The sequence below is a fragment of the Streptomyces sp. NPDC044003 genome, assembly GCF_056435185.1.
In genome coordinates, this window is record NZ_JBWKFA010000011.1 from 57672 (window position 1) to 114889 (window position 57218).

Sequence of the window (57218 nt, forward strand, 5' to 3'; positions counted from 1 at the left end):
TCCGCGACTCCTCCCATGTGCACTGTGCACCACGATCCGCGCGAACTGGAGGTGAACTGATGTGGTACGGCGTGATCCGCAGGGAGCAAGCTAGAGATCCAGGTCACAGGCGCCGGACGTATAGGCGCTCGGTTTCAGCCACCGAGGACCGCCCTCAACTGGAATCGCGCTTACAAGAGAGCCCCATCGGCTCTTGCTGAACACAATCGTCCCGCGCCCCGACAACGAAAAAGGTATGGCATGACCATCTCAGAGGTTTCCCTGCGCCGGATCCCGGCCTCCGCACCGGTCGATGAGGTCCTGGCCGTCTTCCACGAGGACGGTGGCGTCATCATCGAAGGACTCCTCACCCCGGAGCAGGTCGAGCGGTTCAATCGCGAGATCGAGCAGCCTCTCCAGAAACTGGCCGCCGGCTCCAAGCACGAGGACGAGTTCGTCGCCGAGTTCCACGGCAAGAACACCAAGCGGCTCACGAACCTGGTCACGCTCAGCGAGACGTTCCGACGTGAGGTCATCGACCACGACCTGGTGCACGCCCTCGCCGACGCCGTCTACCTGGAGGAGTCGGGCACCTACTGGATGACCACTGCGCAGGTCATCGAGATCGGGCCCGGCAACACGGCGCAGTTTCTCCACCGGGACCTGGAGAACTACTTCCCGTTCGTCGGCATGGGGCCCGCAGGCCCGGAAGTCACCGTCAACTTCCTGATCGCCCTGACCGACTTCTCCGAGGAGAACGGGGCCACCCGTGTCATCCCGGGAAGCAACCACTGGGAGGACTTCGAGGATCGCGGGACTCCCGAGCAGACGATCCCGGCTCTGATGCGTGCGGGCGACGCGCTCTTCTTCAGCGGGAAGACGGTGCACGGCGGTGGCGCCAACGTCACGTCCGACGAGTACCGGCGGGCGGTAGGTTTCGCTCTCAATCCCGGTTACCTGGTCGGCGAGGAGGCTCACCCCTTCCTGATCGACCTCGAACTGGCCAAGACCCTCTCGCCGCGGGTGCAGCGCCTGATCGGATTCCGCTCGCAGTACCCGAAGGGATCCCCGGGGCTGTGGCAGGTCGACTACAGCGAGCTCGCGGATCACCTCGGGCTGTGATGCCCCCTCGACCGAGACGCTGAATCGACGACGCCGACACGCAGGTGAGCCCGCCTGACGACGGACATCTGTGACATCAGAGGTCCTGCGGAGTGCAACCTGCCGTGTCACGTTGCGATCAACCCGGCTGTCCCCGCCTTCCGGCGCGGGCGGGGACAGCCGACCTGCGCGAGGTCATGGTGCGTTGTGCACCGCCATCGACGTATCCGCAGGGCTTCTTGTCCCAGTTCGGTGCTGTCCGAAAAGGAACCGTAGGCACCTCGCGGGCCGCAGCCTCCAGTTCCCGAGGGGCACCGAGAACCCGGACCGGAGGCCAGGCCCCACGCCGCGCAGCCCGCTCAGCCAGGCCTCCCGGTACATCGCGACCATCGCGTGAATAGGAGCAACTCGTGCAGTCCAGAGCATCAAACAGCAAGTGGCGCATGCTTGCGGTCTCGTTCCTGGTCATCGTCGGCATGTCTCTGCCGTACTACGGCTGGACGCCCAGCCTGACCTCGATCGCGGCGGATCTGTCCCTCAACTACGCGCAAGCGGCTTCGCTCATGTCCGTGACCGCCGCCATGGGCGGCATCGCGGTGGTTCTGGGTGGAGCGCTTGTCGTCAGAGTGGGGCCCAAGAGCGTCATCCTCGCTGCGCTGGCCCTCTCCATCGCGGGCCAGATCCTCTTCGCCTACGTGGACGGCTACACCGGTGCGCTGGTGGCACGCGCCGTCAGCGGCGTGGCTGTCGGCCTCATGATCGTGGCTCCCTACACGCTGGCCATCAGCTGGTTCCTCGAGTCGGGGCAGGCCGGCCGGGCGGCCGGCGTGATGCTGGCGGGTGACGGCATCGGCGTGCTCTTCGCACTCGTGGTGTTCGCCATGGTGCTCGGATCCGTGGACTGGCGTTACGGGCTGCTGGTGCAGGCCGGGTATCTGGCGGTTCTCTTCCTTGCGGCCCTTTTCTTCCTGAAGAACGCCCCCGCACCGGAAGCGGCAGAAGCGCGAGGACAGGACGCCGAAGGCACTCGGACGAAGGCGTTCGGCGCGATTCTGCGCGCGGCCCGCACGCGGCCCGTGCTCTCCGCGATGGCGTTCTACACGGGAACCTGGGGGCTCTTCTCGCTCGTCGTGAGCTGGATGCCCACCATTCTGATGAACGCCGGCTGGCCGGAGTCCGTCGCGGGGCTGTTCTCGTCCTCGTCCAGCCTTGCCGGCATCATCACCGCTGTCGCCTTCGGCCTGCTTTCACACAGGGTCACCGGCCGCCGCAAGATCGTCATCGTCCTCGCCGGGATCACGACGGCGGCGTTCGTCGGTCTGCTCTGCTACGCGGTCGCCGTGGGGGACTACACCCTCGCGGCGGTTTCCCTCCCACTGATCGGCCTGGCCGGCTACGCGGGAGCCTCCCTGTCGCTCACCGCCGCCAACGAGTCGGTTGACGGTGAGCACGTCGGTGCCGTCAACGGTCTCGTCCTCGGCTGCGCCCTCCTCGTCGGCGGTGTCCTCTACCCCTATGCGGTGGGCGCCATCCGAGACATGACGGGGAGCTTCACCGTCGGGTTCCTCGTGGTCGCGATCTCCACGTTCGTTCTCTGTTTCGTCGCCCCGCTGTTCGGGTTCGACGAAGGGAAGTCCCAGGTCCCGTCGCCGGAGGCGGCAGTCCGATCGGAAGTACGGGCCGCGGAAGCCTGAGAGCCCTGCCTCGCCGCGTGCGGTTTGCCGACTCCGACACACACGGCGGGGCGCACCCGTCGGGCCTTACGACGCCCCGACTCCATGACGACGGCCCCAGAGACACCCTCTGTCGGCTCTGCTGCACCCGCACCCGCACCCGCACCCGCACCCGCACCCGCAAGTAGGAATCATGCTCAATCTCGCCTCGCTCCTCGAAGACAGCGCCCGCTGTCACCCCACCCGTGACGCGCTGGTCCTGGGCGATACCCGGCTCACCTACGCCCAGGTGGACAGCGCCGCCAACCAGGTCGCGAACCTGCTCGTCGAGCGGGGGATCAGGCCCGGAGACAAGGTGGCCCTCAGCTGCCCGAACCTGCCGTACTTCCCGATCGTCTACTACGGCATCCTCAAGGCCGGCGCGGTCGTGGTACCGCTCAACGTGCTCCTCAAGAGCCGTGAGATTGCGTACCACCTCGCCGACTCCGACGCGAAGGCGTACTTCTGCTTCCAAGGCACTCCGGAACTGCCGATCGGTGCCGAAGGCTTCGCCGGCTTCGAGCAGGCCAGTGGTTGCGAGCATTTCTTCCTGATCACCGCCGACCCGGCCGCGGCCAGCCCGATCGAGGGCGCGGGAACCCTGGGCGCGGCTCTGATCGGCAAGGCACCCACCTTCGACAGCGCCGTCACCTCGAGCGACGACACCGCGGTCATCCTGTACACGAGTGGCACGACAGGCCAGGCCAAGGGCGCCGAGCTCAGCCATGCCAACCTCGTGCTCAACGCGCTCAGCTGCAACGGTCTGTTCGGCAACCGGCCCGCGACTGACACGCACCTGCTCACTCTGCCGCTGTTCCACACCTTTGGCGCCACCGTGCAGATGAACGCGGGCTTCTCGATGGCCGCCACGCTCGTACTGCTGCCGCGCTTCGAGGCAGCACAGGCGGTCGCGCTCATGGAGAAGGAGGACATCACCTTCTTCGCCGGCGTGCCCACCATGTGGTGGGGCCTGCTCGGCGCCCTCACCGACGACGTCGACGTGGACCGGATCGCCCGCAACCTCCGGGTCGGAGTGTCCGGCGGCGCAGCCCTGCCGATGGAGATCATCAGCCAGGTCAAGAAGCGGTTCGGAATCCAGATCCTGGAGGGCTACGGCCTGTCGGAGACCTCGCCTGTCACGACGTTCTCCGACCCGCAGCGCGAGCCGCGGCCGGGCTCGATCGGCATCCCGATCTGGGGGGTGCAGTGCAAGCTGGTCGACCGTGACTGGAACGAGGTCACCGGGGTCGGCGCGGTCGGCGAGATCGCGATCAAGGGCCACAACATCATGAAGGGCTACTACAACCGCCCCGAGGTCACCGCGGAGGCCATGCGGGACGGCTGGTTCCGAACCGGCGACCTGGCCAGGAAGGACGAGGACGGCTTCTACTACATCGTCGACCGCACCAAGGACATGATCATCCGCGGCGGCTTCAACGTGTACCCGCGTGAAGTCGAGGAGGTCCTGATGACCCACCCCGACATCTCGCTCGCGGCGGTGATCGGCGTACCCCACGACAGCCATGGCGAGGAGATCAAGGCTTTCGTGATCCGCAACGCCGACGCCGACCTCAGCGAGGCCGAGCTGGTCGACTGGGCGCGGCAGCAGATGGCGGCCTACAAGTACCCCCGCATCGTCGAGTTCGTCGAATCGCTCCCGATGACGGCCACCGGAAAGATCCTCAAGCGCGAACTCGGCTGACCCGTGGCGGGTCCGGTGCCCACGTGACCGCCACCACCACAAGCGCTACAGCCACGCGCCCATCTGCGGTCCACCGTCATGCCGGCGCAGCCTCGGCGTCGCCGGGATGGACTGGTCGGGACCTCTCAGCAGCCCTGTGCCGCAAGGCCTCGGCGGGCGCCGCGCCGCTCTGTAGCTCACCCCAGCTCCTTGCCGAAGTAGCACTGCCGGCAGGGATTGACGGGCTGCAACCCGCATCACATTCCAGAGCAAACGACTGGAGCAAGCGATTCAGTCACTTGCTCCAGTCATCGGAACAGAATCAAGGGAGCAGAAGATGAAGGACGGGACGTTCGACTACGACACGATCGTCATCGGCGGAGGGTTCGCCGGGGTGAGCGCGTGCCGGGATCTGTCGGATCAGGGCTACTCCGTGCTGTTGCTGGAGGCGCGCGACCGGCTGGGTGGTCGCACCTGGTCCGAGCAGCGGAGTGTGGGGGCCTACGAGGGAATCGTCGAGCTGGGCGGGCAGTGGGTGTGGCCCGATCGCCAGGTCAACATGATGTCCGAGATCGAGCGGTACGGGCTGACCATGACGCACAGCTCGATGCCGGAGTGCTACCCGACACTGCTGGCCGGGCAGTACAACCCGGGCCCGCTGCCGGTGCCGCTGGAGGACGTCTACGACTTCGAGAAGGCCGCCTTCAAGATGCTCACGGACGCGCACCGGATTCAGCGGGGAGTGCCGCTGGACCGCCAGAACGTCGAGGACCTGGACATCCCCTACAACGAGTACCTCGACAGCCTCGGGGTCAGTGACTCCGTCCGCGGCTTCTTCACCTTCTTCGGGACCATCCTCACCGGCCGCTATCCGGAGGAGATCTCCGCGCTTCCCCCGCTGGGGTTCATCGCGCAGATGGACCACAGCCTGATCCGTACCTGGGGCGTGTTGGACGCCTACATCGTCGAGGGCACCGGTGCGCTCATCCAGGCGATGGCCGACGACTCCGCCGGGGCCGACATCCGGCTGGAGACCCCGGTGGCGAGCGTCGAGCAGAACGAGGACGGCGTGAGGGTGACGACCGAGGCCGGCGACACCTTCACGGCGGCTACGGTCGTCGTGGCGACCCCGCTGGCCTGCTGGTCCACCATCCGTTTCGAACCGCCGCTGAGCGAGGCCAAGTTCACCACCTCGAGCGAGCGCAGCGTCGCCTACCCCGTCAAGGTGTACGCGCAGGTCAAGAACGCGCCGCGATTCCCCTACATGCTGGCGGAGGCTCCCCAGGCCAATGGTGCGGCTGTCATCTTCGGCGAGCACGATCTGGGGGAGGACGGCCAGCTCGTCGTCGGCTTCTTCATCGACCACCCGGACCGGGACGACCGCTTCGGCACCAGCTTCGCCGGTATCGAGCGGTTCGTGAAGACGATGTGCCCGGACGCCGAGCTCGTCGCCTACGAGTGTCATGACTGGGTGGGCGACCAGTGGTCCGGCCGCGGTGGCATGGCGGCGTACCCGCCGCAGCGCCTCAGCCGGTGGCACTCCGAGCTCTCCCGCCCGGAGGGCCGGGTCCACTTCGCGACCTCGGACATCGCCAGCACCTTCATGGCGTGGATGGAGGGCGCCGTCGAGATGGGCAAGAAGGCGGCGGTCGACGTGCAGCGCCGGCTCACCCGGGAGGCCATCGAGGTCAAGGTGCGCGCCCGCGCCAAGGGATCGAGCGGCACCGCGGCGACGCGGCACGAGGCCTGAGCCGGATAGGTAGACGACGCAGATGTTCCCCCGCGAAGAGCTGAAGGCCGACTACACCCGCCGCGCGCTGGAAGCGCTGGACCGGGCCTGGTCGCCGGGACCGAGTGGTCCGACGCCGAACGGTCCGGGGCCGAATGGTCCGGCCGGGACCGGACCGGCCCAAGTGCTGGCCGCGGTCCTCGACCAGCAGGCGACCATCGTCGGGCCGGTGCTGGCGGACCTGGGCGTGGACCCGGATGATCTTCGGGGTTCGCTACGCGTGAGCCCGGAGGACTTCCGAGGCCCTCTGGGCGACTTCGCGGGGGAGCGGCCGACGGCCGACGCCGAAACGGCCCGGCCCCAGCCCGGGCTCCTCTCGCTACTGCGGGCTGCCGAGCACGAGGCACGTCAGCTGGGCGACGCGTTCGTGTCGGTCGAGCACCTCGTCGTCGCCCTGGCCGACCGGCGCGACCCGGTCGGTGAGTTGATGCGCGCCACGGGCGCCGACCGGACCGCGGTACTGGACGCCGTACGACGCGTGCGCGGACCGTGGCAGGTCGTCGACGCCGAACCCGAGCGCACCTGCCTGGACGTCCGATGGCGGCCCGCCCGGGTGTCCAGCCAGGTGCTCCGGTTCGGCCGCGACCTGACCGAGCTCGCCTTCCGGGGCACACTCGATGCCGTGGTCGGCCGCGACACCGAGATCGCCCGGGTCGTCCAGGTGCTGTCCCGGCGGCGCAAGAACAACCCCGTGCTGATCGGCGACCCGGGGGTGGGCAAGACCGCCATCGCCGAGGGGCTCGCCCAGCGCATCGTCGCGGGCGAGGTTCCGGGAGCGCTGCAAAACCGTCGGGTGATCGCGCTGGACGTCGGTGCCCTGATCGCCGGGGCGTCGTACCGGGGGGAGTTCGAGGACCGGGTCAAGGCCGTGCTCAAGGACGTCGACGCGGCGGACGGCGGCATCATCCTGTTCATCGACGAACTGCACACGATCATCGGAGCCGGCGCCGCGGAGGGCGCGGTCGACGCCGGCAACCTCCTCAAACCGATGCTGGCCCGCGGCTCGCTGCGCACGCTCGGCGCCACCACGCGCGACGAGTACCGCAAGTACGTCGAGTCGGACGGCGCGCTGGAGCGCCGCTTCCAGCCGGTGCACGTCGAGGAACCCACGACCGACAACGCCGTCGAGATGCTCCGGGGCCTGCGGCCCAGCTACGAGGGCTACCACGACGTGCTGATCACCGATGCCGCACTCGCCGCTGCGGTGTCGCTCAGCAAGCGCTACATCGCGGACCGGTACCTCCCCGACAAGGCGATCGACCTCATCGACGAGGCCGCCTCGCAGCGCCGGATCGAACTCGACTCCGGCTCGCGGTGGCCCGATGCAGGCGAGTCCGGGATCGTCGACGAGGAGGATGTCGCACGCGTGGTCGCGCAGTGGACCGGCATCCCGGTCTCCCGGCTGCGCGAGGAGGAACTGGAGAAACTCCTCCGCATGGAGGCGCGCCTCGGCGCCCGCGTCGTGGGCCAACGGGAGGCGATCGCCAGTGTCTCGGCCGCGCTGCGCAACGCCCGCACCGGCCTCGGGGATCCGAACCGGCCGATTGCCGCGCTCCTGTTCTGCGGACCGGTCGGCGTGGGGAAGACCCACCTCGCCCATGCACTGGCCGAGTTCATGTTCGACAGCGACGACGCGCTGATCCAGCTCGACATGTCGGAGTACGCCGAAAAGCAGTCCGTCACCCGTCTCATCGGCGCGCCACCGGGCTACGTCGGCTACGAGGAGGGCGGCCAGCTGACCGAGGCCGTTCGGCGCCGCCCGTACGCGGTCGTCCTCCTGGACGACATCGAGCAGGCACACCCGGACGTCCACGGACTGCTGCGCCAGGTGGTCGACCACGGATCGCTCACCGACGGCCAGGGCCGACTGGTCAGCTTCCGCAACGTGGTACTGGTGATGACGTCGGGCCTCGCCGGTCCGGACGCCGTACGACAGCAGTTCCGGGCCGACTTCGTGACCCGGCTCGACGACGTCGTCGAGTTCGCGACGCTGGGCCGCAGTGAGCTGGAGCAGCTTGTCGACCTGCATGTCGGCGTGGTCGCAGCCCACCTGTCGGGCAAGGGGATCTCGCTCGAACTCGCCCGCGAGGCAAGGGAGTTGGTAAGTGAGTTGGGCGACGGCAACGATGGTGCGCGTCCGCTGCTGCGGGCGATCCGGAAGCAGCTCGTTTCCGCCGTGTCGCACGAGATCCTGCGGGGCGGGGCGGGACCGGGCGACACGATCCGGTTCGACCGCGAGGGGTCGTCGCTCCGGCTCGCGGTGGTGCGGGACGCCGCGGAGGACGAGGTCCGGGCGGCGGGGCCCGGCAGCGGGCCGTCGAGTGCTCCAGTCCCGACTGGATCAACCGACTGAATCAACAGGAGGCCCGACAATTCGGTGCGGGGACACACGTCGTCCGTGTGCAGAGTGGCCTCCCACATGTTTGATGGCTCATCAGGTAAGTCAGCATTCGGTCAGCATGAGTCGCCGGGCGTTCCCGGAGGATTGCCTGAACAGCCGCCGGTGACAGCACGAAATCCCAGGTGAGGACCCGTGTCGCCCGACCGAGCGATGTTCCTCACAAACATCGTTCGGCGCGTGCCGGTGTACAGTCGGGACCGCCCTTGACCTGCACGAAGCAGGCAGGGAGCCGTCTCAGAGGAGTCCAAAGTGCTGCGTACTCTGTTCAAGTCCAAGATCCACCGCGCCACCGTGACCCAGGCCGACCTGCACTACGTCGGTTCCGTCACCATCGACGCGGAGCTGATGGAGGCCGCCGACCTGCTGCCCGGCGAGCTGGTCCACATCGTCGACATCGACAACGGAGCCCGCCTCGAGACCTATGTCATCGAGGGCGAGCGCGGCTCCGGTGTCATCGGGATCAACGGCGCGGCCGCCCACCTCGTGCACCCCGGCGACCTGGTGATCCTCATCAGCTACGCGCAGCTCGAGGACGCGGAGGCGCGGAGCTTCGTACCGCGCGTCGTGCACGTCGATGGCGACAACCGCATCGTCGAGCTCGGGAGCGACGCGTCCGCGCCCGTCCCCGGCAGCGACACGGTCCGCGGCCCGCACGCCGTGCCCGCCCAGGTCTGAACCGCCCGGCCACCCGGCTCCTCCCCGAGGGGCCGGGTGACCCGAGGGGCGGGATCCGGTGGGCAGGGCCGGGGCGGCGGGGCCACCCTGGAAGGGGAGCCCTCGTGAGGCCCCGCGCGGCGGAGCCCACGCGCCAGGGGTCTCCGTCGACCGGGAGGTCCGTCATGACCCACCCATCCCCCGATCCGCTGCCGCCGTCGCCGATCCCGCCGCCGGTTCCCTCGCCGCCGCCCGTGCCCCCGCCGAACCCGGTGCCGGTCCCACCGGAACCCTCGCCCACCCCGGTGCCCCAGCCGGGCGGGCCCGTACCGGAACCCGAACCTCAGCCCGAACCGGGCCCCGCGGGCGGGTGAGCGGATTCAACCCAGAGGTGACACAAGGCGGTTGAGGTTTCGCGCGAGCCCTTGTCACGGAGCGTGCACCACCCCTAACTTGGACGGCTGCTGCTGTGTTCAAGGGGGGCCCATGGCCGTACGCGGACGTCACCGCCGCCACCAGCCGAGCCGGATCAACCGTGCCTCGCTCACCGTCACGGCGGGAGGCGCCGGCATGGCGCTGCCGCTGATCGGCGCGGGCGCCGCACAGGCCGCCTCGCTCGACGTCTGGGAGAAGGTCGCGTCCTGCGAGTCCTCCTCCAGCTGGCACATCAACACCGGCAACGGCTACTTCGGCGGCCTCCAGTTCACCCAGTCCACCTGGGAGCGGTACGGCGGCACGCACTACGCCCCGCGCGCCGACCTCGCCTCCAAGGACCAGCAGATCGCGATCGCCGAGCGCGTCCTCAAGGGCCAGGGTGCCGGCGCCTGGCCGTCCTGCGGCCCCCGCGCGGGGCTCGCCCGGGGCGGGGAGACGCCCGACGTCACTCCGCGGAGCGCCGCTGCGGCCCAGCCGGCCGGCGGCGGGAACGCCGTCCGCACGGCCTCCCTGCCCGGGCAGCGCCTCCTTCCCGAGCAGGCCGCGCGCAGCGCGAGCCCGACGACCGTGCCCACCGTGCGCGAGATGTACACCGTGACGCCCGGCGACTCCCTCTCGAAGATCGCCCGGGACGAGCACGTCAACGGCGGCTGGCAGCGCCTGTACGAGACGAACCGGCAGGTCGTCGGCGACGACCCCGACCTCATCCTCCCCGGCCAGCGCCTCACCCTGCGCATCACGGCGCCGAAGAAGGCCGCCGAGAAGGCCGCGGAGAAGGCCGGGGAGAAGGCTGCGCCGAAAGCTGCCGAGAAAGCCGCTGAGAAGCCTGCGCCGAAGACCGTGCCCAAGGCCGCGCAGAAGGCCGTCCCTCGACCGGCCAAGGCCACGCCCCCCAGGACCGCACCCCCCAAGGCCGGCTCACACAAGACTGCGGGGGCCGCGAAGCCCGCCCCGAAGCCCGCGGCCAGGCCGAGTACCCAGCACACCTCGAAGCCCGCCACCAAGCCGGCCCACAAGACCGCGCCCAAGCCCGCCACCAAGCCCTCCGCCGACAGCTACTCCGCGCCCGTCTCCGCGGACATCGGCACCCGCTACGGCACCCGCGGTTCCTCCTGGTCCAGCGGCTACCACACCGGCGTGGACTTCCCCGTGCCCACCGGCACCTCGGTCAAGGCCGTGGCCGGCGGCCGGGTCGTCTCCGCCGGGTGGGGCGGCGCGTACGGGTACCAGATCGTCCTGCGCCACGACGACGGCCGCTACAGCCAGTACGCGCACCTCTCCGCCCTCACCGTCCGCGAGGGCCAGCGGGTGCACGCAGGTCAGCGCATCGCCCGCTCAGGATCGACCGGCAACAGCTCGGGACCGCACCTCCACTTCGAGGTTCGGACGCGTCCCGGGTACGGCTCCGACATCGACCCCCTGGCCTATCTCAGGGCGCGCGGAGTCTCCGTCTGAGGCGGGCCTGTCCGACGCCGATGACACCGACAGCGACTCCGGCGGGACCGCCATGCGGTCGAGCGTGAGCTGGACGAGGCCGCCCGCGGCGACCGCGCCGCAGATCAGCGCGGCGACGGTGCCCGCCGCGCCGTAGCGGAAGCTCTCGCCGAAGAGCGTCACGCCGACCGCCGCCGCGACCACCGGGTTCACCACCGTGACGGTGGCCAGCGGGGCGGCGAGGCCCGCGCCCCGGTACGAGGCCTGGGAGAGCAGCAGGCCGGTCACCGCGAACGCGGAGAGCACGAGCAGCCCCGTCCACTCGGCGAGCGGGGCCGAGGGAGTCCACTCCTCGGCCACCGACTTCGTGAGGACCGAGGCCATGCCGAAGGAGACGCCCGCGGCCGCGGCGAGCACGACGCTGCGCAGGACGGACCGGCCCACCAGGTGCGCGACCGTGAACAGGACGGCCACCGCGGCGAAGGTGGTGCCCGCGAGCAGCCACCGTTCCCCGTCGGTGAGGGACCGGGCCTCGGCGCCGCTGGTGAGGCTCAGCAGCCCGGCGAGGCCCGCCGTGGCCATCAGCGCACCGCGCCAGGCCCGCCGCCCGGCCCTGCGGCCGACGAACAGGGCCGCCATGGGCAGAGCGAAGACGATGGTGAGCGCACCCATCGGCTGGACCAGGCTGAGCGGCCCGTACGCCAGGGCGGCGACGTGCAGGGTCGCGCCGACGCCGTTCAGCAGGACGGACACCCACCAGGCAGGGCTGCGCAGCGGCGCGTAGCGCGGGCCGGCGGCGGAGGCCGCGACGCGCTCCTGCACGATCGCCGCGGCCGCGTAGGCGACCGCGGAGGCCAGGGCCAGGGCGACGGACAGCATGAGTGGACTCATACCTTCCACGATCCCCCTTTCCGGCCGTTCGCGTCGTCGTACCAGGGGACGTCTTCGCGGATACCGCCGACGCAGTACACAGCGCGCGCATACGACTCGGGATGTACACCTGTGCAGGTCGGAACGGGTGCAAAGCGGCCTTTCCGGCCGCTCGGGGGTGGCTCTCCGGGAGCCCGCGGAGTCGTTACGGTGGGACCTGACGACAGGATCTGCGGGCGGGGGCGTACGGAAATGGATCTCGGCGCGAGCGGCGACGACGGATCGCCGGGCGGCTTCTTCGTCCTGCGGACCACCGCCCCGGCGACCGGCGGCGCGCACCGTCCGCTCGCCCGCCTGTACGCGGGGGAGTACGGCCCCCTCACCGCGCGCGTGGACCACGTCACCGCCCGGCTCGGCGCCCCCGAGCGGCGTGTCGGGGCCTCCGTCGCCCACCTCGGGCTCGCCGCCCGGCTCTGGTCCACCGCCCTCGGTCCCGCCGCGCTCCACGGCCGCTTCCCGGCCCTCGACCCCACCGGGCTGTACTGGGACGGGTCGCTGACCGCACCCGACGACCTGTGGTGGGCCGGCACCGAGACCCGCCCCGGGACCGTGGACGAGCTGCGCGCGGCCGTCGTCGACGCCCATCTCGTCCCGCTGCACGCGGCACTGCGCCGCGACGGGAACATCTCCCCGCGGCTCCTCTGGGGCAACGCCGGCTCGGCCCTCGCCGGCGCCCTGCGCGAGCTGACCCGCTGGGCGCGCGCCCACGGGCGTCCGGAGGCGGCCGAGCGGGCCGCCGCCCTGGTCTCCGGGCTCCTGGACCACCCGGACCTGGCGGGGACGGTCCGCGGCCCCCGGCTGCGGCGTACGAGCTGCTGCCTGTACTACCGCGCCCCGGGGGCGGGGCTGTGCGGCGACTGTGTCTTCGACCACGCCCCCCGAACGGGTTTGGAGGCGCGGCCCCCCGCTCCGTAAAGTTGGGTCTTTGAATGCCCGCGAGCGGCGACGTACGAGCGAACGAGGAACCCGAAGGCCATGACGGTGACCGAAGAAACCCAGGAATACGGGCCGGGTATCGACCCCGAGCGCCTGGCCGTCTGCCTGAGCGTCCTCGACGAGCTCGACAAGATAGACGTCGACCACCCGGACGCGATCACCGTCCGGCGTGCCACCGCCGGGATCTACCGGACCGTGAAGCAGCGCCGCCGCCAGGAGCGCCGGGCCGCGAAGACCGCGAACGACAAGGCGGTCACCGAGGCCACGGCCACCGGCTCCGCGCAGCGCATCGACGACGAGACCGAGGGCCTGCTGCCCACCTCGGTCACCGAGGAGGGGCGGATCGCGGGGATACTCCAGCGTCCGCGCTCCTGCTACGTCTGCAAGGCGCGGTTCGTCGAGGTCGACTACTTCTACCACCAGCTCTGCCAGCCGTGCGCGGCGCTGAACCGGGCCAAGCGCGACGCCAGTGCCGACCTCACCGGCAAGCGCGCGCTGCTCACCGGTGGCCGGGCCAAGATCGGCATGTACATCGCGCTGCGGCTGCTGCGCGACGGCGCCCACACCACCATCACCACCCGCTTCCCCAAGGACGCCATCCGCCGCTTCAAGGCGATGGAGGACTCCGCGGACTGGATGCACCGCCTGGAGGTCGTCGGCATCGACCTGCGCGACCCCGCCCAGGCCGTCGCGCTCGCCGACCAGATGACCGAGGCCGGCGCGCTCGACATCCTCATCAACAACGCGACGCAGACCGTGCGCCGGCTGCCCTCCGCGTACGCCGCGCTCGTCGACGGCGAGACGGCTCCGCTGCCCGCCGGCGAGCTGCCCGCGCACCACGTCATCGGCGCGTTCAACTCGGGCGCGGTCGGCGAGCTCGTCGGATCGTCCGAGCTGCCCGTCGGCGTGCGCGACCTGGAGGCGCAGCAGGTCGCCGACCTCGCCCTGGTCGCGGGCAACGCCAGCCTCGCCCGGCACCTCGACGGCACCGCCATCGACGCGGGCGGCCTCGTGCCCGACGTCGTCGAGTCCAACACCTGGGTGCAGAGCATCGAGCAGATCTCCCCGGTGGAGCTCCTCGAGACGCAGCTGTGCAACTACACGGCGCCGTTCATCCTGATCAGCAAGTTGCGGCCGGTGATGGCCGAGGCGGCGAAGAAGGCGGCCAGCGGCCGTGCCTACGTCGTGAACGTGTCGGCGATGGAGGGTGTCTTCAGCCGCGGCTACAAGGGCGCCGGCCACCCGAACACCAACGCCGCGAAGGCCGCGATGAACATGGTGACGCGGACCAGCGGCCAGGAGATGTTCGAGACCGACGGCATCCTCATGACCTCGGTCGACACCGGCTGGATCACCGACGAGCGCCCGCACTACGACAAGCTGCGCCTCGCCGAGGCCGGTTTCCACGCCCCGCTGGACCTCGTCGACGGCGCGGCCCGGGTGTACGACCCGGTCGTGCGCGGCGAGGCGGGCGAGGACCTGTACGGCTGCTTCCTGAAGGACTACGCCCCCGCCAACTGGTAGGCCCCGCCGTACCGCGTGTCCCGCGGTCCTGACAAGAGCGCCCCACCGGCCTGGTGGGGCGTTTTTCGGCTCCGTTCACTCGATCGCATCACACTTTGGAGCCCGGTAGAGCGCGGGCGTGCTCATTTGGTTAATGTGAGGCACACGGTTGGCCACCGAGGAGACACACATTCCTCACGGCCTTCCTGGGACTGGCCTGCCACCAAGGCCGCGGTCCCGCCACCAACGGCGCCACCGCGACCGCCCGGCACTTGTTCCCATTGACGCGACACAAAGGAGTGCGCGGTGACACCCGAACTGACGAAGCAGGAACCGCGGCCGGCCGAACGCAACGAGCGGCCCCGCCGCAAGGGCGAGCTGGGCAGCCTCGACGTGTGGGCCCACGCGGCCCCGATCCGGCTCGCGGGTTACGAGGAGGACCTCGCCGAGCCCCACATCCTGCCCGGCATCGACTGATCCCTGTGCTTCACCCCGGGTGCCCCCGGCCGTTCGCGGTCCGGGGGCACCGGTGCGTTCAGCGGGAGGTGCCGCTCGGTTCCCGCAGGCGGATCGGCGGCAGGTACTCCCGTACCAGCGTCCGGTGCCACCAGGCCCCGGTCTCCCGGAGCTCGCGCCAGGTCGTGTACCGGTAGCGGTAGAGCCGGGCGCGGACGAGGGCCGGCGGCGCGTCCGGGAACGGATTGTGGGCGAGCAGCCGCAGGGTGTCCCGGTCGTTGTCGAGCAGCCGCTCGACGAAGGGCCCGAACCACTCGCGCGCGTACCCGGGGGAGAGCGCGGCGAACCACATCAGCCAGTCGAGCCGGAGGTGGTACGGGGCGAACTGCCGGGGCAGTCGGCGCGGATCGCCCGGCTTGCCCTTGAAGCCGTACTCCCGCCACACCGTGCCCGGATGCGGCACCGGCTCGTCGGTGCCCTCGATGACGATCTCGTCCCGGATCCGGCCGACGGTGCCGAAGGCGCCGTAGCTGTTGACCAGGTGGTACGGGTCGTACGAGCGGTTCATCGCCTGGTGCTTGGAGAGCAGGTTGCGCGCCGGGCGGTAGCTCCGTACCAGGACGGAGGCGGTCACCGCGACCACCACGACCACGTACCAGAGCGGCGGATCCGGCTGGGGGTGCTCGCCGACGACCGGGGAGGCGTCCACGACGGAGAGCGCGAGCACGATCGTGAGCCAGTTCAGCCAGGCGAAGTTGCCAGAGAGCACGAGCCACAGTTGGGTCGCCACCATCAGTCCGGCCGCGACCGTGGCCACCGGCTGCGGGGCGAAGATCAGGAACGGGACGACCAGCTGGACGAAGTGGTTGGCGGCCACCTCCACCCGGTGCAGCGGGCGGGGCAGGTGGTGGAAGAACCAGCTCAGCGGGCCGGGCATCGGCTGGGTCTCGTGGTGGTGGTAGAGGCAGGTCAGGTTCCGCCAGCAGGGATCGCCGCGGATCTTGATGAGCCCGGCGCCGAACTCGACCCGGAAGAGCAGCCAGCGCAGCAGGAACAGGACGAGGACGGGCGGGCCGGTGTCGTCGTTGCCGAGGAAGACGGCGAGCATCCCGGTCTCCAGGAGCAGCGACTCCCAGCCGAAGGAGTACCAGGTCTGGCCCACGTTCACGATCGACAGGTACAGCCCCCAGAGGACCAGCCAGAGCAGCATCGAGACCGGCAGCGGCACGGCGTCCCCGGCGCCCGCGACGAGCGCGAGCGCGAGGGCGGCGCCGGACCAGGAGACGGTCGCGAAGAGGCGGTCGGAGTAGCGCCAGTGGAACAGCGAGGGGGTGTGGCGCGGGCGGGTCCGGCGCACGTACTCCGGTACGGGGAGCATGCCGCGCTCGCCGATCAGCGCCCGGAACTGGAGGGCTGCCGACAGGAACGCCACGCAGTACAGCCCGGCGAGGCCCCGCTGGAAGACGATCCGGCTCAGCCACAGGTCGGGTGCGGTGAACCACTCCATCGCTACCAGTATCGGCCCGGGATCACGTCCTGACGAGACGCGCGAGGGTCCGGCCGAGGCGGCGGGCGTACGCGTGCTGGAGCCGTGGGACCACGGGCCCGGCGAGCCGGGTGTACCAGGTGGCGGGCCGGCTGAAGGCGGTGACCGTGAAGCGGACCGCGCCGTCCGGCTCGAGCGTGACGACGAAGGACTCCTCGCCGCACTCCGCGTGCCCGGTCAGGGTGCCGTAGGCGAAGCCGATGCGGTCCTCCTCGTACGCCGTCCAGATCACCGAGCAGGGGACGCCGAACCGGAGCGGGCCGGCGCCCAGCGACACCTCCAGGCGGACGCCGGGCTCGGCCCGGTCGGCGTCGGCGTGGACGCCCGCCCCGGAGGCGCGGTGCATCCGCCAGGTGGTGACGGCCGCCCCGGCCGTCTCGAAGGCGGCCCTGCCGTGGCCGACGACCGTGCTGTGCCGCAGATGGTGGTAGCCGGCGGGGAGGGCTTCGGGGGTGCGGGTGGCGCCGACCTCGGGGTAGCTGAGGCCCGGTCGGCGGTGGGCGGGCCGGGAGAGGCTGTTCAGCAGGCGGGTCATACCGGGAGCTCCGTTCGCGGGCGGGTCGGGCGGGTCGGGCGGGTCGGGATCGTGCGGTCGGTCCGCAGGCGGCGCCGGGCGAGGAGCGCGCAGACGGCGAAGCCGAGGGCGTTGCCCAGGCCGTGCGTGGCGGCCGTCCAGGTCAGGGAGAGGTGCGGGAGCCCGGTCGCCTCGCCGAGCGCCCAGCTGAGCGCGAGCAGCATGGTGACGACGAGGACCAGGGCCGAGACGGCGAGGAGGCCCCGGGTGAACCGGTCGGCGGCGAGCTCGCGGCGCTCGCGCAGGGTCAGCACGGAGACCGCGGCCATGCCGGCCGTCAGGACGACGGCCCCCGCGAGTTCGGCCCAGTCGTCGACGAAGTAGCCGAGCAGGACGAGCAGGGTGCCGGCGGGGACGCTGAGCGCGGCCATGCGGGCGGCGGGACCGTCGGAGGTACGGCTGACGAGCCCGGCGACCAGGGCCGCGGCGAAGCCGGCGAAGTGGAAGTGCGGGACGGTCAGCGCGAGGAGGTCCAGGTCGAAGCCGAACAGCGGGTACGAGGCCCGCTCGGCGACGAGCGCCAGACCGGCGACGGACGGCGCCACCAGGGCGGAGAGGACGGCGATCTCGCTCGGCCGGAGCGAGCGGGTCAGCATCAGCCGGGCGGGGGCCTGGAGCGCGAGCGCCAGGGTGGCGAGGGCGTAGACGGCGGCGAGGGCGGTGGAGAGTCCGGACCGTGGCAGCCAGAGAGCCAGGGCTCCCGGGACGGCGAGCAGGGGCCAGGCGCGCCGGAGCGGCTCCCAGGCCGGTGGCCGGGGGCCGTCGAGGAGCGAGAGCCCCGTCGGTACGACCCAGAACATGCCGATCATCACGACCGAACTCACCAGGACCGACAGCACGGTCATACGCCAGCACCCCCACTTGAACATGTTCAACCGGCGAGTCGAGCGTAGGGCCTTTCTTGAACGTGTTCAAGTCTTCGGTCGGCGAACCCGGTCGGCTGCGCTCCGCTTGCGGGCCCGCACGCACTGCGACAGACATGAGGGACTGGCCGCAAACCGGGCGCCGGGCCCGGAGAGAGAAAGTCGGGAGAACCAGGTGCGCTCATCCCTCCGCCGGACGCGGCGAACCGGTCTCGCCGCCGCGCCGCTCGTCTCCGCCCTGCTGCTCACGGGCTGCTCCTCCGTGTGGGAGGGCGCCGCCGGCGAACCGGCCGCGGCCCCCGTCCAGGAGGACGTCTTCCTCCAGCCGCTCGGCGCCCACGGCCCCGACCCCTTCACCGAATCCACCGTCCGGAACACCGCACCGCCCGCCGCCCCCAACCGGCAGCCGGACGAGGCCACCGAACAGGTCCGCGAGGTCACCGGCTCCACCCCCGGCCTCTACGGCGGCACGCGCGCGGTCGGCAGCTGCGACGTCGAACGGCAGGTCGCCCTCCTGGCCGCGGACCGGAAGAAGGCACACGCCTTCGCCGAAGCCGCCGGCATCCCCGAGTCCCATCTCACCGACTGGCTCCGCGGGCTCACCCCGGTCGCCCTGCGCGCCGACACCCGCGTCACGAACCACGGCTACCGGGAGGGCAAGCCCCGCGCCTTCCAGGCCGTCCTGCAGACCGGTACGTCGGTCCTCGTCGACCAGTACGGCGCCCCGCGCGTCCGCTGCGCCTGCGGCAACCCGCTCCGCAGCCCCGCCGCCGACCGGAGCGGCATCCACCAGGGCGAGGCCTGGGACGGCTTCGACCCCGACCGCGTGATCACCGTCCGCCCCACCAGCTCCGTCGTCACCAGCCTGGTCATCGTGAACACCACCGACCACACCTGGATCGAGCGGCAGACCGGCACCGACGGGGCCGAGGACCGGAAGCCCGACGTGGAGCCGGCCTGCGACCCCGACACCTGCGCCCTCGCCGGTACCGGCACGCCCGACCCGACCGCCCCCGGCCACCCCATCTCCCCGGACCCCGCCTCCCCGGCGCCCGTGCCGCCCCCGCCCGGCTCCCCGGACCCCCTCCGGCCCGCCCCCACGACCCCGCGCCAGGACGTCCCCGACCCGTCCGGGACAGGCGGCACCGGCACCGATCCGACGGCGCCGACCGCCCCCGATCCCTCCGCGGAGCCGTACCCCGACCCGTACACCGAACCCCTCCCCGACCCGTTCGCGGAACCCCCCACCGTCCCCGACGGCGAACTGCCGCCCGACGAGCTCTTCCCGGCCGGTGCGGTGCCCGACCAGCCGGAGACCTTCCAAGGGTGAAACGGATCTTCCTGGTGCGGCCGGGCGGGGCTGCGCCTAGCGTGGCCCCATGAATGCGGGCAGCGGGGGCGGGGAGGCGATCGCGCGGCTCGGCCGTGCGCCGGAGGGGCCGGGGACCGGCACGCGGATCCTGGCCGACTACGGCTCCGTCTTCCGGATGGGCGGCTTCGACTGGGACCTGCTCACCGGCACCATGGCCATGGACGACGCCGCCCTCGACGTCTTCGACATGGACCCCGACGAGTACGACGGGCGGCCCGATAGCCTGGGCCCGCGGGTGCTGCCGGACGAGGGCCGCCGGCTCGACACCCTGGTGGCCCAGGCGCTCAAGGACGGCAGCGAGCAGTACGGCGCGTACTTCCGCATCCGGCGCCGCGACGGCAGCCACCAGTGGACGCACACCCAGGGCCTCGTCCACCGCGACGACACCGGCCGGCCCGTCCGCATCGTCGGCGTCCTGCGCGACGCCACCCATGAACTCACGGAGTCCGCGGCCCGGCTCGGCCTCGACGAAGGGCGCAGAAAGCGCGCCGGGGTCGTCGAGGGCACCACGGCGGCCCTCGCCTACGCCCGGACCGTGCAGGACGTCATCGACCTGCTCAACGACTCGCACGCGCTCGAACACTTCGGCGCGGCCAGTCTCGTCATGGGCCTCCTCGAAGCCGGGCGCATCCATCTCGTCGCCGAGGGGCCCGACGGCGCCTTCGTCCCCGGCACCCGGTTCACCCGGGTGGACGAGCCGTACCCGATGAGCGAGGTCATCAGGACCCTGCGCCCCCGGTTCATCGACTCGGCCCGGGACTTCGCCGACTCCTTCCCGGTGCTCTGGCCGCACATCAGCGGCCTCGGCATCACCGCCGCCGCCTATCTGCCGCTCATCGCCCAGGCCCGACCCATCGGCGCGCTCGGCCTGCTCTACAGCGACAAGACCGGCTTCAGCGAGGACGAGCGGACCCTGCTCGTCGCCCTCGGCAGCAGCATCGCCCAGAGCCTCCAGCGGGCCATGCTCTACGAGCAGGAGCACGACCTCGCCGAAGGGCTCCAGCAGGCGATGCTGCCGCGCCGGATCCCCGAGGTGCCCGGCGCACAGACGGCCGTCCGCTACCGCTCCGCCCGCCTCGGCCGGGACATCGGCGGCGACTGGTACGACGTCATCGCACTGCCCGGCGGCCGGGTCGGCTGCGTCATCGGTGACGTGCAGGGCCACGACACCCACGCGGCGGCCGTCATGGGCCAGCTGCGGATCGTGCTGCGCGCCTACGCCGCCGAGGGCCACCCCCCGGCGACGGTCATGGCCCGGGCCTCCGTCTTCCTGCACGAACTCGACACCGAACGCTTCGCCACCTGCACCTACGCGGAGGTCGACCTCAACACCGGGGTCGTGCAGGTGGTGCGCGCCGGCCATGTCGACCCGCTGATCCGGGAAGTCGACGGGCGCTGCCGCAGACTCCCGGTGGAGGGCGGTCTCCCGCTCGGGCTCTCCGCGGAGTTCGGCCGCCTCGACTATCCGGTGACCACCCTGGAGCTGGACCCCGGCCAGACGCTGATGCTCTACACCGACGGGCTCGTGGAGAAACCCGGCGCCGACCTCGACGAGGGCCTCCAGTGGCTCTCCTCGCTCGTCCGGCGCGGCCCCGCCGACCTCCAGCACCTCGCCGACCACCTGTGCGACGTCGTCGCCGAGCGGGGCGGCGAGGACGACGTCGCGATCCTGCTGCTGCGCCGCCACGGCGCGTACCACCCGCAGGGCACCGGCCGCTTCCAGCAGCACGTCGCCCAGAACGACCCGGAGGCGCTGAGCTCCGCCCGGCACATGATCCGGGCCGCCGTCCGGGCCTGGGGAGCGGGGGAGCGCGCCGACGAGATCGAACTGGTCGCCGACGAGCTGATGACCAACGCCCTGATGCACACCGACGGCGGGGCGATCGTGACCCTGCGGATCCTCACCGGGCCCCCGCGGAGGCTGCGGGTGGAGGTGGAGGACCGGTCCAGCGCCCTGCCCCGGCGCCGCGAGGCCGGGGACGCGGGCGTGTCCGGTCGCGGGCTGCTCCTGGTCGACCGGCTCTCCGACGCGTGGGGCGTGGAGCCACGGGGCGGCGGCAAGTGCGTGTGGTGCGAGTTCACCGTGGAGCGCTGAACTTGTTAACTGAGCGTGAACTGATCGTACTTGACCGTAACTGACGGTACGCGATTGACTTCGGCCACCGGTCTCACCGCGCAGGACAAGAGGACAATGTGAGCAGCGAGCTACTGGCACCCCTGGACCTGGCCTTCTGGCACCTCGAATCCACCGAACACCCCCTGCACCTCGGGGCCCTTGCCCACTTCGGACCCCCGCCCACCACCGCCGGGAACGAACCGGCCGACATCCTCGGACTCCTCGCCCGGCGCGCCGCGGCCGTCCCCCGCCTCCGGATGCGCGTCCGCGACGTCCTGTTCCCCGTCGGCGGCGCCGCCTGGAGCGCCGACCCCGACTTCGACGTACGCCGGCACGTCCACGAGATCACCCTCCCCGGCACCGACTTCCCCGCCGAGACCGCCCGGCTCGCCGCCGAACTCATGGAACGCCCCGTCGCCCGAGGCCTCCCGCCCTGGGAGATGTACCTGCTCAGCGGCGCCCCCGACGGCTCCTTCGCCGTCCTCGTCAAACTCCACCACGCCCTCGCCGACGGCATGCGGGCCGTCGCCATCGGGGCCGGGATCTTCGACGAGATCGCCGCGGGACGACGCCCCTCGGGCCGCGCCCGCCCCGTCCCCCCGCGCTCCTGGCTCCCCGGCCCCGGCCGCCTCCTCGGCATCGCCCGGGACCGCCTCGGCGACCTCGGCCGGGCCGTCGAGGTCGGCGCCTCGGTCCTCGGCTCCTCCGTCGCCCGCGCGGGCCGCCTCGACCCGCGCCCCACCACCCCGCTCGCCGCCGACTCCAGCGGCACCCGCCGGATCGCCACCGCCACCCTGCCCCTCGACCGCGTCCACCGGATCCGCCGCACCACCGGCGGCACCGCCAACGACGTCCTCCTCGCACTCGTCGCCGGGGCCCTGCGCCGCTGGTTCGACGGACGCGACCAGCCCATGCCCGACGCCGACCCCCGGGCGCTCGTCCCCGTCTCCCGCCGCCGCCCCGGCGGCCCGGCCGGACCCGGGAACAGCCTCTCCGGCTACCTCCTCGACCTGCCGGTCACCGAACCCGACCCGGCCGCCCGGCTCGCCGCCGTCCGAACCGCCATGGACCGCAACAAGGCCGCCGGACCCTTCCGGGGAGCGGGTGCCGTCGCCCTCCTCGCCGACCAACTGCACCCGCTCGCCCACCGCTTCGGCGCCCCCCTCGCCGCCGGAGCCGCCCGGCTCCTCTTCGACCTCCTGATCACCCAGGTGCCGCTGCCGCGCTCCGCGCTCTCCCTCGGCGGCGCGCCGCTGCACGCGCTCTTCCCCATGGCCCCGCTCGCCCGGGGCCAGTCCCTCGCCATCGCCATGTCCCCGTACGGCGGCCGGGTCCACATCGGCCTCGTCGCCGACGGCGCGGCCGTCCCCGACCTCGCCGCGCTCGCCGCCGCGCTCACCGCCGAACTCGACCTGCTCGACCCGCCGGACGCTACGGCGCGCACGTAGTGCCGGGACGCACCTTCGTGAGCGAGACCAGGTACGCCTCGACCTTCTCGTCGACACAGGCGTCGCGGCCGTACCCGGTGTGACCGGGGGCCCGGAAGGACAGCAGCATGCCGCCCGGGAACTGGCGCGCCAGGCTCACCGCCTCCTCGTACGGCGTCGCCGGATCGCCCTCCGTGCCCACGACGAGGACCGGCGGGACGCCCGCCGCCCGCACCCGGTGCGGGCGCTGGGTGCCGGCCGGCCAGTCCTTGCAGACCAGCTCGCTCGTCACACCGGACGTGCCGTACACCCCCGCGGCCTTGTCGGCGGGGGCCAGTGCGTCCCAGTAGGCCTGTGCGTCGTGGGGGTGGGGGACGTCGAGGCAGTTGACCGCGATGAGGGCCGCCTCGCTGTTGTCCTCGGGAACGTCGCTCGCGGGGGCTTCGGGGGCTTCGGGGGAGCCTTCCGCGGAGTCGGAGTCGGAGTCCGTGGCTTCATCGGCATCGGCATCGGCGTCCGGCGGCTCCTCCTCGCCCGCCGCCAGGGCCGCCAGCTTCGTACCGTCCCCGTCCCCCGCCGCGCGCAGCGCCTCGGACAGGCCCTTCCACTGCGCCTCCGGCGTGTACATGGAGAGGCTGAGCGCGTCGACCAGGCCGGTCGTGTCGAGACCGTCCTCGGAGCCGTCGACCGTCAGCGGTTCGCGCCGCGTCCATTCGAAGAGCCGGTCGATCAGGGCACGTATCTCCTCGGGCGACGCGCCGGGGCAGCCCTCGCCGACGACCTCGGCGCAGGAGTCGGCGTACTCCTCGACCGCGTCCCGGAACCCCGTCGACTGGCCCAGTGCGCGCTGCCGCCAGTCCAGCGACGGGTCGACCGCGCCGTCCAGGACCATCGCCCGTACGCGGCGGGGGAACTGCTCGGCGTACGAGGTGCCCAGGCTCGTGCCGTACGACCAGCCGACGTACGTCAGCCTGCGCTCGCCGAGGGCGGCCCTCAGCACGTCCAGGTCCCGCGCCGCGTCCTCCGTCCCGACGTGCGGCAGCAGCGGGCCGCTGGCCTTCCGGCAGGCGGCGGCCTGCGCCCGGGCACCCGCGAGGGCCTCGGCGCGCTCGGTGTCCGTACGGGGGTGGAGCGGTGTCTCGTCCGCGGCCTCGGTCCCGCCCGCGGTGCGACAGGTCAGGGCCGGCTTGCTCCCGCCGACACCACGGGGGTCGAAGGACACGACGTCGAACCGCTCGCGCACGCCCCGGCCGATCTCTTCGGCGACGCCGTCCCGGACGAGCTTCGCGCCGGGCTCGCCCGGGCCGCCGGGATTGAGGACGAGCGAGCCGACCCGCTTCCCCGGGAGCGCGGTGGCCGCCTTCGCCACCGGCAGCACGAAGGTCTTGCCGTCACCGGGACGGGAGTAGTCCCTGGGCACGGTGAGCGTCGCGCACTGGACGTCGCCGCAGGGCCGCCAGGCGAGCTTCTGGCCGTAGAAGCGCCGCAGGTCGGGACGGGCCGCCGGGTCGGCGACGGCCGAGGGCCGCGCCCGGTTCCCGTTGCCGTCCTGGCCGGGTCCCGCCGTGCAGGCGGCCAGGGAGGTGGTGCCGAGGACGGCGAGGGCGAGGACGAGGGCCCGGCGGCGGGCGGTGGAGCGGAACACGGAAACTCCCCTGAGTGGTCGGTCCGGGGAAGGATCACGCAAGGATGCTGAGGATTTGCTGAGGACGGTCCCTCGCGGACGTGGCCTCGGTCGGTCCGATGTCGGTCCGTCGCGGACGTGGCCTCGGTCGGTCCGATGTCGGTCCGTCGCGGACGTGGCCTCGGTCGGTCCGATGTCGGTCCGTCCCGGACGTGGCCTCGGTCGGTCCGTCGCGCACGGGGCCTCGGTCAGTCCGACGTCGGCAGCCGCAGCACGAACCGCGCCCCGCCCGCCGCCGACCGCCCCGCCGTGAGGGTCCCGCCGTGCGCGTGGGCCACCCAGGAGGCGATGGACAGACCGAGGCCGGTGGAGCCCGCTCCGCTGCGGAACCGCTCGAACAGGGCGCCCGCCACCTCCGGAGGCAGGCCGGGGCCCGCGTCCTCGACCGTCAGCGTGCCGTCCCCGCCCACAGTGAGCAGCACGTCCGCCGGAGCACCCGGCGCGTGGCCGTGCGCCAGCGCGTTGTCCAGCAGATTGCCGACGGCCCGGCGTACGAGATCGGGGTCGGCGACCACGACCGTCTCCTCGGCCTCGACCCGGACGCGGTGGCCCGCACCGGCGGACTCGTCGACCACGGCCTCCACCAGCTGGTCCAGACGCAGCGGCTGACGTGCCACCGCGGCCGTACCGGACATCAGGCGGGCCCGGGTGAGCAGCCCGTCGACGAGCCGGCCCATCCCCTCCGCGAGCCGCAGCGTGCGCCGGTGCACGTCCGCGCTGTCCGTCTCGCCGCGCAGCGCCGTCTCGGCGAGCGTCCGGAGCGAGGCGGCCGGGGTCCGCAGATCGTGTGCGGCATCCGCGAGGAACGCCTCCTGCCGGTCGAGCGCGGCGAGCGCGGGGCGGACCGCGCGTCCCGACAGGACGTGGCCGACCGCCGCCGACAGCAGGACGAGCACCGCGCAGCCGCCCGCCACCAGCCACACGAGCCGCCGGTGGTCGTCCTGCGGGGCGGTCGCGTCGGCCACCGTCACGAGCGCGCCCTGCGGCACCGCGTCGTCGGCCGCCTCCGGCGCGTAGAAGGGCTGCGCGAACACGCGGACCGGGTCGCCGCCCGTCGTACGCCCGTCGAAGGCCCGTACGCCGTCGGCCCGCACCGCCGCACGGCCCGCGTCCAGGACCACGGCCCGGCTCACGGTCAGACACGGCTTCGCCGGCGCGTGCTCGACCGTCAGCGCGTCCGGATCGTCCGCGTCCACGAGGAGCACGGTCAGCGGCGGGCACGCGGTGTCCACCGAGTCCGCAAGGACATCCAGGACGAGCCGCCCGTCCTCGTCGGTCTCCAGGAGCCCGAGGGCCCAGCTGGTGTCCGCGTCCATCGTGTGATCGAGCTGCTCCCGCCAGCGGCCGCTGTCGCTGCGCACGGCGAGCACGGCCATCGCGACCAGCCCCACGGCGCTGGTCAGCGCGAACAGCAGACTGATCCGCCGGCGCAGCCGCAGCACCCGGGCCGTCGGCGTGAGCGGCCGCGACCGGCCGGGCGGCCGGCTCCGCGACAGCCCGAAGCGCGCCGGCCTCACCGCGCGCCGTGGGACGGCGGCGGCGCGAGCCGGTAGCCGACCCCGCGCACCGTGTGGATCGGGGAAGGCTCCCCGAGCTTGCGGCGGAGCTGGGAGACGAGGACCTCCAGGACGTTCGACTGCGGTTCGGCCATCTCGTCCCAGCAGCTCTCGATCAGCTCGGCGCGGGAGACCGCCTGGTCGGAGCGGGCCGCGAGGACCTCGAGGACCGCGAACTCCCGGCTCGTGAGCGTGAGCAGCACCCCGGCGCGGCGCACGTGCCGGCGGGCGGTGTCGATCTCCAGATCGCCGACGCGGTGCACCGGCGGCCGTACAACCGCCGACCGGCGGCACAGGCTGCGCACCCGGGCGACCAGCTCGGGCACGGCGAACGGCTTGACGAGGTAGTCGTCCCCGCCGCTCGCGAAGCCCTCCACCCGGTCCGCCACCGTGTCCCGCGCGGTCAGGAAAAGGACCGGCACGTGACGCCCGGAGCGCCGCAACCCGTCGACATAGGCGGCGGCGTCCCCGGACGGCAGCATCCGGTCGAAGACCGCGCAGTCGTACGCAGTGACGAACAGCGCCTCGTCGGCCCGGGGCAGATCGGCGGCCTCGTCGACGGCGAGCCCGGCGGCCCGCAGAGCGGCGGCCACCCCGAACCGGAGGTCTTCGTCGTCCTCGACGAGCAGTACACGCACGTCGCAAGCCTAGGGCCTGTCTGCCGCGCGCCCCGATCCCCGGTGCGGCAGGGTGGAGCCATGCCCGAACTCCCCGAGGTGGAAGCGCTCCGCGCGTTCCTCGACACGCACCTGGTGGGCAAGGAGATCGCCCGTGTCCTGCCCGTCGCGATCAGCGTCCTCAAGACGTACGACCCGCCGCTGAACGTCGTCGAGGGCGCCGAGTTCACCGCGGTCGGCCGGCACGGGAAGTTCCTCGACCTCACCACCGACGGAGCCGCGGGCGAACTCCACCTCCTGATCCACCTGGCCCGCGCGGGCTGGCTCCGCTGGCAGGACCCGCTGCCCTCGGGACCGCCGAAACCCGGCAGGGGCCCGCTGGCGCTGCGTACCGCCCTCACCGGAGGCGACGGCTTCGACCTCACCGAGGCCGGCACCACCAAACGCCTCGCCGTCCACCTGGTCCACGACCCCCAGGACGTGCCGGGCGTCGCCCGCCTCGGCCCCGACCCGCTCGCCGAGGACTTCGGCCCCGAGGAGTTCGCCGCCCTGCTCGCCGGGGAACGGCGCCAGATCAAGGGAGCCCTGCGCGACCAGAGCCTCATCGCCGGCATCGGCAACGCCTACAGCGACGAGATCCTGCACGCCGCCAAGATGTCCCCGTTCAAACCCACCCAGAACCTCACGCCGGAGGAGACCACGGCCCTCTGGACCGCGATGCGCACCACCCTGAGTGAGGCCGTCGAACGCTCCCACGGCCTCGCCGCCGGCAAGCTCAAGGCCGAGAAGAAGAGCGGCCTGCGCGTCCACGGCCGCACCGGCGAACCCTGCCCGGTCTGCGGCGACACCATCCACGAGGTCTCCTTCAGCGACTCCTCCCTCCAGTACTGCCCCACCTGCCAGACCGGAGGGAAGGTCCTCGCCGACCGCCGCCTGTCGAAACTCCTCAAATAGACTCCCGCGCATGCTGCGCGTACTGGCCGTCGACGACGAGGAGCCCGCCCTCGGGGAACTGCTCTACCTGCTGCGCGCCGACCCCCGCGTACGCACCGCCGAAGGCGCGGGCGACGCGACCGCGGCCCTGCGCAGGATCGGGCGCGCCCTGGAGTCGGGACCCGACGGCGACGACGCGATCGACGTCGTCTTCCTCGACATCCACATGCCCGGACTGACCGGCCTCGACGTCGCCCGGCTGCTCGCGGGCTTCGCCCGGCCCCCGCACATCGTCTTCGTCACCGCTCACGAGGGCTTCGCGCTCCAGGCCTTCGACCTGAAGGCGGTCGACTACGTCCTCAAGCCGGTCCGCCGCGAGCGGCTCGCCGAGGCCGTACGCCGCGTCCACGAGCTCGTCCACGCCACCGCCGCGCCCGCCGCCCCGGCGGCCCCCGAGCAGATCCCCGTCGAACTCGGCGGCGTGACCCGCTTCGTCCCCGTCGACGAGATCGCGTACGTCGAGGCCCACGGCGACTACGCCCGCCTCCACACCGACCAGGGCAGCCACCTCGTCCGCATCCCGATCTCCACCCTGGAGGAGCGGTGGGCGGCCCGGGGCTTCGTCCGCATCCACCGCAGCCACCTTGTCGCCCTCGACCGCATCGACGAACTCCGGCTCGACGCCGGCGCCACCTCGGTACGGATCGGCGACACCGACCTGGCCGTCAGCCGCCGCCACGCCCGCCACCTGCGAGACCTCCTGATGCGCCGGGCCGGCGGCTGATCCCCGCACCCCTACCGCGGCCCGATCCCGCTGCGTAGACTCCACGGACCCACACGACCGTGAGAGAGCGGACGCCGATGTCCGAGCACCAACCGCCGCGGCGCCCCCGGCGCGAGACCGTCACCTACGTCTCCGCCCACGGCCCGGGAGCCGTGCCCGCCCCCGCCGGGCGGCGCCCCGCCCATCCGCCGGCCCGCTCCGAGATCGACGAGCAGACCACCCTCGGGCACACCTACGTCCGCTCCCTGATGCGCAGTCAGCTCCGTGCCGCCCTCACCGCCCTCGGAGCCCTGGCGCTGCTCGTCGGCTCGCTGCCGCTGCTGCTCGCCCTGCCCGCGCCCGAGGCGCTCGTCTGGGCCGCCCTCGGATTCGGCGTGTACCCGGTCGCCTGGGCCATCGCCCACTGGTACGTCCGCCGGGCCGAGCGCAACGAGCGCGACTTCACCGGCCTCGTCGAAACCGGCTTCGGCGAAACGGGCCTCGTCGAAACCGGCTCTGTCGAAAACGGCCTCGTCGAAAACCGCCTCGTCGAAACCGGCTTCGGCGAAACCGGCCTCGTAGAAACCAGCTCCGTCGAAACCGGCTTCGGCGAACGGTGAAGTGCTCCGCGTGAACCAGACCTACGCGGTCGCGGCCGTCACCGCCGTCGTCCTCGCCACCGTCCTCATCGGCGCCCTCGGCCTGCGGATCTCCCGCACCACCTCCGACTTCTACGTCGCCTCGCGGACCGTCCGGCCGGGCCTCAACGCCGCCGCCATCAGCGGCGAGTACCTCTCCGCCGCCTCCTTCCTCGGCATCGCCGGACTCGTCCTCGTCCAGGGCCCCGCGATGCTCTGGTACCCGGTCGGCTACACCGCCGGATACCTCGTCCTGCTCGTCCTCGTCGCCGCCCCGCTGCGCCGCTCCGGGGCGTACACCCTCTCCGACTTCGCCGAGGCCCGCCTCGAATCCCCGCAGGCCCGCCGGCTCGCCAGCCTCTTCGTCGTCGGCATCGGCTGGCTGTACCTGCTGCCGCAGCTCCAGGGCGCCGGGCTCACCCTGGAGATCCTCACCGGCGCCCCCGACTGGGTCGGCGGGCTGCTCGTCGCCCTCGTCGTCACCGGCACCGTCGCCGCGGGCGGCATGCGCAGCATCACCTTCGTCCAGGCCTTCCAGTACTGGCTGAAGCTCACGGCCCTGCTCGTCCCCGCCCTCTTCCTGCTCGCCGCCTGGTACGGGGACGGGGCGCCCCGGGCCCGTTTCGACGCCCCCGCCGTGCTGCGCGGCCACACCGTCGTCAAGGTCGCCGACACGGTACGGATCGGGCTCGACGCCCCGCTCACGGTCACCGTCTCCGGCAGCGTCGACTCCGTCGCGTACACCGAACGGGCCGTCACCCTCGCCCCCGGTACGCATCACGTCCTGGGCGGCACCACGCTGTCCTTCGCCCCGGGGGCGGCGCTTCCCGAGCGGGCCGCCCGGGGTTCCGACCCCCTCGGCTGGTCCCAGCCGCTCGCCGGGGGACGCGACGGGCACCAGCTGTACGCCACGTACGGACTGATCCTCGCGACCTTCCTCGGCACCATGGGGCTGCCCCACGTCGCCGTCCGCTTCTACACCAGCCCGCACGGCCGCGCCGCCCGCCGCACGACCCTCGTCGTCCTCGGACTCGTCGGCGCCTTCTACCTGCTGCCGCCCCTGTACGGAGCCCTCGGCCGGATCTACGCCCCCGAACTCGCCCTCACCGGTTCCGCCGACGCCGCCGTCCTCGTCCTGCCGGACCGGATCCTCGGCGGTCTCCTCGGCGACCTCCTCGGCGCGCTCCTCGCGGCGGGCGCCTTCGCCGCCTTCCTCTCCACGGCCTCCGGGCTCACCATGTCGGTCGCCGGGGTCCTCACCCAGGACGTCCTGCCCTCCCGCGGCGTACGGCACTTCCGTCTCGCGACGCTGTGCGCCACCGCCGTCCCGCTCGCCGTCGGGGTGGTCGCCTCCAAGGTCCCGGTCGCCGACGCCGTCGGCCTCGCCTTCGCCGTCTCCGCCTCCTCCTTCTGCCCGCTCCTCGTCCTCGGGATCTGGTGGCGGCGGCTCACCCCGCCCGGCGCCATGGCCGGGCTCCTGTTCGGCGGCGGCTCCGCCCTCGCGGCCGTGATGGCGACCCGGGCCGGACTCGCCCCCGAGGGCTGGCCGCACACCCTGATGGCCTGGCCCGCCGTCTGGTCGGTCCCGCTGGGCTTCCTGACGATGGTGCTCGTCTCGCTCGCCACCCCCCGCCGGATCCCGCCCGGCACCCCCGCCATCCTCGCCCGGCTCCACCTCCCGGAGGAGATCACCGGCACCGTCCCGACCCAGGAGGCCCGACGATGACCGTCCGAGAGGCCCGACGATGACCGTCCGACAGGCCGGACGATGAGCGTCCGAGAGGCCCGCCGATGAGCGGCATCGCGCTCGCCGCCGCGGCCGCCGCCGGAGCCGTACTGCTCGCCGCGGGCTTCGTCCTCGGCCGGTTCGCCGCCCGGCGCGGCGGACGCACCGCCGACCCCGACCTCGGGACACCCGTCGAACGGGCCACCTTCCACACCCTGCACACCGCCTCGCTCGCCGCGCCCCCGCTGCGCGCCGGACTCACCGAGGAGACCGCGCGCAAGGCGGCCCGCACGCTCCGCTCGCTGCTCGGCACCGAGGCGCTCTGCCTCACCGACCGGGGCGCGGTCCTCGCCTGGGACGGACCCGGCGGGGACCACCACCGGGCGCACGTCCCCGAGCAGGCCGCCGAGACGCTGGCGACCGGCCGCAGCCGCTCCGCGCACAGCGGCTGCGACGACCCGGCGTGCCCGCTGCGCTGGGCGGTGATCGCCCCGCTCACCGGGGAGGACGGGGTCCTCGGCGCGCTCGTCGCCTACGGCTCGCGGGAGTCGGCCGTCCTCGTGCGGGCCGCGACCGAGGTGGCCCGCTGGGTCTCGGTCCAGCTGGAGCTGGCCGAACTGGACCGCTCGCGCACCCGGATCGTGGAGGCCGAGATCCGCGCCCTGCGCGCCCAGATCTCCCCGCACTTCATCTTCAACTCCCTCGCCGCCATCGCCTCGTTCGTCCGTACGGACCCGGAGCGGGCCAGGGAACTGCTCCTGGAGTTCGCCGACTTCACCCGCTACTCCTTCCGCAAGCACGGCGAGTTCGCCCAGCTCGCCGATGAACTGCGGTCCATCGAGCAGTACTTGGCGCTTGCCGGGGCCCGCTTCGGCGACCGGTTGAAGGTGACCCTGCAGATCGCCCCCGAGGTGCTGCCGGTGACCCTGCCGTTCCTCTGCCTCCAGCCGCTCGTGGAGAACGCCGTCAAGCACGGCCTCCAGGACCGGGAGCGGGGCTGCCGGGTCACGATCGCCGCCCGGGACGCGGGCGCCGAGGCGGTGGTGACCGTCGAGGACGACGGCATCGGCATGGACCCGGAGCGGCTGCGCGCCGTCCTGCGCGGGGAGCACCCGGCGGGCTCCGGCATCGGCCTGTCCAACGTGGACGAGCGGCTGCGCCAGGTGTACGGGGCGGAGCACGGCCTCGTCATCGAGACGGGGGTCGGCGCGGGGATGAAGGTGACGGTACGCGTGCCCAAGTACCGTCCGGGAGTGCACCCTTCGGCATCCTAGGCCCGCCGGGGCGGTCAGCGCAGGTGCAGTGACAGGTGCGCGAGCGGGAGGCCCAGCTTCCAGGCGGGGAGCCAGATCTGCTCGGTCTCGTCGACGGGGCTCTCCGGGCCGGTGCGGCTGTCGAGGTCGGCGGCGCGGATCCAGGTGTCCCGCAGCCGGCTCCAGGCGGTCCGGGCGAGCGCCAGGTCGGGTCCTGCGTCGCCGCTCGCCTGCCGTGCGGCGAGCCGTTCCTCGACCCAGGGCGGCCAGGGCCGGTCGTACGCGGTGTGCCGCAGCCACTCGTCGACCCGGCAGGCGGCCCACGCGCCGGCCGGTCCGCCCGGCTCCTCGGCGAGGTGGACGGTGAGGGCCAGGGCCTGGAGGCCGGCCCGGTACTCCAGGGAGCCGGGGGCCACGAGCGCGGCGGCCCGCAGCACCTCGTCGGCCAGGTACTCGGCGCACAGCCAGGCCATCGGGACGGCGAGGCCGCCGCCGCTGGTGCCGCCGGCGCCGTTCGTGCTCTCGGGCAGCAACGCTCCCACCTTCTCCCGGACGTGGAGGGCCCCGGACGTCAGGGGCCCGGGGGAGAGCCTCCTCCGTGAAGGGCCCCCGCGGGTCCCGCTTTGCTCAACTCGCCCGTGTGGTTTCGGATACGTTTCCCGGCCGGATCGGTACGGGTGAGGTTCCTGGTGTCAGGCGGGTCGAAGGGGACGCGAGGGGCGGCGGGGGAGAGGCCGGGAGGCCTATCCCAGGAGCGCGTAGACGGCGGTCGCGTGGGCCGCGGTCTCCTCCGAGCCCTCGGCCGTCATCGTGATGTCGGCGAAGGCCATCCGCTTCCCCGCCTTGGTGAGCCGGGCCCGTACGAGGACGTCGGCGCCGATCACCGCGCGCTGGAAGCTGATGGACTGCTGGACGGTGGTCATCGGCACGAAGCCGCCCCGGGCCGAGGCGACCGCGATCACCGTCGCGGTGTCGGCGGCGGCCATCAGGGCCTGGCCGGAGAGGCCGCCGCCCTCCCGGGCGAGCCGGTCGGACCAGGGGAGTCGGAGTACGGCCTCGTGCCCGTCGACCGTGTCGACGGACTCGACGGTCAGTCCCAGATCGAGCACCCAGGGGGCGAAGTTGTCGGCGAGGACCTGTTCGGCGGCGGTGAGTGTCAGCGTCACGGCGTCATTGTGGGGCCCCGGCACGGACCCGGGCAACGCCCGCGCGGCGCGGCCGGTAGCCGGGCAGGGAGCGGCCCAGCTGCCGCAGCGCGTAGTGCGAGCGGGACTTGACGGTCCCGGCGGGGATGCCGAGCTCGACGGCGGCCTCGTTGACGGTGAGGCCGTGGAAGTAGAGCCGGACGAGCACCGCGCGGTGCTCGGGGCTCAGCTCCCGGACGGCCGCCCGTACGTCGAGAGCGGCCTCGGCGGAGGCGGTGGCGTCGTCCGGGTCGGGCGTCACCGCGAGGACGCCGTCGCCGATCTCGGCGGGCCGGGCGAGGCGTGAGCGGCGGGCGTCGATCGCGAGGCGGCGGGCCACGGTGAAGAGCCAGGGGCGCATCGAGGTGTAGGGGCCGTCGAAGGCCTCGGGGTGGAGCCAGGCCCGTACCAGGGTCTCCTGGGCGAGGTCCTCGGCCCGCTGCCGGTCCCCGTAGGTCAGGGAGAGCAGGAAGGCGAGCAGGGCAGGACCGTGGTCCCGCTGCAGTTCCTCCAGGGTCCGTTCGTCGGTCGTCGTCGTCGCCGTCGTCATGCTGCCCGCCTCTCCCGCGGCTCGTCGTCCGGGGCGTATACGAACGCATTCGGACGGTGAGGGACAGGGAGCGGACACCGGTCTGCGACGAACGGTCGCACCGAGCGGCGAATGGCACGGCGAACGGTCGCGCGGAGTCGATGCGTCCGTTTCAGCGGGGTTCGTCATCCTGTGCGGCCTTGACCCTTGACTGCGGCTTTCTCAGGAGCTCAATTCATCAGAACAGATGTTCATCACATGATTCGGGCGGAGTGCCGTACATGACCTCACGCACCAGACCCGCGGGGGTGGCGGCGCTCGCCGCGCTCCTGCTCGCGGCGGCGACCGGCTGCACCGGCGGGACCGGCCCGGCCGCCGGCACCCCCACCCCGGGGGACACGACCGGGGGCACGACCGGGGCCACGACCGGGTCCGGACGCCCTTCCGCCCCGTCCGCCGCCCCCGGCGGGGCTTCGGCGCCCGCCGGCTTCACCCTCGTCGCCTCCGGCGACGTCCTCCCGCACGACTCGATCATCAGGCGGGCCGCCGAGGACGCCGACGAGGCCGGCTACGACTTCGGCCCCATGTTCTCCGGCGCCAAGCCCCTCGTCTCCCGCGCCGACCTGGCCATCTGCCACATGGAGACCGTGTACGGACAGGAGGGCGGGCCCTACACCGGCTACCCCGCCTTCAAGTCGCCTCCCGAGATCGCCGCCGCGCTCAAGGCCACCGGCTACGACTCCTGCTCCACTGCCTCCAACCACACCCTCGACGACGGGGCGGCGGGCCTCGGCCGCACCCTCGACGCGCTCGACAAGGCCGGCGTGCGGCACGCCGGCTCCGCCCGTACGGCCGAGGAGGCGGCACGGCCCACCCTGCTCAAGGCCGGCGGCGCCACGGTCGCCCAGCTCGCCTACACCTACGACACCAACGGCTATCCGCTGCCCGAAGGCCGGCCCTGGGCCGTCAACCTGCTCGACGAGAACAAGGTCATCGCCGACGCGCGCGCCGCCCGCGCGGCCGGCGCCGACGTCGTCGTGGTCAGCGTCCACTGGGGCAGCGAGTGGCAGACCGAGCCCGACGAGCGGCAGCTCTCCCTCGGCCGCGCGCTGACCGCCTCGCAGAGCGGCGGCCGCCCGGACATCGATCTGGTGATCGGCACCCACGCTCATGTGCCGCAGGCCTACGAGAAGGTCAACGGGACCTGGATCATCTACGGCATGGGCGACCAGATCGCCGGCGACATGATCAACCACGAGGGCGCCTACGACGCGCGCGGCAACATGAGCAGCATCGGCCGCTTCACCTTCGCCCCGCCCAGGACCCCCGGCGGGCGCTGGGAGGTCACCAAGGCGGAGTTCCTCCCGCAGTGGTTCGACACCGCGCACGGCCGGGTGGTGAACCTCGGCGCGGCCGAGGGCGGGGACGCGCGCGAGACCGAGATCCGCGACACGATCCGACAGGTCGTCCTCGGCCGCGGCGCCGCCAGGGACGGCCTGGTGATGGGGAACTAGGGGGTGTCTGACCATTCGTGTCGGATCAGGCCGGGTCGTCCGGTGCGTGCGATCGGCGTGCGGCCGGGGCGTCCTCGTAGCGGAGCTACTTGGGCGTTTCGGCCGTGCGGCGAGCGTGCGTGCCGGGCGGGCCGGGCCCGACGGGAATGGTCAGACACCCCCTAGAGGTACGCCGGGCCGGTCACGGCACGACGGTGACCGGCCAGCGGCCCGCCTTCACCAGGCGGACGGCGACCGAGCCGATGAAGCGGTGGCCCGCCGACTCCGAGGCGCCCACCACCACGGCGTCCGCCGTCAGCTCCTCCGCCGCCTGCACCAGGCCCGCGTAGGCGTCGCCCCGGAAGGTGTGGAACTCCCACCGCATCCGCCACAGGTCCTTGACCCTCCCCCAGACTTCGTCCGGGGGACCCCCATCTCGCTTCGCTCCGCGGACGCCCGGATCTCCGCGACGAGGTCCTCGGCGATCTCCTCGGTCGTCCCGGTCACGGGTGCGCCCAGCGCCGCGCCCGCCGGGATCACCGGCTGCACGTACACCAGCGCGAGCAGGGCGTTCTGGCGCCGGGCGAGCCCGGCCGCGTACGCCGCGGCGCGCAGGGAGGAGGTGGAGCCGTCCACCCCCGCCATGATCACTTTCGGGCCGTCGGTGCCGCGCTCGAACCGGCCGGGCTGCTCTTCGCTCACCCTTCGAGGCTATCGGCTCATCGGGTGTTTTCGGACAGGGGGCCGGTGTCGCTGAGCCATGCGGGCCCTCGCCCGTAGGGACCATTGGTCATGAAAAAGGATCAGATGCCCAGCACGCGCCGGGCGGTGCTGCGCCTCGCCGCCGCCCTCGGGGCCACCGCCACGGTCGGAGTATTCGCGGCGGACCGGTTCGCCGCGCCCGACGCGGCCACCGGCGCCGCCACCCCTCGGGGCACGTCCGGCGCGGGCCGCCCGGGCCCGGCCGCGGGCCCGCAGGCGCACGCCGCCCGGCTGAGCCCGTCCGCGTACCGGCTCCAGCCCATGACCTCGTACGCGCCCCCGGCCTTCCGGCGCGCGATGCCGCCCGTGCGGCGGCGGCCCTTCCTCAGCATGTCCGGCGTCGGCCGCTCGATGGTGCTCACCTTCGACGACGGCCCCGACCCCCGGTACACCCCCGGCATCCTGGAGACCCTGCGCCGCTACGACTGCCGGGCGATGTTCTTCGTCTGCGGCGAGATGGCCGTGGAGAACCAGGACCTCCTGCGGGAGATGGACGCGGACGGCCACATCGTCGGCAACCACACCTGGTCCCACCCCCTCGTCCCCAAGCTGAAGCCCTCCCGGATCCGCGACGAGCTCGGCTCCACCAGCGAGATCGTCGAGCGGGTCCTCGGTACGCCCCCGCTCTGGTACCGGGCGCCCTACGGCGCCTGGAACCGGCTCTCCTTCGAGATCGGCGCCGAGCTCGGCATGGAGCCGCTCGCCTGGACCGTCGACACCCTGGACTGGAAGGAACCCGGCACCGACTCCATCGTCCGCCGCGTCCGCGACGGCGCCGCACCCGGCGTCGTCGTCCTCTCCCACGACGCCGGCGGCAACCGCTCCCAGAGCGTGGCCGCGCTCCGCCGCTATCTGCCCGAGCTCCTCGACGCCGGCTACCACATCACCGTCCCCCGGCGCTGACCACCCGGGTACGGCGGAAGGGCCCCGGCACCTCAGGTGCCGGGGCCCTCCGTTACGCCCTGGGGGCCGGCTAGCGCGAGCCGACCATGCGCGCGTAGACCACGACGTTCCCGTCGTACCCCCGCGCGCGCGTGTACCCGCCGCCGCAGGTGATCACCCGCAGCTCCGGCTCGCCGTTGTCGGCGTACACCTGCACGCCGGGGAAGTTGTCCTTGGCGTACACCTCGACGCCGTAGATCTCGAAGACCGCGACCCGGCCGTCGTACCGCTCGACCTCGATGTGCTGGCCCTTCTGGAGCGAGCCCAGGCCGTAGAAGACCGCCGGGCCCTTCGTGTTGTCCACGTGGCCGACGATGACGGAGGTGCCGCGCTGGCCGGGCGCGATGCCGTTCTGGTACCAGCCGGCGAGGTTGGGGTCCTCCGGGGGCGGGGCCGCGACCCAGCCGTCCGCGTCCAGGCCGACGTCCATGACGGGGGCCGCCACCTGGATCGCCGGGATCTTGACCCGGGACGCCGGGGCGTAGGGCAGCGGTTCGAGACCGGTGCTCGCGGCGGGCGGCGGGGCGACCGGGCGCGCCACCGGCCGGGCCGCCGCGGCGGGTTGCGGCGGCCCGTGGGCGATGTCCACGCCGTTGCGCATCATCGCGAGTCCGGACAGCATGGCGAGGGCCAGGACGCCCCAGGGTTGGCGTCTCCTGCGCTCGAAGACGCGGAAGTCCTTCGGGGGCATGGTTCTCCCTTCTCGGCGTCGTCAGAACGGTAAGTGCGGCCGCGTGGGCCGTCGCGCCGGACGGTGCGAACGGGTGGGGGCCGCCGCCGGACGGGTGCCGGGGACCCGGCGCGGGGACGTACGGCGGCACGCCTCGGCGGACCCCGGCGGAAGTGGCCCGCGGGGGCAGGTGGGTGACAGCCCGGCTGACCCATCCGAGTAATCGTCAGATAAGCACCCCAGAAGGCTGTGACCTGCGCTTCCGTCGCCTCAGAGGGGCTTGCCGTCGGCGTGTCGCCTCACCGGGGTGGCCCAGTGCCGACATGCACGGCTCGCACCGGCTTGTGATGGTTCGTCATGGAAGGCGTACTCGTCGAAACTTCCGGAGCACCGCTTTGGGGCGTCTTCCACTGGAGGTTCAACCATGCGTGCTGCACGCACTCTGGCGGTGACGGCGACCGCGCTCGCGGCGCTCGGACTCGCGGCCCCCCTCGCCACCGCCACCAACGGGCCCAGCAGCGTGACCGTCAGCCCTTTCCAGGCCGAGCGGGGCGGAGACAACTCCAACGGCGTCACCGTGTCCCCCTTCGCGGTCCACCAGGGCGCGCTCCTCACGATCACCGTCCGGGGCTGCGCCGGTGGCACGGTCACGTCCAACGCCTTCGCGACGGCCACGCTCCCCGCCGCCGTGAACGGGGTGTCCACCGTCACCGTCCGCATCTTCAACAACGCCACGCCCGGCCAGTACAACCTGGCCGTCCAGTGCAACGGCCGGACGCTCACCCAGTCGTTCCGGGTCCTGGCCGGCCAGGGCGCGCAGGGTGGCCTCGGCGGCTCGATGGCCCCCAGCTCCACCGAGATGGCGGTCGGCGGTTCGCTGGTCGCCGCGGCCGCGCTCGGCGGCGGTCTCTTCATCGTCCGCCGCCGCCGTGTGACCGGCGCAGGAGTCTGACCGGCCGAACCTCCCGGTCGGCCCGCTGTGCCCGTCGTCCCCGAGTCCCGGCAGGGACCCGGGGACGACGGGCGTCCGGGGACGCCGCCGCGCACCGCTGCGGGCCATGACGCCCGCTCAGTGACGACGGCCGGCGCCGGAGCGGCGGCGGAGCACGTAGACGGCGCCCGAGGCCGCGGCGAGCGCCAGCGCCCCGCCGGCGGCGATTTCGGCGGTGGTGGGGGCCATCGAGCCGCCGAGACCGCCCTGCGCCCCGCGCGGGGGAGTGAGGATCGTGGCGCTGATGGTCGGGGTGGCGGTGGGGGAGCCGCTGATCGTGAGGGCGACGGTGTCCTGCTCGCCGCCCGTGCAGTTGAAGAGCACCGTGTACACGGCGCCGCGCTTGGCGTCCGCGTCCACGGTGGCGGAGGCCGTCGCACCCGGTGCGATGGTGACGGTGTCGAAGATGCCGGCCGAGGCCGTCGCCGTACTGGCGCAGCCGGGGGCGCTCAGCGTCAGCCGGCCGCCCGGGGCGACGACCGAGGGCGACACGACGAAATCGCCCGGTGCCTTGGCCCTGGGTGCCCGCGGGGGGTTGGCGGGAGCACCGTCCGCCGCGAGGGCGGCGGGGGCGGCCAGGGCGATGGCGGCCGCCCCCAGCAGGGCAGTGGATGCGGCACGTATCGCGCGCATGGTGAATCCTCCGGGTCCCGAGGGGCAGCCGCGGAAGGGGGTTCCCGCGAAGGACCACGCACCTCGTTGCCGGAAACGCTAGGAGCGCACTACCACAGCCGCGATCCCAGACGTGCGAATGGGGCACCGATGTCCCCCGGGCGGCCCACTCGCACGGGTCGGCTCACCGTGTGATCTGCGGGAACAGATCGGTGAACGGCGCGGCGGTCGCCGAGATGCCCCGGCCGAACGGCGCGTCGAAGTCCCAGATGAGGAACAGCAGGAAGGCGATCAGCACGCTGAACAGCCCGGCGAGCAGCAGCTCCCGGCCGGTCCTGCGGATCTGCAGCGTGAAGATGAGGCCGACCGTCACCAGGGCACCGATGATCAGGCCGAACCAGACCACCCCCGGCATCGTCTCCCCGGCGCTCTGCCCGCGTGCGCCGCGGGCGTCGTCGGCCAGGGCCACCTGGTCCACCAGGGGCTGGTACGCCTGCCCCTCGAAGTCGTTGGCCGGCCGGTAGTCGGTGACGCTGCGCCGCACCTTCTCCAGGAGTGCGGTGCCCTCGTCGCTGAGCTCGCCCTTCTCGGCCATGTACGTCCACTCGTCGTGCACCACGTACGAGACGTACGCGTCGACGTCGGCGCGGATCCCGGCGCGGACGTCCTGCGGGTACACCTCGGCGCGCGCCGAGATCTCGTGCATCGCCTGGGCCTCCTGCCGGACGGTCTCCTGGGCGGCCCCCCGGGCCTCCCAGACGCCGGCGATGGCCAGACCGAGGACGATCGCGTAGATCACGCCGATCATCATCGTCATGTACTCGATGACGTCCGGGGTCTCGCTGGGATCGTCGTCCTCGGTGATCCGGCGGTTGTTGATGACGACGATGGTGAGCACGACGGCGCAGGCGGCGGCCATCGCGAGGGAGAGAACAAGCCATTCGGACATGGATTCCTCCGGCGGGATTCAGAGGGTCGGTGGATGAGGGGGACGGCGCGTCACTTGGAGCGCGGGCGCAGGATCGCCGTCGCGAGCACGGCGGGGGCGGTGATCATCAGCGTCGCCGTGACGACGGAGGTGCCCCCCTGCTTCTTGGTGTGCGTCGCCGGGCGGTAGCTGGGCAGCGCCACGGGGGTCGACGGTCGGGGCCGCACAGTGGGAGTCGGGGACGGCGCAGGCGGCGCGGCCGCCGGCTCCGGGGGCCTCGTGGTCGGAGGCGCGGGGGACGGCGGCTCCGGGCGGGGCGCGGGCCGGGTGGCCGGCGGCTTCGGCGCGGGCCGGGGCGGAACCGGCTCGGGCGCGGGCGGTGGGGGCGGCTGCGGCTTCGGGGTCGGCTTGGGGGACGGGGTCGGCTCGGGGGGCTCGGGCGTCGGCGTCGGGGAGGGCGTCGGCGTGGGCGTGGGCGACGGGCACGGCGGGGGCGGCTCGGGGTCGCAGGGGTTCGGGTGGTGGTGATGCCCGTGGCCCTTGCCCTTGCCGTTGCCGTGGTGCTCGTGGCCCTTGCCCTTGCCGTGGCCCTTCCCGCCACCGTTGCCGTTCCCGCCACCGTTGCCGTTCCCGTGGCCGTCGCCGTTCCCGTCGTCGCCGTTCCCGTCGTGGTCGCCGTCGAGGTGGCCGTCGCCGGCGACCGCGACCGCGATCTGTGAACCGCCCGAGTCGGTCGAGGCATAGGCGCAGGCGTCGGCGGTGGCGGGCACGGGTGCGGAGAGCAGCCACACGAGCCCGAGGGCCGCCAGCGGCCGCGCGAAGAGTGATCCGTACAGAGACACGCCGTCGAGCTTGATCACAGCGGCGGCGCGCCGGGGTGGAATCGGGCGGGATTCGCCAGATGGAGGGGATCTCCGGATGTGTGGGCTTGACGTTTCGCCGGGTGTCGGTGACGGATTCGGCACAATGCCCGGTATTGCCGGGCAGGATGAATCCGGACGGGTGGCCGACAGGGGTCCGTTCAGGCCGCCCGGCCAAGAAGTGTCCGGTTGTCGCCCTGTCGGACGGGACGGCCAACAGGGCATCCTGCACCGGCGAACGGCCCCCGAGGGCGGCAACAGCCGAGCTACGGACGGGGTCTGGCCCTCCACCGGGCGAGACCGGCACCGTCCCGGGAACCGACGCACGATCATATGCACGTGAATTTGCACGGCCTGAAGGCGTGAACTCTGCGTTCCAAGAGCACGTGCCAATGGCGTGTGACCAAGAACGGACCGCGAATTTCCGTTTCTACTCGCTCTCCCGGCGGGCGATCAGTAGCCTCACCTCGAACACCGGCCGCGAACACCTGGCCGCATCCCCCATGGCGACTTGTTGGAGACATTGATGGAGCGTCCCGCCTGGGCCCCGCCCGGTATCGACATTTCGGTACCGAGCGTGTCCCGTATGTACGACTTCTATCTGGGCGGCTCGCACAATTTCGAAGTGGACCGGGAAGCGGCGCGCAAGGCCATGGAGTTCATGCCGGGCCTGCCCAAGATCATGCAGGCGAACCGTGCCTTCATGCGGCGCGCCGTCCGCCACGCCGTTGACAACGACGTCACCCAGTTCCTCGACATCGGCTCCGGCATACCCACCTTCGGCAATGTGCACGAGGTCGCCCGGGCCGCCGACCCCGCCGCCCGGGTCGTCTACGTCGACCACGACCCCGTCGCCGTGGCCCACAGCCGCGCCGTCCTGGAGGGCGACGACACCGCGGCCGTCGTCTCCGCCGACCTGCGCAAGCCGGCCGACATCCTGCACAGCCCCGAGGTGAGCCGACTCCTCGACCTGGACCGGCCGGTGGCCCTGCTCCTCGTCGCCGTGCTGCACTTCCTGGAGGACCAGGACCGCCCGTACGAGGCCGTCGCCGAGCTGATCGACGCCCTCGCCCCCGGCAGCCTCGTCGTCGTCACCCACGCCTCGTACGAGGGCATCCCGCTCTCCGAGGAACAGGCCGGCGGCACCGTCGGGGTCTACCGCAACATCCGCAACCCCCTGGTGATGCGGACGAGCGGCGAGATCACCCGCTTCTTCGAGGGCACCGAACTGGTCGAGCCCGGACTCGTCCCGATGCCGCTGTGGCGGCCGGACAGTCCGGCCGAGGAGGAGGATCCGTACGCCTTCTCCGGGTTCGCAGGGGTGGGGCGCAAGGCGTGAAGGTCCCGTCGCAGCCGTCCGGCGCCGTCGCCGAAGCCGACGGCCCGGAGGACAGACTCAGGCGGTTCGTCACCATCTGGAGCCGCGCGATCTTCCCGGTGACCGCCACCTCGCTGACCCGCACCGAGTTCGAGGGGCATCTGCTGCCGCTGGCCCGCACGCTGTGCGACGCCCTGCACGCCCGGCCCTTCGACACGGCACCGGCCCAGCGCACCGGCGCGGCCCTGGTCGCCGCCCACTGCACCGACCCGGACGCGCTCGGCCGCAGCCTCGGCGTCGTCGACTCGTACCTGGTCCTGTACTGCGGTACGGAGTCGGACCTCCCCACGGAGGAACTGCGCGCCCGCTGCGCCCGGCTCCAGCACGCCATGGCCGCCGGCTACGCGGGGGCCCTGCGCGAGCGGACCCTCACCGAGCAGGAGGCCATCGCCCGCTCCGCGCTCGCCGCCCGGAGCGCCGCCGAGATAGCCCTGCACGCCACCGAGAGCCGCTTCCGCGCCGTCTTCGACGGGGCGGCGATCGGCATCGGCATCGCCGACCTCGAAGGCAACGTCCTGGAGGTCAACGAGACCCTCACCCGCATGTTCGGCGGGATGGAGGGGCCGTTGCGCAGCCGGAACGTCAGCGAGTGGGTCCACCCGGAGGACGGGCCGCACGTCTGGAAGCTGTACGAGGAGCTGGTCCGCGGCGAGCGCGAGCACTACCGCGTCGAGAAGCCGTACTACCGGGGTGACGGAACGGTTCTGTGGACCAACCTCACCGTCTCGCTCCTCCGGGACGCCGAAGGCCGCCCGCAGTACCAGCTGGCCCTCATGGAGGACACCACCGAACGGCGCCTGCTCCATCTGCGCCTGCGGTACGAGGCCACCCACGACGCGCTCACCGGACTCCCCAACCGGACCCTGTTCTTCGAACGTCTGGAGAAGGCCCTCGCCCCCGGCGAGAACGCCCGCTTCGGCCTCTGCTACCTCGACCTCGACGGCTTCAAGGTCATCAACGACAGCCTCGGCCACTCCACCGGCGACCGGCTGCTGGTCGAGGTCGCCGACCGGCTGCAGAGCTGCGTCACCGGGGCCGGCGAGATGGTGGCCCGGCTCGGCGGCGACGAGTTCGTCGCCCTCACCACCGGCGCCGGCGGCCAGCGGGACGTCACCGAACTCGCCGACCGCATCCTCGCCGCCCTCGCCACCCCCCTCCGCATCGACGGCCGCGAACTCACCGTGCGCGGCAGCCTCGGCGTGGTCGAGGGCCCGGCGGGCGAGCGGACCGCGGCCGAGGTGCTCCGCAGCGCCGACATCACCATGTACCGGGCCAAGTCGGCGGGCGGCAACCGCTTCGAGGTCGCCGATCCCGAGGCGGACGCCCGCGCCATCACCCGGCACGGGCTCACCACGGCCCTGCCGACCGCCCTGGAGCGCGGCGAGTTCTTCATCGAGTACCAGCCGCTCGTCCACCTCGACGACGGCAGCGTGCACGGCGCGGAGGCGCTCGTCCGGTGGTGCCACCCGCAGCACGGGGTGCTCGGCCCGGACCGCTTCATCCCGCTCGCCGAGGACACCGGCCTCATCGTGCCGCTCGGCCGCTGGGTGCTCCAGGAGGCCGTGCGCCAGGCCCGCTTCTGGCAGACCCGGCACTCCGACGGCGGCCCGCTGCGGATCAACGTCAACCTCTCGCCGACGCAGCTCCACCACCCGCGCCTGGTCGCCGACACGGTCGACGTCCTGGAGCGCTCCGGCCTCGAACCGGGCGCACTGTGCCTGGAGGTGACCGAGTCGGCCCTGATCGGCGCCGACGAGGACCTCCTGAAGCCGCTGCGGCAGCTCGCCGAGATGGGTGTGGACATCGCGCTCGACGACTTCGGCACGGGCTACTCGAACCTGGCGAACCTGCGGCGGCTGCCGGTGAGCGTCCTGAAGCTCGACCGGTCCTTCACCCGGGGGATGCAGCAGCACCCGGTGGACCCGGTCGACCTCAAGATCGTCGAGGGGATCGTCTCGCTGGCGCACAGCCTCGAACTGGCGGTCACGGTCGAGGGGGTGGAGACCGGCGCCCAGGCCCGCCAGCTCCGCGACCTGGGCTGCGACACGGCCCAGGGCTGGTACTACGCCCGCCCGGGCGCCCCGGACCGCATCCACTCCCTGCTCCTGGCGGACGCGGTGTGAGCTCCGCCCGGAGGGAGTTCAGTCCTCCTCGGAGAGCTGCGGGGTCCACTCGTACCGCGCGGTGCCGGGGACGTGGTCGCAGACCAGGAGGTACCCCTCGGGGCTGAAGGCGACCGCGAGCGCCTCGTCCGCCGTGCAGGGGGCGAAGACGCCGGGTCCTGAGGGGTCCGGCGGCCCCGCCTCGGCATGGGCCGGAACGGTGCGGACCGGGGTCGGGGAGGAGGTCGGAGCTCCCCCGGCCCCGGCGTCCGACCTGAGGGCGGAGAGCGCGGCCATCGCGGCGGCGGTGAGCACGACGGCGCTGAGGACGGCCGCCCCGAGGAGCAGCCGGCCCCGGCGGGGCGCCGGCGGGGGAGCGGTCGTGGTCCCGGGGCGCTCCGGATGCTCCGGGGTCGTGCCCGTCGGCCCGTCCGGCGCGAACTGGTCCGGTACGAGGAAGGGTTCGCCCTCCCACAGGAGCGGCCATCGCTCGGGTCCCAGGGCCGCCCGGCAGCGGGCCAGTTCGTCCCGGGTCTCGTGAGCCGTGGGCCGGTCTCCGGGAGCCTCGGCGGTCATGGCGGCCACGAGTGCGGCGGGCGCCCCGAGTTGCCGCAGGACGAGTCCCGCCGCGTAGACGTCCTGCGCCGGACCGCTGCCCGCGCCGGCCCGCGCCTCGGGGGCCAGGTAGTCCGGGGTGCCCGCGACGAACGCCGGTGAGGTGAGCCGCAGATGGGGCAGCACCCGGGCCACGCCGAAGTCGCTCAGGTACAGATGCGGGCGGCCCGTCCCGCTCGCCGCGAGCAGCAGGTTGGACGGCTTCACGTCACGGTGCACGAGGTCCGCCGCGTGGACGGCGGCCAAGGCGTCCATCAGCTGATGGGCGATCAGCAGGCCGACCTGCGGCGGTAGTTCGCCGTAGTCGGCGAGGAGTCCGGCGAGGGTGCCGCCACGGACGAGCGGCAGCACCAGCCAGGCTTCGCCTTCCCGGACGAACCAGTCGACGGGGGCCAGGACGTGCGGATGGCCGAGGCGCACCGACTGCTCGCAGACGAGCCGCAGCAATGACTCCAGGTCCGCGCTCCCGGACACCTTCACGGCCGCTTCGGCACCGCCGTGCGTGTCGACGGCCCGCCAGACCGTGCCCTGCGCCCCGCGCGCCACCGGCGCCACGAGCCGGTACCGTCCGGCGAGCATCCCCCCTGCTTCCATGCGCCGCAGGGTACCCCTGCGGCGCGGCGGGTCAGAGCGTGGCCAGCGTCAGCACCACGGTGTCGCTGCTGGTGGCGACCGAGACGGACGTCTTGTCCGAGGTGGCGGTGAAGACGCCGGCGATGTCCACCACCGTGTACTGCGCGCCTTCGAGGGCCTTGCGGTACTCGCCGATGACGGCCTGCGGGTCCTGGGCGGTGAAGGTCAGGACGTAGGCGCCCTTGCTGCCGGTCACGGAGGTCAGCTCCCCGGAGGGCAGCGGCAGGCCGGCGGGCAGGTCGTCGGGCTTCTTCACGCCGCCGGTGGTGGGCGCGTCGGCGGTGGGGGAGGCCGCGCCGCCGTCGGCCGGAGCCTGCGTGGTGGCGGTGGCGGTGGTGCCGCCCTTGGCGTCGGCGCCGTCGGACCCGCAGGCGGTCAGCCCGAGGACGGAGAGAGCGGCGACGGCGATGAGCGAAGTGGTGCGCTTCCAGGCCATGGTGACGTCCCATCAGTGAGGGTGGGTGAGGTCGTGCCTTCCGACCGGGAGATTGACATATGAAAACTCCCTTTGACAAGTGTCAATTCGGAGGCCTAGCGTCCTTCTCATGGACGCGACCGCCATCGCCCGCAATCAGGAACTCCAGCGCCAGTGGTACGGGGCTCCGCTCGGCGAGCTGTGCCGGGACCTCTGCGAGCGCTTCGGAACGACCCAGTCCGGGCTCGCCGAGATCCTGGGGATCTCGCCCGCCATGCTCAGCCTCGTCATGCGGGGCCAGCGTGCCCGGATCGCCAACCCCGACGCGGCGGCCCGCCTCTCCGCCGTCCTCCACCTCGCCCAGGAAGTCCGCGCCGGCTCCGTGCCGGCCGGGGAGGCCCCCGGGGTCCTCGCGGAGATCCGCGCCAGCAGGACCCCCGGCCAGGACTCGATGGGCGCCGCCGTGCTCCCGCACCACGAGGCCGAGGCCCCCTCGGCCGACCCCGACCTGCGCTTCGCCCTGCGCCTGCGCGACCTGCTCACCAGCCGCGCGAGCGCCGTCGACATCCTCGCCGCGGCCGTGCTCCTCGACGAGGACCACCCCGGCCTCGCCGAGGTCCTCCGCGTCTGCGGTGCGGGCCGCACGGACGAGGCCGTCGCCCTGGTCCGCGTCCCCGGCCGGTGACGCCGGGGCGCGTCACACGCCCCGGCGGGAGGCCATGAGCAGCCTTTGCAGCTCCCGCGCCGCTCTCGGCGGTGCCACGTCGCTGCGGTGCGCCAGCGCGATGGTCCGCCGCAGGCCCGGCCGGGCCAGGGCCGTCACCCTCAGGTCCCGGCCCGCGCGCGCCGCGACCATCGCCGGGACGACCGCGAGCCCGAGCCCCGCCCGTACGAAGCCGAGCACCGCGTCCAGCTCCCCGCCCTCGACGGTGAACGTCGGCTCGAAGCCCTCCGCCCGGCAGGCCGCCACGGTCAGTTCCCGCAGGTCGTAGCCGTGCCGGAACATGACAAGGGGCTGATCCCGCAGGTCCTTGATCCGCACCGGCCGGCGCGGGGCCGGCTCCGAGGCCGCGGAGACCACCACCAGGTCCTCCCGGAGCAGCTCGACGGTCGTGAGGGAGGGTGAGGGGGAGGGGAGGGGGAGGACGACCAGGGCCAGGTCGAGTGCCCCGCGCGCCAGCTCCCGTACGAGATCGTGCGAGCCGCCCTCCTCGATCAGGAGCTCGATCCCCGGGTGCAGGCCGTGGAAGGCCCGCAGGACGTCCGGCAGGAGCCCCGTGCACAGGCTCGGCGTCGCGCCGAGCCGCACCCGGCCCCGCTTCAGCTGGGCGAGCTCCTGCACCTCCAGGCGGGCCGTCTCCGTGTCGGCGAGGATCCGCCGCGCGAGCGGCAGCAGGGCCTCGCCCGCGTCGGTGAGGGCGATGTTCCCCCGGGCGCGGCTGAACAGCTCCGCGCCCAACTCCTGCTCCAGGGCCTTGATCTGCTGCGACAGCGAGGGCTGCGAGACGTGCACGCGCTCGGCGGCCCGGGTGAAGTGCCGGGTCTCGGCCACGGCGACGAAGTAGAGGAGCTGCTGGAACTGCATGCCCCCAGCGTAGAGGACATACATAGGTGAAGCCTATCGAGATCAGCCGGACCATGTCTTGGACCTCTCGGGTCCTTCGGCCCTAGCGTCGAGCACATGGCTCTGGCACCCACGAGGGAGCGGACGGCCGCCCGCCCGCCGTCCCCCACACCCTCCCGCGGATTCTGGTCGTCGACCCTCGGCAAGAAGACGGTCATGGCCGTCAGTGGGCTCATCATGCTCGGCTATCTCGTCGCCCACGTCGCCGGCAACCTCAAGGTCTTCTTCGGCCCTGAGGAGTTCAACGCCTACGGCCACTGGCTGCGCGTCATGGGCGCCCCCGTCCTGCACCACCACTGGGCCCTGTGGCTCGTCCGGATCGTGCTCCTCGCCGCCGTCGTCGCCCACGCCGTCTCCGCGTACCAGCTCAGCCGGCGCGACCTGAAGGCCCGCCCCACCGCGTACGTCCACCGCCGCAGGCGCTCCTCGTACGCCACCCGCACCATGCGCTGGGGCGGGGTCATCCTCGCCCTCTTCATCGTCTGGCACCTCCTCGACCTGACCACCGGCACCGTCCACCCCGGCGGTTTCGAGGAGGGCAAGCCCTACCAGAACGTCGTCGACACCTTCTCCACCTGGTACGGCAACGTCGTCTACATCGTCGCCATGCTCGCCCTCGGCCTCCACGTCCGGCACGGCTTCTGGAGCGCCGCCCAGACCCTGGGCGTCGGCAACGCCCGCCGCGAGCGCCTCCTCAAGGTCCTCGCCAACACTCTCGCGCTCGTCCTGACCGCGGGCTTCGTCTCCGTCCCCGTCGCCGTCATGACCGGAGTGGTGAGCTGACATGAGTTTTCTCGACTACACCGCCGGCGAGCCGATCGCCGACACCAAGGCGCCCACCGGGCCCATCGCCGAACGCTGGGACACCCGCCGCTTCGAGGCCAAGCTGGTCAACCCCGCCAACCGGCGCAAGCACCGGATCATCGTCGTCGGCACCGGCCTCGCCGGCGGCTCCGCCGGCACGACCCTCGCCGAACAGGGCTACCACGTCGTCCAGTTCTGCTTCCAGGACTCCCCACGCCGCGCCCACTCCATCGCCGCCCAGGGCGGCATCAACGCCGCCAAGAACTACCGCAACGACGGCGACTCGATCCACCGCCTCTTCTACGACACCGTCAAGGGCGGCGACTTCCGGGCCCGCGAGTCCAACGTCCACCGCCTCGCCCAGATCTCCGTCGAGATCATCGACCAGTGCGTCGCCCAGGGCGTCCCCTTCGCCCGCGAGTACGGCGGTCTGCTCGACACCCGTTCCTTCGGCGGCGTCCAGGTCTCCCGCACCTTCTACGCCCGCGGCCAGACCGGCCAGCAGCTCCTCCTCGGCGCGTACCAGGCGCTGTCCCGGCAGATCGCCGCCGGCAACGTCGAGATGCACGCCCGTACGGAGATGCTCGACCTGATCGTCGTCGACGGGCGGGCCCGCGGCATCGTCGCCCGCGACCTGATCACGGGCGAGATCACCACCCACTACGCGGACGCCGTCGTCCTCGCCAGCGGCGGCTACGGCAACGTCTTCTACCTGTCGACGAACGCCATGAACTCCAACGCCACCGCCGTCTGGCGGGCCCACCGGCGCGGCGCGTACTTCGCCAACCCCTGCTTCACCCAGATCCACCCCACCTGCATCCCGCGCACCGGCGACCACCAGTCGAAGCTGACCCTGATGAGCGAGTCGCTGCGCAACGACGGCCGCATCTGGGTCCCGAAGGCGAAGGGCGACACACGGCCCGCCGCCGAGATCCCCGAGGACGAGCGCGACTACTACCTGGAGCGGATCTACCCCTCCTTCGGCAACCTCGTCCCCCGAGACATCGCCTCCCGCGCCGCGAAGAACGTCTGCGACGAGGGGCGCGGCGTCGGCCCCGGCGGCCAGGGCGTGTACCTGGACTTCGCCGACGCCATCCGGCGCATGGGCCGCAAGGCCGTCGAGGCGAAGTACGGCAACCTCTTCGACATGTACGCGCGGATCACCGCGGAGGACCCGTACGAGGTCCCCATGCGGATCTACCCCGCCGTCCACTACACGATGGGCGGACTGTGGGTCGACTACGACCTCCAGACCACCGTCCCGGGCCTCTTCGCCATCGGCGAGGCCAACTTCTCCGACCACGGGGCCAACCGGCTGGGCGCCTCCGCCCTCATGCAGGGCCTCGCCGACGGCTACTTCGTCCTGCCCGCCACCATCAACGACTACCTGGCCCGCCATCCGCACGGCGAACCCGTCACCGACGAGCACCCGGCGGTCCGTGAGGTCCTCGCCGAGACCGAGGACCGCCTCCACCTCCTCCTCTCCGTCGACGGCGACCGCACCCCCGACCCCTTCCACCGCGAACTCGGCGAACTCATGTGGGAGTACTGCGGCATGGCCCGCACCCAGGAGGGCCTGACCAAGGCCCTGCGCCGCATCCCCGAGATCCGCGAGGAGTTCTGGAGCCGCATCAGGGTCCCGGGCACCGGTGAGGAGTTCAACCAGTCTCTGGAGAAGGCCAACCGGATCGTCGACTACCTGGAGCTCGCCGAGCTCATGTGCCTCGACGCCCTCCATCGCGCCGAGTCCTGCGGCGGCCACTTCCGCGAGGAGTCCCAGACCCCGGACGGCGAGGCCGCCCGCCGCGACGAGGAGTTCGCCTACGCCGCCGCCTGGGAGTTCGCCCCCGAGGGCGCCGCCCCGGTCCTCCACAAGGAGGACCTCACCTTCGAGTACGTCCACCCCACCCAGCGGAGCTACGCATGAGGCTCAACCTGCGCGTCTGGCGCCAGAAGAACGCCGGCACCGAGGGTGCCATGGCCACCTACGAGGTGGACGGGGTCTCTCCCGACATGTCCTTCCTGGAGATGCTCGACACCCTCAACGAGGACCTCATCGTGCGCGGCGAGGACCCCGTGGCCTTCGACCACGACTGCCGCGAGGGCATCTGCGGCGCGTGCAGCCTCGTCATCAACGGCGACGCGCACGGGCCGGAGCGCACCACGACCTGCCAGCTGCACATGCGCTCCTTCCACGACGGCGACACCATCGACGTCGAACCCTGGCGCGCGTCCGCCTTCCCCGTCGTCAAGGACCTGGTCGTCGACCGCTCCGCCTTCGACCGCGTCATCCAGGCCGGCGGCTACATCACCGCGCCCACGGGCTCCGCCCCCGAGGCCCACGCCACCCCCGTGCCCAAGGCCGACGCGGACTCGGCCTTCGAGCACGCCGAGTGCATCGGCTGCGGCGCCTGCGTGGCGGCCTGCCCCAACGGCTCGGCGATGCTCTTCACCTCCGCCAAGATCAACCACCTGAACGTCCTGCCCCAGGGCTCCCCGGAACGCGAGACCCGGGTCCTCGACATGGTGGCCCAGATGGACGCCGAGGGCTTCGGCGGCTGCACCCTGACGGGCGAATGCGCCACGGCCTGCCCGAAGGGCATCCCGCTCCCGTCGATCGCCGCCATGAACAGGGAGTGGCTGCGGGCGCAGCGCAAGGCCCCCCGGGGCTGATCGGATCCGGACAGTCTGGCGGCGTGGGCTCCGCCACACCACGCACCCCGGAACCGAAGATCATTCACGGAAAGATCACTTTCTCCGTAGGATCTTCGCTCCGGGGTGCTCCTGTCCGTTGCGACAGCAAGATCAACTCCGTTCAAAACTGTACTTAACGTGGCAAGTTGTCCACTTCGCGGCCAACCGGCCACCGGTGATTTCCGCCGCGCCGACACCCCCGAGTACTGATGAGTACAGCCGGGGGGCACCTGACCGAACCCCCCGGTCGCACCGACCAATTGGGGGTTTCATGTCCAGCATCACCCGCCGCCGGGCCCTCGGCGTCGCGGCCGGCGCAGCAGGCGCCGCCGCGGGCCTCGCCCTGGCCGGCCCGGCCGCCGCCGCGCCCGGGACCGCCGCTCCCGCGGCCGCCCCGGACTCGTTCGACGAGGTCTACCAGGGCCGCCGCATCAAGGGCGGAGCCTCCGGCGCCGGCGGTCACCACGGGGGACACCACGGAGGCGGCTACTCCGTGACGATCGACGGCGAGGAGCTGCACGTCATGCGGAACGCCGACGGCACCTGGATCAGCGTGATCAACCACTACGAGCCCGTCGCCACGCCCAGGGCGGTGGCCCGCGCGGCCGTCCGGGAACTCCAGGGCGCCCCGCTCGTACCCCTCACCCTCACCTGATCCGATCCAGGAGCGGCACCACCATGACCGTACGCAAGAACCAGGCCACCCTCACCGCCGACGAGAAGCGGCGCTTCGTCGACGCCCTCCTGGAGCTCAAGCGCTCCGGGCGGTACGACACCTTCGTCACCACGCACAACGCCTTCATCATGAGCGACACCGACAGCGGCGACCGGGTCGGCCACCGCTCGCCCTCGTTCCTGCCCTGGCACCGGCGCTTCCTCATACAGTTCGAGGAGGCACTGCGGTCCGTCGACCCCACCGTCACCCTCCCGTACTGGGACTGGACGGCCGACCGCACCGCCCGGTCCTCGCTCTGGGCGCCCGACTTCCTCGGCGGCACCGGCCGGGTCCGCGACGGCCAGGTGACGGACGGCCCCTTCGCGCGGACCGGCAACCGCTGGACGGTCAACGTCCGCGTCGACGGACGGGACTACCTCCGGCGCGACCTCGGCGCCGGCGGCCGCCAGCTGCCCACCCGGGCCGAGGTGGACTCCGTCCTCGCCATGGAGACCTACGACACCGCCCCCTGGAACAGCTCCTCGGACGGCTTCCGCAACCATCTGGAGGGCTGGCGCGGGGTGAACCTCCACAACCGCGTCCACGTCTGGGTCGGCGGCCAGATGGCCACCGGAGTCTCCCCGAACGACCCCGTGTTCTGGCTCCACCACGCCTTCGTGGACAAGCTGTGGGCCGACTGGCAGGCCCGCCACCCCCGGTCGACGTACCTGCCGGCCGCCGGAACCCCGAACGTCGTCGACCTCCGCGACACCATGCGCCCGTGGAACGACGTGACCCCGGCGGACATGCTGGACCACACCCGCCACTACACCTTCGACACGGCGGCCTGACCCCGGGGGCGGGGTTCAGCGCCGCTCGCCGAACCCCAGCGCCCGGGCCAGATACGGCGCGGTGCGGCTGTCCGCCGCCCGCGCCACCCGGTCCGGAGGGCCCGCCGCCACCACCCGGCCGCCCTGGTCGCCACCGCCCGGGCCCAGGTCGACGACCCAGTCGGCGGTGGCGACGACGTTCATGTCGTGCTCGACGACGACCACCGAGTGCCCGGCGTCCACGAGACCGTGGAGCTGGCGCAGCAGGACCTCCACATCGGCCGGGTGCAGCCCGGTCGTCGGCTCGTCCAGGACGTAGAGGGTGTGGGCACCGCGCGGCCGCTGGAGCTCCGAGGCGAGCTTGATGCGCTGCGCCTCGCCGCCGGAGAGCTCGGTGGCCGGCTGCCCCAGCCGCAGATAGCCGAGGCCCACGTCGAGGAGGGCGCCCAGGCTCCGGGCCGCCGCGGGGGTGTCGTCGAAGAAGGCGGCGGCGGACTCGACGGTCAGATCGAGGACCTCGGCGATGGTGAGGCCGCGCAGCCGCACCTGCAGCGTCTCGGGGTGGTAGCGCGCGCCGTGGCAGTCGGGGCAGGGCGCGTACGTACTGGGCAGGAAGAGGAGCTCCACCGAGACGAAGCCCTCTCCCTGGCAGGTCTCGCAGCGGCCTCCGGGCACGTTGAAGGAGAAGCGCCCCGCCTTGTACCCGCGCGCCCTGGCTTCCTCGGTCTCGGTGAAAAGCTTCCGCACGACGTCGAAAAGCCCTGTGTACGTGGCGAGGTTGGAGCGCGGGGTACGGCCGATCGGGCGCTGATCGACCGTCACCAGACGTCCGACACCCGGGAGTTCATCGGTCAGAGCGCCGACGAGCGTCGACTTTCCGGAGCCCGACACACCCGTCACGGCCGTGAGGACGCCGACCGGGAAGGCCGCGTCCACCGCCCGCAGGTTGTGCAGGGTGACCGGCCCCGGCCGCAGCCAGTCGGCCGGTTCCCGCACCGACCGCGTGGGCGCGGGGGCCCGGTCGAAGAGGAACCGCCGCGTCGCGGAGGCCTCGACGCCCGCCAGCTCCTCCGGCGGGCCGCTGTGCAGCACCTGCCCGCCGTGCACACCGGCGCGTGGGCCGACGTCCACGAGCCAGTCGGCGTGCCGGACGACGTCGAGATGGTGCTCGACGACGAACACCGAGTTCCCGGCGGCCTTGAGCCGGTCGAGGACCACGAGCAGGGCCTCGGTGTCGGCCGGGTGCAGCCCGGCGGACGGCTCGTCGAGGACGTACACCACACCGAAGAGACCGGAGCGCAGCTGGGTCGCGAGCCGCAGCCGCTGGAGCTCGCCGTTGGAGAGGGTGGGGGTGGCGCGGTCCAGGCTGAGGTAGCCGAGGCCGAGTTCGGTGACCGTGCCGATGCGGGCGACGAGGTCCTCGGTGAGGACACGGGCCGTCTCCGAGGCGTCCGGCGCCGTCGCCGCGACCGTCGAGAGGAGACCCGACAGGGCGGTGAGCGGCAGCGCGGCCAGCTCGGCGACGTTCCGGCCGCCGAAGGTGACCGCGAGCGCCTCGGGCCGCAGCCGGCCGCCGCCGCAGGCCGGGCAGGGCGAACTGGTGAGGAAGCGCTCCGCCTTCCTGCGCAGGGTCGGGCTCTTCGAGTCGGAGAAGGTCCGCAGGACATAGCGGCGCGCACTCATGTACGTGCCCTGGTACGGGCGTTGGATACGGCCGGCCTCCCGCACCGGGTGCACGGTGACGACCGGCTGCTCGTCCGTGAAGAGGATCCACTCCCGGTCCTTCGGGTCGAGCTCCCGCCACGGCCGGTCGACGTCGTACCCGAGAGTGTCGAGGACGTCCCGCAGGTTCTTCCCCTGCCAGGCACCGGGCCAGGCGGCGACGGCACCCTCACGGATCGACAGATCAGGCTCCGGGACCAGGAGTTCCTCGCTGGTGTCGTGAATCAGCCCGAGACCGTGGCACGAAGGGCACGCACCCGCCGCCGTGTTGGGGGAGAAGGCGTCGGAGTCGAGCCGCTCCGCGCCCTCCGGATAGTCTCCGGCCCGCGAGAACAGCATCCGCAGGGAGTTGGACAGCGTGGTCACCGTACCGACGGAGGAGCGGGCGTTCGGCGAGGAACGGCGCTGCTCCAGGGAGACCGCCGGCGGGAGGCCGGTGATCTCGCCGACCGCGGGCGCCCCCACCTGGTGGATCAGCCGTCGCGCGTACGGGGCCACCGACTCGAAGTACCGGCGCTGGGCCTCGGCGTAGATCGTCCCGAAGGCCAGCGACGACTTGCCGGAGCCGGAGACCCCGGTGAACACGACGAGCGCGTCGCGCGGGATGTCGACGTCGACCCCGGAAAGGTTGTGCTCCCGGGCGCCTCGGACGCGGACGTACGGATCGTGGGGGGTGTCATGCATGGGGCGACTTTATCGAATGGTCCGCGTTTGCCCCGGTCGGTCCTCCGTCGTCATGAGGCAGGCGCCGTGAGCCGGCGTTCGCTCCAGTCGGTCCCCGGCCGTCACGAGGCCGGCGCGCCGTGAGGCGGCGTTCGCCCCGGTCGGTCCCCCGCCGTCACGAGGCAGGCGCCGTGAGGCCGACGGCGCGGGCAAGCCGGCGGTACGACTCGCTCAGCGCCGCCCGGTCGTACGTGCTCGTGGTGACGAGCACCTCCTGCGCCCCGGTCTCCTTCACCGCCCGCTCCAGCGCCTCCGCCACCTGCTCCTCCGTGCCGTGCACATGCCCGTCGAGCCCCGCCTCGTAGAGACCGCGCTGCTTCTCCGTCATCGGCAGCCCCTCGACGCGCTCGGGAGCGGTCAGCGGCGGAAAGTCGCCGCGGGTGCGCGAGTACGCGAGCGACCAGGCCTCCGGGATCAGCAGCCGCCGGGCCTCCGCCTCGGTGGCGGCCACCGCGACCGTCCCGGCGACGACCACGTACGGCTCGGCGGCCCACGGGGACGGGCGGAAGTCCGCGCGGTACCTGTCGACGGCCTTCAGCAGCCGGTCCCGGCCGCGCAGGTCACCGATGACCAGCGGAAGCCCGGCCGCCGCGGCGATCCCGGCGCCCTCCCCGGTCGCGAGGCCGAAGGGCGGCACCCGCAGTCCCTCGGCGGGCCGGGCGTGCACCCGGGGATGCGCCGTCTGCTCACCGGTGAACCAGCCGAGGAGCTCGGCGAGCTGCTCCCCGAACCGGTCGGCCTCGTCCTTGTCCCGGCCGAGGGCCCGGCGGATGCCGTCCGTGAAGCCCACCGAGCGGCCGATCCCCATGTCGATCCGGCCGGGGAAGAGGGACTCGAGCACACCGAACTGCTCGGCCACGACCAACGGCCGGTGGTTCGGGAGCATCACCCCTCCCGTACCGACGCGGACTGTGGAGGTCGCGGCGGCGACGGCGGCGGCGAGCACCGTGGGCGCCGAACCGGCGACCCCCGGCACGCCGTGGTGCTCCGACACCCAGAAACGGTGATAACCGAGGGCCTCCACCTCCCGGGCCAGGCGCACGGTGTCGCGCAGTGCCTGAGCGGCGTCCTCGCCCTCCCGGGTGCGGGAGCGGTCGAGGACGGAGAAACGGATGCCGTCGAGGAAGGTGCTCACCCTGGGTTCAACGCTCTGGACCGGGAGGGATTCCCGGGGCGGCCTTCCCGCGTTGCCGGAAAGCACGGGCCGGGTGGCCCGCCTGTGGTACGAACCCAGGGTACGCACCCCGTGACGGAAGGAATGCGGAATGGACCACGACGCCACGAAGGGGCGGCCGGTGTCGGCGGCGGAGCTCTTCGACGGGCTGGGGATCGACTACGAGCGCGCCTTCGTCCGGCTGCCGGCCCAGCGGGAGGCGATCGAGTGGCTCACCGCGCGGCTGGGCGCGGGGGCCAGGGTCCTCGACGTCGGCAGCGGGACCGGCCGCCCGGTGGCCGACCTCCTGGTGCGCGCCGGCTGCGAGGTCACCGGCATCGACGTGTCCGGCGAGATGGTCGCCCTCGCGAGGGCGCAGGTGCCCGGGGCCGGCTTCGAGCAGTGCGACGTGCGCGCGTTCGACGCGCCGGAGGGTCACTTCGACGCGGTGTGCGCGTTCTTTCCCCTCCTGATGATGAGCCGGGCGGAGGCGGCCGCCGCCCTGAAGCGCATGGCGGGCTGGCTGGCGCCGGGCGGCTTCCTGGTCACCGCGACCGTGCCCGCGGACGTGGAGGACGTCGAGATCGTCTGGATGGAGCAGACGGTCAGGGTCTCCAGCTTCTCGGCGGAGGAGTACCTGCGCCTCCAGCGGGAGGACTGCGGCCTTGAGTTGCTCCACCACGCGATGTCCGTCTTCGCTCCTGACGACGATCGCGCGGCCCCCGAGGAGCACCTCTTCACCTACGCCCGCCGCCCGGCCTCCACGGGGGCACCGAAGGGCTGACGTATCGTCAATTGACGGTGCATCAGTTATTGACGG

At 72.6% G+C, this 57218-nt stretch carries 48 protein-coding genes and 2 pseudogenes; 30 read left to right on the forward strand and 20 right to left on the reverse strand.

Translation table 11 applies throughout. The annotated features are described in order from the left end of the window. Positions 1 to 240: 240 nt before the first annotated feature. The 7 genes from AC07AW_RS33390 to AC07AW_RS33420 all read left to right on the forward strand — a co-directional run bounded on the left by AC07AW_RS33390 (position 241) and on the right by AC07AW_RS33420 (position 11207). Entirely contained in the window at positions 241 to 1101 is an 861-nt protein-coding gene (locus AC07AW_RS33390) for a phytanoyl-CoA dioxygenase family protein (protein ID WP_478819216.1), read from the forward strand. Between the two features lie 389 nt (positions 1102 to 1490). Then, positions 1491 to 2774, forward strand: a complete 1284-nt coding sequence (locus AC07AW_RS33395) for an MFS transporter (protein ID WP_478819217.1) — start codon at positions 1491 to 1493, stop codon at positions 2772 to 2774. Positions 2775 to 2946: 172 nt separating this feature from the next. After that, positions 2947 to 4494 carry a long-chain-fatty-acid--CoA ligase gene (locus AC07AW_RS33400; protein ID WP_478819218.1) on the forward strand — a complete coding sequence of 516 codons (1548 nt, stop codon included), beginning with the start codon at positions 2947 to 2949 and terminating at the stop codon, positions 4492 to 4494. Positions 4495 to 4810: 316 nt separating this feature from the next. Next, positions 4811 to 6223: a flavin monoamine oxidase family protein gene (locus tag AC07AW_RS33405; RefSeq protein WP_478819219.1), complete on the forward strand. Its 1413-nt coding sequence runs from the start codon at positions 4811 to 4813 to the stop codon at positions 6221 to 6223. 22 nt (positions 6224 to 6245) lie between these two features. Next, the gene (locus AC07AW_RS33410; RefSeq protein ID WP_478819220.1) at positions 6246 to 8615 is read left to right on the forward strand and encodes an ATP-dependent Clp protease ATP-binding subunit; all 2370 of its coding nucleotides are present in this window, start codon (positions 6246 to 6248) and stop codon (positions 8613 to 8615) included. Between the two features lie 297 nt (positions 8616 to 8912). Beyond that, on the forward strand, positions 8913 to 9338 hold the full coding sequence (gene panD, locus AC07AW_RS33415; protein ID WP_478819221.1) for an aspartate 1-decarboxylase: 426 nt from the start codon (positions 8913 to 8915) through the stop codon (positions 9336 to 9338). Positions 9339 to 9803: 465 nt separating this feature from the next. Next, a complete protein-coding gene (locus AC07AW_RS33420; RefSeq protein ID WP_478819222.1) occupies positions 9804 to 11207 on the forward strand; it encodes a transglycosylase family protein in 1404 nt (467 codons plus the stop codon). Here the strand turns inward: AC07AW_RS33420 and AC07AW_RS33425 are convergent. After that, positions 11088 to 12077 (reverse strand): DMT family transporter, encoded by a 990-nt coding sequence (locus AC07AW_RS33425; RefSeq protein ID WP_478819223.1) that lies wholly within the window; start codon positions 12075 to 12077, stop codon positions 11088 to 11090. The two genes, AC07AW_RS33420 and AC07AW_RS33425, sit on opposite strands and share 120 nt — an antisense overlap. A 231-nt stretch (positions 12078 to 12308) precedes the next feature. On the opposite strand from AC07AW_RS33425, the gene AC07AW_RS33430 reads away from it, so the two are divergent. From AC07AW_RS33430 to AC07AW_RS33440, 3 genes are all read left to right on the forward strand, one after another. Next, a complete protein-coding gene (locus tag AC07AW_RS33430) occupies positions 12309 to 13031 on the forward strand; it encodes a (2Fe-2S)-binding protein (RefSeq protein ID WP_478819224.1) in 723 nt (240 codons plus the stop codon). Between the two features lie 60 nt (positions 13032 to 13091). Beyond that, positions 13092 to 14576 (forward strand): SDR family NAD(P)-dependent oxidoreductase, encoded by a 1485-nt coding sequence (locus AC07AW_RS33435; RefSeq protein WP_478819225.1) that lies wholly within the window; start codon positions 13092 to 13094, stop codon positions 14574 to 14576. Positions 14577 to 14861: 285 nt separating this feature from the next. Continuing rightward, on the forward strand, positions 14862 to 15032 hold the full coding sequence (locus AC07AW_RS33440; protein WP_329853465.1) for a hypothetical protein: 171 nt from the start codon (positions 14862 to 14864) through the stop codon (positions 15030 to 15032). Between the two features lie 58 nt (positions 15033 to 15090). Here the strand turns inward: AC07AW_RS33440 and AC07AW_RS33445 are convergent, their stop codons facing one another. The 3 genes from AC07AW_RS33445 to AC07AW_RS33455 are packed head-to-tail and all read right to left on the reverse strand — an operon-like array spanning position 15091 to position 17967. Next, complete coding sequence (locus AC07AW_RS33445) at positions 15091 to 16518, reverse strand: lipase maturation factor family protein (protein ID WP_478819226.1); 1428 nt, start codon at positions 16516 to 16518, stop codon at positions 15091 to 15093. A 22-nt stretch (positions 16519 to 16540) separates the two neighbouring features. Next, a complete protein-coding gene (locus tag AC07AW_RS33450) occupies positions 16541 to 17092 on the reverse strand; it encodes a DUF1990 family protein (RefSeq protein ID WP_478819227.1) in 552 nt (183 codons plus the stop codon). After that, entirely contained in the window at positions 17089 to 17967 is an 879-nt protein-coding gene (locus tag AC07AW_RS33455; RefSeq protein WP_478819355.1) for a YndJ family protein, read from the reverse strand. The genes AC07AW_RS33450 and AC07AW_RS33455 overlap by 4 nt, the downstream gene beginning before the upstream one ends. A gap of 202 nt (positions 17968 to 18169) precedes the next feature. Here AC07AW_RS33455 and AC07AW_RS33460 point away from each other — a divergent pair, with 202 nt between their 5' ends. From AC07AW_RS33460 to AC07AW_RS33470, 3 genes are all read left to right on the forward strand, one after another. Next, positions 18170 to 19324: a DUF6777 domain-containing protein gene (locus tag AC07AW_RS33460; RefSeq protein ID WP_478819228.1), complete on the forward strand. Its 1155-nt coding sequence runs from the start codon at positions 18170 to 18172 to the stop codon at positions 19322 to 19324. Positions 19325 to 19481: 157 nt separating this feature from the next. After that, on the forward strand, positions 19482 to 21461 hold the full coding sequence (locus tag AC07AW_RS33465) for a SpoIIE family protein phosphatase (protein ID WP_478819356.1): 1980 nt from the start codon (positions 19482 to 19484) through the stop codon (positions 21459 to 21461). A 98-nt stretch (positions 21462 to 21559) separates the two neighbouring features. Further along, positions 21560 to 22930, forward strand: coding sequence for a wax ester/triacylglycerol synthase family O-acyltransferase (locus AC07AW_RS33470; protein WP_478819229.1), 1371 nt, complete (start codon positions 21560 to 21562; stop codon positions 22928 to 22930). Here the strand turns inward: AC07AW_RS33470 and AC07AW_RS33475 are convergent. The 3 genes from AC07AW_RS33475 to AC07AW_RS33485 all read right to left on the reverse strand — a co-directional run bounded on the left by AC07AW_RS33475 (position 22914) and on the right by AC07AW_RS33485 (position 26787). After that, positions 22914 to 24554, reverse strand: a complete 1641-nt coding sequence (locus tag AC07AW_RS33475) for an alpha/beta hydrolase (protein WP_478819230.1) — start codon at positions 24552 to 24554, stop codon at positions 22914 to 22916. The two genes, AC07AW_RS33470 and AC07AW_RS33475, sit on opposite strands and share 17 nt — an antisense overlap. A gap of 227 nt (positions 24555 to 24781) precedes the next feature. Beyond that, positions 24782 to 26110 (reverse strand): sensor histidine kinase, encoded by a 1329-nt coding sequence (locus tag AC07AW_RS33480; protein ID WP_478819231.1) that lies wholly within the window; start codon positions 26108 to 26110, stop codon positions 24782 to 24784. Further along, entirely contained in the window at positions 26107 to 26787 is a 681-nt protein-coding gene (locus AC07AW_RS33485) for a response regulator transcription factor (protein ID WP_478819232.1), read from the reverse strand. The genes AC07AW_RS33480 and AC07AW_RS33485 overlap by 4 nt, the downstream gene beginning before the upstream one ends. Positions 26788 to 26847: 60 nt before the next feature. Between AC07AW_RS33485 and AC07AW_RS33490 the strand changes: the two genes are divergently transcribed. The 5 genes and pseudogenes from AC07AW_RS33490 (at position 26848) to AC07AW_RS33510 (ending at position 32100) form a co-directional block, all read left to right on the forward strand. Further along, positions 26848 to 27720 carry an Fpg/Nei family DNA glycosylase gene (locus AC07AW_RS33490; RefSeq protein WP_478819233.1) on the forward strand — a complete coding sequence of 291 codons (873 nt, stop codon included), beginning with the start codon at positions 26848 to 26850 and terminating at the stop codon, positions 27718 to 27720. Between the two features lie 10 nt (positions 27721 to 27730). Beyond that, positions 27731 to 28483: a LytR/AlgR family response regulator transcription factor gene (locus AC07AW_RS33495; RefSeq protein WP_478819234.1), complete on the forward strand. Its 753-nt coding sequence runs from the start codon at positions 27731 to 27733 to the stop codon at positions 28481 to 28483. Between the two features lie 77 nt (positions 28484 to 28560). Beyond that, positions 28561 to 28941: pseudogene (locus AC07AW_RS33500) on the forward strand (hypothetical protein); the annotation flags it as partial. Between the two features lie 151 nt (positions 28942 to 29092). After that, positions 29093 to 30826 carry a sodium/solute symporter gene (locus AC07AW_RS33505; RefSeq protein ID WP_478819235.1) on the forward strand — a complete coding sequence of 578 codons (1734 nt, stop codon included), beginning with the start codon at positions 29093 to 29095 and terminating at the stop codon, positions 30824 to 30826. 65 nt (positions 30827 to 30891) lie between these two features. Continuing rightward, a complete protein-coding gene (locus tag AC07AW_RS33510; protein WP_478819236.1) occupies positions 30892 to 32100 on the forward strand; it encodes a histidine kinase in 1209 nt (402 codons plus the stop codon). A gap of 14 nt (positions 32101 to 32114) precedes the next feature. On the opposite strand, the gene AC07AW_RS33515 is transcribed toward AC07AW_RS33510, so the two are convergent. The 3 genes from AC07AW_RS33515 to AC07AW_RS33525 form a co-directional block, all read right to left on the reverse strand. Further along, a complete protein-coding gene (locus AC07AW_RS33515; protein WP_478819237.1) occupies positions 32115 to 32612 on the reverse strand; it encodes a hypothetical protein in 498 nt (165 codons plus the stop codon). Positions 32613 to 32822: 210 nt separating this feature from the next. Next, positions 32823 to 33245, reverse strand: coding sequence for a PaaI family thioesterase (locus tag AC07AW_RS33520; protein ID WP_478819238.1), 423 nt, complete (start codon positions 33243 to 33245; stop codon positions 32823 to 32825). Between the two features lie 4 nt (positions 33246 to 33249). After that, positions 33250 to 33813, reverse strand: a complete 564-nt coding sequence (locus AC07AW_RS33525; RefSeq protein ID WP_478819239.1) for a sigma-70 family RNA polymerase sigma factor — start codon at positions 33811 to 33813, stop codon at positions 33250 to 33252. A gap of 260 nt (positions 33814 to 34073) precedes the next feature. On the opposite strand from AC07AW_RS33525, the gene AC07AW_RS33530 reads away from it, so the two are divergent. Then, positions 34074 to 35306, forward strand: a complete 1233-nt coding sequence (locus AC07AW_RS33530; RefSeq protein WP_478819240.1) for a CapA family protein — start codon at positions 34074 to 34076, stop codon at positions 35304 to 35306. Between the two features lie 181 nt (positions 35307 to 35487). Here the strand turns inward: AC07AW_RS33530 and AC07AW_RS33535 are convergent. Further along, positions 35488 to 35987, reverse strand: a pseudogene (locus tag AC07AW_RS33535) (universal stress protein). Positions 35988 to 36092: 105 nt separating this feature from the next. Here AC07AW_RS33535 and AC07AW_RS33540 point away from each other — a divergent pair. Then, entirely contained in the window at positions 36093 to 36950 is an 858-nt protein-coding gene (locus tag AC07AW_RS33540) for a polysaccharide deacetylase family protein (protein WP_478819241.1), read from the forward strand. Positions 36951 to 37020: 70 nt separating this feature from the next. On the opposite strand, the gene AC07AW_RS33545 is transcribed toward AC07AW_RS33540, so the two are convergent. Beyond that, positions 37021 to 37680, reverse strand: a complete 660-nt coding sequence (locus tag AC07AW_RS33545; RefSeq protein WP_478819242.1) for a class F sortase — start codon at positions 37678 to 37680, stop codon at positions 37021 to 37023. A 403-nt stretch (positions 37681 to 38083) separates the two neighbouring features. Here AC07AW_RS33545 and AC07AW_RS33550 point away from each other — a divergent pair, with 403 nt between their 5' ends. Then, positions 38084 to 38611 (forward strand): hypothetical protein, encoded by a 528-nt coding sequence (locus tag AC07AW_RS33550; RefSeq protein ID WP_478819243.1) that lies wholly within the window; start codon positions 38084 to 38086, stop codon positions 38609 to 38611. A gap of 117 nt (positions 38612 to 38728) precedes the next feature. Here AC07AW_RS33550 and AC07AW_RS33555 read toward each other — a convergent pair whose 3' ends face one another. From AC07AW_RS33555 to AC07AW_RS33565, 3 genes are all read right to left on the reverse strand, one after another. After that, positions 38729 to 39283, reverse strand: a complete 555-nt coding sequence (locus tag AC07AW_RS33555; RefSeq protein ID WP_478819244.1) for a hypothetical protein — start codon at positions 39281 to 39283, stop codon at positions 38729 to 38731. Positions 39284 to 39446: 163 nt separating this feature from the next. After that, entirely contained in the window at positions 39447 to 40211 is a 765-nt protein-coding gene (locus AC07AW_RS33560; RefSeq protein WP_478819245.1) for a bestrophin-like domain, read from the reverse strand. Between the two features lie 50 nt (positions 40212 to 40261). After that, a complete protein-coding gene (locus AC07AW_RS33565) occupies positions 40262 to 41032 on the reverse strand; it encodes a hypothetical protein (protein ID WP_478819246.1) in 771 nt (256 codons plus the stop codon). Positions 41033 to 41576: 544 nt separating this feature from the next. On the opposite strand from AC07AW_RS33565, the gene AC07AW_RS33570 reads away from it, so the two are divergent. Further along, a complete protein-coding gene (locus AC07AW_RS33570; RefSeq protein ID WP_478819247.1) occupies positions 41577 to 42389 on the forward strand; it encodes an SAM-dependent methyltransferase in 813 nt (270 codons plus the stop codon). After that, entirely contained in the window at positions 42386 to 44551 is a 2166-nt protein-coding gene (locus tag AC07AW_RS33575) for a putative bifunctional diguanylate cyclase/phosphodiesterase (RefSeq protein WP_478819248.1), read from the forward strand. Before AC07AW_RS33570 ends, AC07AW_RS33575 begins: the two co-directional genes overlap by 4 nt. 18 nt (positions 44552 to 44569) lie before the next feature. Here AC07AW_RS33575 and AC07AW_RS33580 read toward each other — a convergent pair whose 3' ends face one another. Together AC07AW_RS33580 and AC07AW_RS33585 are read right to left on the reverse strand one after the other, a co-directional pair. Further along, positions 44570 to 45739, reverse strand: a complete 1170-nt coding sequence (locus AC07AW_RS33580; RefSeq protein ID WP_478819249.1) for a serine/threonine-protein kinase — start codon at positions 45737 to 45739, stop codon at positions 44570 to 44572. 31 nt (positions 45740 to 45770) lie between these two features. Further along, positions 45771 to 46214 (reverse strand): hypothetical protein, encoded by a 444-nt coding sequence (locus AC07AW_RS33585; protein WP_478819250.1) that lies wholly within the window; start codon positions 46212 to 46214, stop codon positions 45771 to 45773. 109 nt (positions 46215 to 46323) lie between these two features. Here AC07AW_RS33585 and AC07AW_RS33590 point away from each other — a divergent pair, with 109 nt between their 5' ends. Continuing rightward, complete coding sequence (locus tag AC07AW_RS33590; protein ID WP_478819251.1) at positions 46324 to 46878, forward strand: DNA-binding protein; 555 nt, start codon at positions 46324 to 46326, stop codon at positions 46876 to 46878. A gap of 12 nt (positions 46879 to 46890) precedes the next feature. On the opposite strand, the gene AC07AW_RS33595 is transcribed toward AC07AW_RS33590, so the two are convergent. Further along, on the reverse strand, positions 46891 to 47778 hold the full coding sequence (locus tag AC07AW_RS33595) for a LysR family transcriptional regulator (protein ID WP_478819252.1): 888 nt from the start codon (positions 47776 to 47778) through the stop codon (positions 46891 to 46893). 96 nt (positions 47779 to 47874) lie between these two features. Here AC07AW_RS33595 and AC07AW_RS33600 point away from each other — a divergent pair, with 96 nt between their 5' ends. The 5 genes from AC07AW_RS33600 (at position 47875) to melC2 (ending at position 52821) form a co-directional block, all read left to right on the forward strand. Next, positions 47875 to 48600, forward strand: a complete 726-nt coding sequence (locus tag AC07AW_RS33600; RefSeq protein ID WP_478819253.1) for a succinate dehydrogenase — start codon at positions 47875 to 47877, stop codon at positions 48598 to 48600. Between the two features lies 1 nt (position 48601). Continuing rightward, positions 48602 to 50548: a fumarate reductase/succinate dehydrogenase flavoprotein subunit gene (locus AC07AW_RS33605; protein ID WP_478819254.1), complete on the forward strand. Its 1947-nt coding sequence runs from the start codon at positions 48602 to 48604 to the stop codon at positions 50546 to 50548. After that, positions 50545 to 51294: a succinate dehydrogenase/fumarate reductase iron-sulfur subunit gene (locus AC07AW_RS33610; RefSeq protein WP_478819255.1), complete on the forward strand. Its 750-nt coding sequence runs from the start codon at positions 50545 to 50547 to the stop codon at positions 51292 to 51294. Before AC07AW_RS33605 ends, AC07AW_RS33610 begins: the two co-directional genes overlap by 4 nt. Before the next feature lie 292 nt (positions 51295 to 51586). Continuing rightward, positions 51587 to 51970: an apotyrosinase chaperone MelC1 gene (gene melC1, locus AC07AW_RS33615; protein WP_478819256.1), complete on the forward strand. Its 384-nt coding sequence runs from the start codon at positions 51587 to 51589 to the stop codon at positions 51968 to 51970. A 23-nt stretch (positions 51971 to 51993) separates the two neighbouring features. After that, positions 51994 to 52821, forward strand: coding sequence for a tyrosinase MelC2 (gene melC2 / locus AC07AW_RS33620; protein WP_478819257.1), 828 nt, complete (start codon positions 51994 to 51996; stop codon positions 52819 to 52821). Between the two features lie 15 nt (positions 52822 to 52836). On the opposite strand, the gene AC07AW_RS33625 is transcribed toward melC2, so the two are convergent. Together AC07AW_RS33625 and AC07AW_RS33630 are read right to left on the reverse strand one after the other, a co-directional pair. Then, the gene (locus AC07AW_RS33625; RefSeq protein WP_478819258.1) at positions 52837 to 55206 is read right to left on the reverse strand and encodes an ATP-binding cassette domain-containing protein; all 2370 of its coding nucleotides are present in this window, start codon (positions 55204 to 55206) and stop codon (positions 52837 to 52839) included. A gap of 154 nt (positions 55207 to 55360) precedes the next feature. After that, on the reverse strand, positions 55361 to 56380 hold the full coding sequence (locus tag AC07AW_RS33630; RefSeq protein ID WP_478819259.1) for an MsnO8 family LLM class oxidoreductase: 1020 nt from the start codon (positions 56378 to 56380) through the stop codon (positions 55361 to 55363). 130 nt (positions 56381 to 56510) lie between these two features. Between AC07AW_RS33630 and AC07AW_RS33635 the strand changes: the two genes are divergently transcribed. After that, entirely contained in the window at positions 56511 to 57182 is a 672-nt protein-coding gene (locus AC07AW_RS33635; RefSeq protein ID WP_478819260.1) for a class I SAM-dependent methyltransferase, read from the forward strand. Positions 57183 to 57218: the final 36 nt, after the last annotated feature.

Excerpts from the sequence above, each read along its gene's own strand:
- AC07AW_RS33425 (WP_478819223.1), bottom strand. The coding sequence starts at position 12,077 with ATGAGTCCACTCATGCTGTCCGTCGCCCTGGCCCTGGCCTCCGCGGTC.
- AC07AW_RS33510 (WP_478819236.1), top strand. The coding sequence starts at position 30,892 with ATGAGCGGCATCGCGCTCGCCGCCGCGGCCGCCGCCGGAGCCGTACTG.
- AC07AW_RS33530 (WP_478819240.1), top strand. The coding sequence starts at position 34,074 with ATGACCTCACGCACCAGACCCGCGGGGGTGGCGGCGCTCGCCGCGCTC.
- AC07AW_RS33465 (WP_478819356.1), top strand. The coding sequence starts at position 19,482 with ATGGGCGGCTTCGACTGGGACCTGCTCACCGGCACCATGGCCATGGAC.
- AC07AW_RS33435 (WP_478819225.1), top strand. The coding sequence starts at position 13,092 with ATGACGGTGACCGAAGAAACCCAGGAATACGGGCCGGGTATCGACCCC.
- AC07AW_RS33610 (WP_478819255.1), top strand. The coding sequence starts at position 50,545 with ATGAGGCTCAACCTGCGCGTCTGGCGCCAGAAGAACGCCGGCACCGAG.
- AC07AW_RS33450 (WP_478819227.1), bottom strand. The coding sequence starts at position 17,092 with ATGACCCGCCTGCTGAACAGCCTCTCCCGGCCCGCCCACCGCCGACCG.
- AC07AW_RS33445 (WP_478819226.1), bottom strand. The coding sequence starts at position 16,518 with ATGGAGTGGTTCACCGCACCCGACCTGTGGCTGAGCCGGATCGTCTTC.
- AC07AW_RS33590 (WP_478819251.1), top strand. The coding sequence starts at position 46,324 with ATGGACGCGACCGCCATCGCCCGCAATCAGGAACTCCAGCGCCAGTGG.
- AC07AW_RS33560 (WP_478819245.1), bottom strand. The coding sequence starts at position 40,211 with ATGTCCGAATGGCTTGTTCTCTCCCTCGCGATGGCCGCCGCCTGCGCC.
- AC07AW_RS33625 (WP_478819258.1), bottom strand. The coding sequence starts at position 55,206 with ATGCATGACACCCCCCACGATCCGTACGTCCGCGTCCGAGGCGCCCGG.
- AC07AW_RS33430 (WP_478819224.1), top strand. The coding sequence starts at position 12,309 with ATGGATCTCGGCGCGAGCGGCGACGACGGATCGCCGGGCGGCTTCTTC.
- AC07AW_RS33605 (WP_478819254.1), top strand. The coding sequence starts at position 48,602 with ATGAGTTTTCTCGACTACACCGCCGGCGAGCCGATCGCCGACACCAAG.
- AC07AW_RS33545 (WP_478819242.1), bottom strand. The coding sequence starts at position 37,680 with ATGCCCCCGAAGGACTTCCGCGTCTTCGAGCGCAGGAGACGCCAACCC.
- AC07AW_RS33555 (WP_478819244.1), bottom strand. The coding sequence starts at position 39,283 with ATGCGCGCGATACGTGCCGCATCCACTGCCCTGCTGGGGGCGGCCGCC.
- AC07AW_RS33585 (WP_478819250.1), bottom strand. The coding sequence starts at position 46,214 with ATGGCCTGGAAGCGCACCACTTCGCTCATCGCCGTCGCCGCTCTCTCC.
- melC2 (WP_478819257.1), top strand. The coding sequence starts at position 51,994 with ATGACCGTACGCAAGAACCAGGCCACCCTCACCGCCGACGAGAAGCGG.
- AC07AW_RS33570 (WP_478819247.1), top strand. The coding sequence starts at position 41,577 with ATGGAGCGTCCCGCCTGGGCCCCGCCCGGTATCGACATTTCGGTACCG.
- AC07AW_RS33550 (WP_478819243.1), top strand. The coding sequence starts at position 38,084 with ATGCGTGCTGCACGCACTCTGGCGGTGACGGCGACCGCGCTCGCGGCG.
- AC07AW_RS33600 (WP_478819253.1), top strand. The coding sequence starts at position 47,875 with ATGGCTCTGGCACCCACGAGGGAGCGGACGGCCGCCCGCCCGCCGTCC.
- melC1 (WP_478819256.1), top strand. The coding sequence starts at position 51,587 with ATGTCCAGCATCACCCGCCGCCGGGCCCTCGGCGTCGCGGCCGGCGCA.
- AC07AW_RS33580 (WP_478819249.1), bottom strand. The coding sequence starts at position 45,739 with ATGGAAGCAGGGGGGATGCTCGCCGGACGGTACCGGCTCGTGGCGCCG.
- AC07AW_RS33635 (WP_478819260.1), top strand. The coding sequence starts at position 56,511 with ATGGACCACGACGCCACGAAGGGGCGGCCGGTGTCGGCGGCGGAGCTC.
- AC07AW_RS33400 (WP_478819218.1), top strand. The coding sequence starts at position 2,947 with ATGCTCAATCTCGCCTCGCTCCTCGAAGACAGCGCCCGCTGTCACCCC.
- AC07AW_RS33525 (WP_478819239.1), bottom strand. The coding sequence starts at position 33,813 with ATGACGACGGCGACGACGACGACCGACGAACGGACCCTGGAGGAACTG.
- AC07AW_RS33540 (WP_478819241.1), top strand. The coding sequence starts at position 36,093 with ATGCCCAGCACGCGCCGGGCGGTGCTGCGCCTCGCCGCCGCCCTCGGG.
- AC07AW_RS33420 (WP_478819222.1), top strand. The coding sequence starts at position 9,804 with ATGGCCGTACGCGGACGTCACCGCCGCCACCAGCCGAGCCGGATCAAC.
- AC07AW_RS33390 (WP_478819216.1), top strand. The coding sequence starts at position 241 with ATGACCATCTCAGAGGTTTCCCTGCGCCGGATCCCGGCCTCCGCACCG.
- AC07AW_RS33495 (WP_478819234.1), top strand. The coding sequence starts at position 27,731 with ATGCTGCGCGTACTGGCCGTCGACGACGAGGAGCCCGCCCTCGGGGAA.
- AC07AW_RS33490 (WP_478819233.1), top strand. The coding sequence starts at position 26,848 with ATGCCCGAACTCCCCGAGGTGGAAGCGCTCCGCGCGTTCCTCGACACG.
- AC07AW_RS33595 (WP_478819252.1), bottom strand. The coding sequence starts at position 47,778 with ATGCAGTTCCAGCAGCTCCTCTACTTCGTCGCCGTGGCCGAGACCCGG.
- AC07AW_RS33410 (WP_478819220.1), top strand. The coding sequence starts at position 6,246 with ATGTTCCCCCGCGAAGAGCTGAAGGCCGACTACACCCGCCGCGCGCTG.
- AC07AW_RS33405 (WP_478819219.1), top strand. The coding sequence starts at position 4,811 with ATGAAGGACGGGACGTTCGACTACGACACGATCGTCATCGGCGGAGGG.